Below are 55,290 nucleotides of genomic sequence, written 5' to 3' on the forward strand. Positions count from 1 at the left end.
TGCAGCAGCGCCATCAGGCATTCATGGGCGTCGCAGCGGTTCTGCTGGCGAAAGATCGCCTCGACGACGAGCGAATGCTGCGCCACCGAAAAGGCATGGTCGCCATTCGTCTGGCCGTTCCAGCGCGCGACGCGGGCAAGGCCATGGGCGATGTCGGAAAGCTCGATATCGAGCGGCGAGGGATTGAGCAGATCGAGACGGCGGCCGGACAGCATGCGCTGCCAGGCGCGCGGCTCCGTCTTCGCGCGCGTCGCTCCGCTCATTGCGCCGGCACCTCGGAGGCGTCTTGCGGGAAGGCGAGGCCGGTCCATGGGGCGAGCTCGACGGTGACGGGGGCGCCGTCGGCGGTGATTGGCGTGCCGCTGTTGATCGCGTCGGCCGCGCGGTCGATGCGCACGATGGCAAGGCCGAGGGCGCCGGAGACGCTGCCGAGCGTGCCGATCGGCTTGCCGCCGGCGAGAAGCTCGGTGCCCGTCGCGGGAAGGGCGGCATCGCCCCGGACGATGACCGGGCGGCGGCGCGCGGTGCCGCGATGCTGCATGCGCGACACCACCTCCTGCCCGACATAGCACCCCTTGCGGAAGGAGAGCCCGCCGGTGAGATCGAGGATGATGTCGTGCGGGAAGGCATCGGAGAGCGCGTAGTCGCGGCCGGCTTCCGGGATGCCGGCGCCGATGCGCAGCGCGTCGTAGAGCGCCGGGTCGTCGCTGCTGCCGGCACCGGGGCGGCGGGAGACGGCGAGGCCGGCCTTGGCGAAGCGCGCATCGCGCGCCGCATCGGCCTCGGGAGCGTCCCAGGCGATCGTCACCGCGTCGCCTTCGATAATCGCGAGATCGACCGCGGCGCGCAGCTTGTACATGGTGAGCCGCTTGAGCAGCGAATCACGCTGGTCGTCCGTCGTCTCGATCAGGAAGGCCTCGTCGCCGTCGCGGCGGATCAGGAAGTCGAACAGGATCTTGCCCTGCGGCGTCAGCAGCGCGCCGGGGCGGATTTCGCCGGCCGGCAGGTCCGGCAGGTTGGTGGTGATCAGGGATTGCAGGAAGGTCTCGGCATCCTTGCCGGAAAGGCGGAGAAAGGCGCGGCCGGAAAGCGTGACGGAAGGCATGATTCGATCCAGTTTTTCGCGCGCCGGCACCATGCGGGCCGCGGGCGGTGCACCATCGCACCTGTTGAAACAGAAGTAGAACGCCCGGGCGGCTTTCGCAAGGTCGTGCTGTCTTGTCCGCGTGCCCGTGTTGGGCCAGAAGGGCGTTCGAAAGACGACGAGGCACCGATGAACGCTCAGCCGACACTTCCCCATGATGCCTGGTCCGCCTGGCATCCGCGCGAGCTTGCCCGTCGGCTCACCGGCATCGCGCAGCCGTGGTGCGTCGTCGGCGGCTGGGCGCTCGATCTCTGGCACGGTGTCGAGACGCGGCCGCACGACGATCTCGAATTCACCGTGTTGCGCGGCGATTTCGCAGCCTTCCGCGACGCCCTGTCAGGCCTGCGCTTCCATGCGGTCGGCGATGGCCATGTCGAGCCGCTCGCGCCGGACGAAGCGCCGCTCGCCGAGATCGCGCAGGTGTGGTGCGAGGATGTGGCGGCGGGCCGCTGGCGCGTCGACATGATGTTGGAGGAGGGCACGCCGGAGACATGGATCTACAAGCGCGACCCGTCGATCCGCCGGCCGCGCGAAGAGGTCGTGCGCGTGAGCGCCGAGGGCATTCCCTATCTCGCGCCGGAGGCGATCCTGCTCTTCAAGGCAAAATACCGGCGCGACAAGGACGAGGCCGATTTCGAGAAGGCCCTGCCGAAACTCGACGCGGCGCAACGGCGCTGGCTGAAGGCCGGCATCGAGGCGGCCCACCCGGATCATGCGTGGCTAAGGCGGCTCAATCGCCGGTGATGAAGAATTTCCACTGGCCGTCCGGCGTGATGCCGATGCGGTAGAAATTGTAGCTGCCGAATTCCTGCATGTCGGCAAAGTCGCCGGCGGTCACGATGCGCAGCAACTCCACCTTTTCTGGCGGCGTCAGCGTCGCGAGCGGCTTTTCGGCAAAATAGGGCCAGACATACATTTCGTCCGGCGTGCCCTTTCCGACATGCACGAAGCCGGTCGCCAGCACGTCGAGCAGGATGGCGAGCACCTCGATGCCCTCGCTGTCGCCGGACTGGCCCTTCAGCGTTTCGACCGGGCCTTCATCGGTCTCGACGATCGAGACCTGCGTCTCGGTGACGCCCTTGCCGAGCAGCGGGCGCAGGCGCTCGATATCGCCGGAGGCGGCTGCCTCGACGATCAGTTCGCGCATGCGGCGCACCGCTTCCGGTGCCTTGCCGATGTCGTAGAGCACTTCGACGGGGGCCTGCGGCTCGTCGTCGGATTTGTCGTCGGTGACAGGCGCGTCGTCGGTCGGCTCGGTGACGGTGTCGCCGCGGCGAATCAGCGGGTCGGGCAGCGGCAATTCGAGGGGCGCAGTCTGCTCCTCCTCCTCCTGCGGCTCCTCTTCCTCGACGGTCGGCGTTTCGCCGCCCTCGGCCGGCTTCTGCTGCACCTGGCCCTGTTCGTTCTTCAATTCGCTGAGTGCAAAGGCGGGGCGCACCGGCGCCACCAGCGCGGTTGTCGCGAAAAGCACCGACAAGGCGATAAGGCTGCTGCGAAACAGCATTTTGCCGTCAGGCGACGTCTGCATGACTTGTCTTTCCAGCCTATTGCAGGATGCGCTCGGGGGAGAATTCTCCAGCCAGCATACGCTCGCGCAGCGATTCGAGCATCGCTTCCGCGCCCCTTTCGCCATGGATGCGGATCGTCTCGCGCATGGCGAGTGCAATCGCGGCATCGGCGATGATTTCCGGTTCGATGCCATCAGCCATGCCGTCGGCCCAGGCCTCGTTCTGGTATTCCAGAGCGGCCTGCATCTTCTCGTGCACGATCATCTCGTCGATATCGTTGAGAGTAGGTTCCATCAATCGGTCCATGCGAGGCATTTCAGTTCTTACTCGACTGTTAACGACCTTAGCAGCCTTTTCCCAAAACGGCACTGGCTCGTGAAGAAAGAGGTTAATTAACCGCTAATTTCCGAATCGCGCGGTAATTTCTGTTGCAAGTGTTGCACCTTCGTTACGGTATCTCTGTTCTGCGACAACCGCCGAGTCGGTGCAAGCGGTATAGATGGCCGCAAAAGAGCGGTATCCACGGTTGAATGCAGCCGTTAGCTTTTCCTGGCGCTTCGGTTCACTGCCCGCTTCCATCTCGATCAGCCGCTGCATCGATGCCCGCCAGCCGTCCTCGGGCTTGTCCGTGCAGAGATTGCGCAGGTAGTGCACCGCGCCGATGATCTCGGAGAGCCGCTCCAGCCTCTCGTCATAGGGCGCCGGTTTTTCCTCCACCACGGCGGCGTCCGGCGTCTCAGCCGCCTTGTCGCCACTCGCCTGCTGGGCGAAGGCGGGACCTGCGAGGAGGAGACTTGCGAGAAGGGCAAGGCGAATCACCGTCATGCGCTGCGTCTCGCCCGTTCGGCTTCCAGCCGCGCGATGCATTCGCGCACGCTGTCGGGCGCCGGCAGGTTTGCGATTTCCTCTGCCGAATACCAGCCGACGCTTGCGGCATCGTCGGAGGCGACGGCGATGGCCGCCTCGTCTGCCCGCACCTTGAACACGGAGAGGAAGAAGGACGGACTGTCAGGCGCATCCAGGCGGCCGGGCAGGTCGTAGGTGGCGAAAAGCAGCGGTTTTTCGCCGCGAATGCCGGTTTCCTCGAAGAGTTCGCGCAGCGCCGTCTCGGCCGGCGTCTCGCGATCCTCGCCCCGCCCGCCCGGAAAGGCATACATGTCGGCCGACGGCGGATTGCTGCGCAGCACGAGCAGGTAACGCCCGTCGCGCTCGATGATGGCGGAGGAGGCGGGCTGTGGTTTCTTCGACTTCTTCATCGCGATCCGGTTCGGTTGCGCTCGATTGACCCCTTATAGGCAAAGTGCGATGACGACGCTATGTGTGGACGATTTGCATTGCTGGCCAAAGCCGATCTCATGCGCGAATTCCTCAATGTCCTGAACATCGGGGATACGCCCGAGCGCTACAACATCGCGCCGACGCAGCCGATCCTGATCGTGATTGCGGGCGAGAGGCAGGAGCCCGGCAGCAACCTGCCGGAGCGCAAGGCCATGCTGGTGCGCTGGGGTTTCATGCCCGGCTGGGTGAAGGATCCGCGCGATTTTCCGCTTCTGATCAATGCGCGCGCCGAAACCGCGATCGGCAAGGCATCCTTCAAGGCCGCCATGCGCCACCGCCGCATTCTCGTGCCGGCCTCCGGCTTCTTCGAATGGCGCCGGCCGGAGGAGAAGGGCGCCAAGGCGCAGGCCTACTGGATCCGCCCGAAGAAGGGCGAGATCGTCGCCTTTGCCGGCCTCATGGAGACCTGGTCTTCGGCGGATGGTTCGGAGGTCGATACCGGGGCGATCCTGACGACGGCGGCCAACAATGACATCAGCCGCGTCCATGACCGTATGCCGGTGGTCATTCGCCCGGAGGATTTTTCGCGCTGGCTGGACTGCAAGACGCAGGAGCCGCGCGACGTGGTCGATCTGATGAAGCCGATCGACGACGGCTTCTTCGAAGCGATCCCGGTGTCCGACAAGGTGGGCAAGGTCGCCAATATGGGACCGGATATTCTGGAGCCGGTGGAAGAGCGCGCCGAGGAGGCGCTACCGGAAAAGAAAAAGGGCGCACAAGCGCCCCCGCTGTCCGATCAGCTTTCGCTGTTCTGAAATCATTCCCGGCAAATTGCCTCGAAGCGGCTCAGTCGTAGAGCGGCTGAAGCACGGCCGGAATGTCGCGCTTCTTGCGCTTGTCCTCGGACTTCGTCTCGGGCTTGCACTGCGTGGCCGCGACGACGGCGCGCAGGCCGAGCGGCTTGTAGCGCTCCTGAAGATTTTCGTTTGCTGCGGTCTTCTGCAGCGGCTGCTTCCTTACGGTCGACATTGTCATTCTCCTGAAGTGAGCAGGTAGCCCCGTATGATGTCCCCGGTTGCTACCCCTAATGAGCTATGCATTTACGCGACCCATTCGGCCAAATTCTGCTCAAACTTTGATCGCTTAGAGGCGAAGACCCCAAATTGCGGGTTTCTGCGATCAACAATTATAACCGCCACTTACATTCATTTTCCGGGAAAGTGCTTTACCTTGACCTGCAAGGCCGCGGCGGCGACGGCGCGAATGCCGATCGGATTGTAACGGTTGGCGAGATCGCTCGCGGGGCGGGTGCCGGTCTTCTGAGTGGTCCCAATCTTTCGGATAGTCATTGTGTTGTCCCTTCGTTTGCCGGCGGCCTTCGCCGGTCTGGTGTCTCCTTTCTCGCATGGGGGAGCGCACGATCGTGTCACCGCGGGAACAGGGCGCTGGCGGCGCGATTTTCGCTTTCGGCCCGCTTGACCGGACGCCGCGACGGCGCGATAAAGCAGGCCATGAAAACGGTACTCTGCATTCGCCGGAGCATTATTCGCTAGCGCACGCGCTGGCCCGGCCGTTTTCGTCCCTCAAAATCCCCGGATGACAACGACCCGGCCAGCCGGGTTTACGCCTTTTGGGGAGATTCTTATGGCCGACACGCCGGTCCTGACGCTGTACAACACGCTCACGCGATCGAAGGAGCCCTTCCGGCCCATCGATCCCGACAATGTGCGCATGTATGTCTGCGGCCCGACGGTCTATGACTTCGCCCATATCGGCAATGCGCGGCCTGTCATCGTCTTCGACGTGCTGTTCCGCCTGCTGCGTCATGTCTATGGCGAAAACCACGTCACCTATGCCCGCAACATCACGGACGTCGACGACAAGATCAACGCCCGCGCACTGCGCGATTTCGGAGCCGAGATCGAGAACGGCACGCTGTCGCTGAACGAGGCGATCCGCCGCGTGACGGAGAAGACGGCAAACCAGTTCCACGCCGACATCGCCGCCCTTGGCGCGATGCAGCCGACGCACGAGCCGCGCGCCACCGAGTTCGTCCAGCCGCGCGACGATGGCAAGGTGGACATGATTACCTTGATTCTGCGTCTCATCGAACGCGGCCATGCCTATGAAGCGAACGGCGAAGTCCTGTTCGACACGCGCTCCATGGCCGATTACGGCGACCTCTCGAAGCGCAACCTCGACGAACAGCAGGCCGGCGCCCGCGTCGCCGTCGATGCGCACAAGAAGAACCCCGGTGATTTCGTGCTCTGGAAGCTTTCCTCGCCCGAAGAGCCAGGCTGGGACAGTCCCTGGGGCCGCGGTCGTCCGGGCTGGCATATCGAGTGCTCCGCCATGTCGGCCGCCTATCTCGGCGAGACCTTCGACATCCACGGCGGCGGCCTCGATCTCATCTTCCCGCACCATGAAAACGAGATCGCCCAGTCGCGCTGCGCGCATGGCACCAAGGTCATGTCGAATGTCTGGATGCACAACGGCTTCCTGCAGGTCGAGGGCCGCAAGATGTCGAAGTCCGAAGGCAATTTCTACACGATCTCGGAACTGCTGGAGGAAGAGAAGTTCGGCGGCCGGAAATGGCCGGGCGAGGTGCTGCGCCTTGCCATGCTGATGACGCACTACCGCGAACCGATCGACTTCAGCGTCAAGCGCCTGGAGGAGGCCGAGCGCCTGCTCGCCAAGTGGCCGGCCGACGGCAACGCTGCGGAAGGCCGCGTCGACGAAAGCGTGCTCGCCCCCTTGCGCGACGACCTGAACACGGTTGCCGCCATCCAGGCGCTGCACGCGCTCGCCCAATGCGCCAACAGCGACCCGCTGATGCTCCCCATCTTCGCCGCCAGCGCCGAACTCCTCGGCGTCGTGCCAAGGAAGGCGGAGGTCTCCAAGGCGCTGGAGGACAGCATCGACACGATCATCCAGCTCCGCCTCGAAATGCTGAAGGCGAAGAATTTTACCGAAGCCGACAAGATCCGCGACGACCTCGCCGCCAAGGGTGTCCAGCTCAAGGACGGCAAGGACCCGGAAACGGGCGAGCGGGTGACGACTTGGGAGGTGAAGCGGTGATGTTGTGCTAGAAGAGGCAAAGGCATATGCTTAGGCATATGTCGTAATCGATGGAGGCCGCCATGAATGCGAGACCGAAAGAATTGCCCGAACCGTCGCCGGAACGCGACGTCAAGCTTTTCCGCAATGGCCGCAACCAGGCGGTCCGCATTCCCGTGGAGTTTGAACTTCCCGGCAATGAGGCGGTGATGCGCAAGGAGGGCGACCGACTTATCATCGAGCCGAAGCTCAAGAAGCTCGACCTGTTCGAATGGCTTGCCACGCTCGAGCCGCTGGAGGAAGACTTCCCGGATATCGATGAAGGGTTGCTGCCGCCAAGGGATGTCGACTTGTGAGCGATCACCGCTACATGCTCGATACCAATATCGTGTCGGATATGGTGCGCAATCCGGAAGGCGCTGCCGTGGTACGAAGCAGGGTTGCGGGCAAAGGCCGCCTGTGTCTCAGCGCTGTCACCGTCTGCGAATTGCGCTTTGGCGTCAAAAAGAAGGGCTCGGAAGCTCTTCGCAATCGCGTGGAGACATTTCTATTGGCCGTTCCGGCCGTGCCACTGGAATCGGACGCGAGCGAGCGTTTTGCTGAGATACGCTATGAGCTCGAACGCAAGGGAACCCCGATCGGCCCTTACGACATGCTGATCGCCGCCCATGCCCTCTCGCTCGACTTGACACTCGTCACCGCCAACATCCGCGAATTTTCCCGCGTGGAAGGCCTGAAGGTCGAAAACTGGCTGGAGGCCGCGCCATGAGCACCCCCTTCTACACCGGCGGCTGCCAGTGTGGCGCCGTGCGTTTCCATGTCGAGGGCGCTTTGGGTGATGCGTCGGTCTGCCATTGCCGCATGTGCCAGAAGGCGAGCGGGAATTTCTATCTGCCGCTCGTTTCCGTGCGCGAGGCAAAGCTCACCTGGACGCGGGGCGAGCCCAAGCGGTTCCAATCCTCGAACCATGGTTATCGCGGTTTCTGCGGCGATTGCGGCACGCCGCTGACCTATGAGGCGCCGGACGGGGTGGCGCTCACCATCGCTGCCTTCGACGATCCAGCCGAGATCGCGCCGCGCATCCAATGGGGCATCGAGGCGAAGCTGCCCTATGTCGATACCATCCACGACCTGCCGGGCGAGGACACGATGGCAGACCAGGATGCGGCGTCGTTCCTCGCCGATCTTGTCTCCTACCAGCACCCGGACCACGACACCGACGACTGGCCGCCGGAGCGGAAGCGATGAGCATTTCGCGCATCTATACCGGCGGCTGTCAGTGCGGCGCAGTGCGTTACCGCGTGGAGGGCACGCTCGGCGATCCGCATCTGTGCCATTGCCGCATGTGCCAGAAGGCGGCGGGCAACTATTTCCTGCCGCTCGCCAACGCGCCGCGCACGCGTTTTTCGGTGACCCGCGGCGAGCCGGGCTGGTTCCAGTCCTCTGAAATCGTGCGCCGCGGCTTCTGCCGGGATTGCGGCACGCCGCTCTTCTACGACGGCCTCGCCGCCGCGCATATCAATGTCACGCTCGGCTCGCTCGACGACCCGGAGGACGTGCGACCGATCGCCCAGTCCGGCTTCGAATCGCGGCTCGTCTGGTTTTCGCAATTGCCGAAGCTTGCCGAAAGCGAGAGCAACGAAGGCGAGGGTGGCGAGGCGCGCCACGCGAAAATCCGCGACTCGAACCGCCAGCATCCCGACTACGACACCGATCATTGGCCGCCGGAGGACTAGACATGACTGAGACCGTTCGTACCGGAGGTTGCCAGTGCGGCGCCGTCCGCTTCCGCATCAGGGGCGAACTCGGCCGCCCGTCGATCTGCCATTGCCGCATGTGCCAGAAGCAGTTCGGCGGCTTTTTCGGGCCGCTCGTCACCGTAAAGGGCGAGACGGAATGGACGCGCGACGAGCCGAGCTACTTCCAGTCGTCCATCAACATCGCCCGCGGCTTCTGCAAGCAATGCGGCACGCCGCTGACCTACAAGCATCCCGGCGGGCTGGAAATCGCCATCGGCACCTTCGACGACCGCAGCGACCTCGCGCCGCAGATCCAGGTCAACTACGGATCGCGCAACCCTTGGGTCGAGACGATCTTCTCCGCCCCCGTGCATGACGACCCAGACTATTACAGCCAGCAGGAAAGCATCATCTCCTTCCAGCACCCTGACCACGACACCGAAAACTGGCCTGCCCACGGATTGAAATTATGAGCGAGACCTTGCGCACCCTCTACCCCGAAATCGAACCCTACGCCTCCGGCCATCTGGATGTCGGCGACGGACACAGCATCTATTGGGAGCGCGTCGGCACGCCCGGCGCCAAGCCCGCCGTCTTCCTGCATGGCGGCCCCGGCGGCACGATCGGCCCGAACCACCGCCGCTTGTTCGACCCGGCGCTCTACGACGTGACGCTGTTCGACCAGCGCGGCTGCGGCAAGTCCACGCCGCATGCGGAACTGGAGGCCAACACGACCTGGCACCTCGTTGCCGATATCGAGCGGCTGCGCGAGATGGCGGGCGCGGAAAAATGGCTGGTCTTCGGTGGCTCCTGGGGCTCGACGCTGGCGCTCGCCTATGCGGAAAAATACCCGGAGCGCGTCTCCGAACTCGTCGTGCGCGGCATCTACACGCTGACCAAGGGCGAACTCGACTGGTACTACCAGTTCGGCGTCTCGGAAATGTTCCCGGACAAGTGGGAGCGCTTCATCGCGCCCATCCCGCCGGAAGAGCGCCACGAGATGATGCACGCCTACCATCGCCGCCTTACCAGCGACGACAAGGCGACCCGCATCGCCGCCGCCAAGGCCTGGAGCCTTTGGGAAGGCGAGACCATCACGCTTTTGCCGGAGCCCGCGACCAGCGATCCCTTCGCCGAGGAAGAATACGCCCACGCCTTCGCCCGCATCGAGAACCATTTCTTCGTCAATGCCGGCTGGCTGGAGGAAGGGCAGCTCTTGCGTGATGCCCACAAGCTGAAGGGCATTCCGGGTCTCATCGTGCACGGCCGCTACGACATGCCATGCCCGGCGAAATATGCCTGGGGGCTGCACAAGGCCTGGCCGGAAGCGGAATTCTACATTGTGGAAGGGGCAGGGCACGCCTATTCCGAGCCGGGCATCCTCGACCGGCTGATCTACGCGACCGACAAGTTCGCGGGCAAGCAGTAAGACAAGACCGTTCCCAGGGAGGGAACCGATGAAAAAAGACCGTATCCACCTCTTCGACACCACGCTGCGCGATGGCCAGCAGACGCCCGGCATCGACTTTTCCGTCGAGGACAAGATTGCGATTGCCGGCATGCTGGATGAGTTCGGCCTGGACTATGTCGAGGGCGGCTATCCGGGCGCCAACCCGACGGATACGGCCTTTTTCGCAAAGAAACGCACCGGCCGCGCCAAATTCGTCGCCTTCGGCATGACGAAGCGCGCCGGCGTTTCCGCCTCCAACGATCCGGGGCTTGCGGCCCTGCTTGGCTCGAAGAGCGACGCGATCTGTCTTGTCGCCAAGAGCTGGGACTATCATGTGCGCGTGGCGCTCGGCTGTTCGAACGAGGAGAACCTCGAAAGCATCTCCGAATCGGTGAAAGCCGTGGTGGCCTCCGGCCGCGAATCCATGGTCGATTGCGAGCATTTCTTCGACGGCTACAAGGCCAACCCGGATTATGCATTGGCCTGCGCCACGACGGCCTTTGCCGCCGGCGCGCGCTGGGTCGTGCTCTGTGACACCAATGGCGGCACGCAGCCGTCGGAAATCCAGGCGATCGTCGCGGCCGTCATCGCCGCCGGCGTGCCGGGCGAAAACCTCGGCATCCACGCCCACAACGATACGGGCCAGGCCGTCGCCAATTCGCTCGCCGCCGTGGAAGCCGGCGTGCGCCAGATCCAGGGCACGCTGAACGGCATCGGCGAGCGCTGCGGCAACGCCAACCTGGTGACGCTGATCCCGACGCTGGCGCTGAAGGAAGCCTATACCGGCCGCTTCGAAATCGGCATCGACGCGGAAAAGCTCACCGGCCTTACCAAGCTGGCCCACACGTTCGATGAACTCCTGAACCGCTCGCCGGATCATCAGGCGCCTTATGTCGGCGCCTCCGCCTTCGCCACTAAGGCCGGCATCCACGCCTCGGCGCTGCTCAAGGACCCGCGCACCTACGAACACGTCACGCCGGAAAGCGTGGGCAACCTGCGCAAGGTCATGGTGTCGGACCAGGGCGGCAAGGCGAATTTCATCAACGCGCTGAAACTGCGCGGCATTACGGTCGGCAAGGACGATCCGAAACTCGACCGCCTGATCCAGATCGTCAAGGAACGCGAGGCGACCGGTTATGCCTATGAGGGGGCGGATGCGAGTTTCGCATTGCTCGCCTACCGCACGCTCGGCACGGTGCCGGATTTCTTCCACGTCGAGAGTTTTCGCGTGATGGTCGAGCGCCGCTATGACGCCAACGGCCAGCTCAAGACGGTTTCGGAAGCAGTGGTGCGGGTCATCGTCGATGGCGAGACGATGATGTCGGTGGCCGAGGGTCACGGCCCGGTCAATGCGCTGGACCTGGCGCTCCGCAAGGACCTCGGCAAATACCAGGCCGAGATCGCCGATCTGGAACTTGCGGACTACAAGGTGCGTATCCTCAACGGCGGCACCGAGGCGATCACCCGCGTGCTGATCGAATCGACCGACGGCAGCGGCGCGCGCTGGTGGACGGTCGGCGTCTCCGACAACATCATCGACGCCTCCTTCCAGGCGCTGATGGATTCGATCGTCTACAAGCTCCTGAAGAACCGCGGCGAGGCGGGCCGGGTGGCAGCGGAGTAGTGGGATAGGTTCAGCGCCGCTCATCATCCCTTCACCGGAATGAATTGGTGCATTTGCGTTGGTTGGAGTACGACGTCGGAAAATCCATAAATCGACGGGAAATGACACCATGGCCGACGCGAATTCCACCAGCGGCCCCCAAACCGGCGATTCGCCGCGCGGTTTTGCCTTCGCCCTGACGGCCTACCTGCTCTGGGGCTTCCTGCCCTTCTTCATGAAGGCCGTGGCGCATATCCCCGCCTCCGAGGTGGTGGCGCACCGCATCGTCTGGTCGGTGCCGCTTGCCGGCCTCGTGCTGGTCTGGCTCGGGCGCACGGGTGATATCAAGGCGGCGCTGCGCTCGCCGCGCATGCTCGGCATGGCGACGCTGACGGCGGTGCTGATCACCATCAACTGGGGCATCTATGTCTGGGCGATCGGTGCGGGCCGGGCGATCGAGACGGCGCTCGGCTACTATATCAACCCGCTCTTCTCGATCTTCCTCGGCGCGGTGCTCTTGAAGGAAATGCCGGACCGGGCACAGATGGTGGCGATCGCGCTTGCCGCCGTCGCCGTCGGCGTGCTCGCCTTCGATGCCGGCGGCCTGCCCTGGGTGTCGATCGGGCTCTGCCTGTCCTGGGGCTTCTATGCCTTCTTCCGCAAGACGCTGCCGATCGGGCCGAACCAGGGATTCTTCCTGGAAGTGCTGCTGCTCAGCGTGCCGGCGCTCGGCTACATCGTCTGGCTCGAAGCCTCGGGCGAAGGGCATTTCGGCGATACCGGCATGGCGGACGTGCTGTGGCTGCTCGCCTGCGGCATCGTCACCGCCATCCCGCTGATGATCTATGCCAACGGCGCGAAGCTCCTGCGCCTCTCGACCATCGCCATCATGCAATATATCGCGCCGACGATGATCTTCATCATCGCCGTCTTCGTCTTCGGCGAGCCCTTCGGCACGGCCAAGCTGATCGCCTTCATCCTGATCTGGGTGGCGCTGGTCATCTATTCCGGCTCCATGCTGCGCACCGCGCGGGCACGCCGAATCGCCGCCACGGAACTCAAGCCGGCGGAATGAACCTCGCCCACCCGCGGACGTCATCCTCGGGCTCGACCCGAGGATCCATGCGGCACGCAGGGCGTGGATGGTCGGGTCAGGCCCGACCATGACGGAGGAGAGGTTTTCGGCTGATACGTCTCAAAGCCGCGCGATAATATCCGCTTCGCCGTCGCGGTCCACCTGGCCGGCCCAATGCTCGACGAGGGCGGAGACGATCTCTTCCGGTTCGTCGATGACCATCGGCTGCACGAGATGGGCGGTGTGGATGAAGCCTTCGTCCGCCATGTGACGGATGAGCTTCAGCATCGGATCCCAGAAGCCGCCGATATTGGCGAAGACCATCGGCTTGCGGTGACGGCCGAGCTGCGCCCAGGTCATCACCTCGACGATCTCCTCCAGCGTGCCGATGCCGCCCGGCAGCGCCACGAAGGCGTCGGCCCGGTCGAACATCTTGTGCTTTCGCTCGTGCATGTCGGGCGTGATGATCAATTCGCTCAATTGCCCGAGCGAATGACGGGTGGCCTCCATATCGACGAGGAATTGCGGTATGATGCCGGTGACGCGGCCGCCATGCGAGAGCACGCCGCTGGCGACCGCCCCCATGATGCCTTTCGTGCCGCCGCCATAGACGAGGCGGAGATGGTTTTCGGCCATGGCCTGACCCAGCCGCCGGCCCGCGGCGATATAGGCAGAATCACGGCCCGGCTGGGAGCCGCAGTAGACGCAGACGGATCGAATCGGCAGGGTTTGTTCACTCATGACGGGATTCAGCCACCCGGCAGGAGCCTCGTCAAGGATAATGACGGAAAAAGCATGGCACCAAGGGCCTGGAACGTCTCGGGAACCTTGTGCAAAACCTTGGGAATCGGTAGCAATTTCAGGAGGGGACGCCCGCGAAACCGGGATAGAAAGAGAGTTGATGATGAACAACAAGACCGGTCTGGTGGCCTTGATCGTGCTGGCGGTGGCAACGCTGCTCATGGTTTTCCTCGTGCTGCCCAACATGAACAAGGAAACGCCGGCGGAAACGCCCGTCGCCAACCTCACCAACAAGGTGACCGAAGGGGGCGGCGAGACCACGACGGCGGACGGAAAACAGGCCCGTCCGAAGACCGAGACCGGTGCCGCGACCACGACCGAACCCGCCGCCGGAAGCGATGCCACCGCGGAAGCCGAGAAGCCGGCAGCGGACGCCACGACCGGCGAGGCCGCATCCACCGAGACCGCGACGCAGGAGGTCGCCAAGGCCGAGACGACGCCGGCCGATGCGACCGCCGCCTGGGTCACGCCCGCCTTCGATCTGCTGCGTGTCGAGCCGGATGGCTCCACGGTGATCGCCGGCCGCGGCCAGCCCAATACAAAGCTGGAAATCAAGAATGGCGAGACGGTGGTCGCCACGGCCGATATCGGCCCGTCCGGCGATTTCGCTGCCGTCTTCGACCAGCCGCTTGCGGCCGGCGACTACCAGCTCACCCTCAACACCAAGGACGACAAGGGCGCGACGAAGACCTCGGAAGAGGTCGCGACCGTCTCCGTGCCGAAGGATACCGCCGGCGAGCTGCTCGCCATGGTCTCCAAGCCCGGCGAGGCGAGCCGCCTGATCACGGTGCCGGAAGCAGCCGAGAAAGCCGCGGCCGATGCCACGGCGACGGCGGAAAAGACGCTCGACCAGCCGGCCGGCGAAACCGCCACGGCGACTGACGCCGGAACCACGGCCGTCGAAAAGCCCGCGACCGAAACGGCCAAGGCGACCGACGAAGGCACCGCCGCCGCATCGGGCGAGACCGCAACCGCGAGTGCTGATACGCAGGGGGCCGACACGCAGAGTGCCGCGACGGAAAGCGCCGCCACGGCTGAAGGCGCTGCGGGCGTGACCGCGACGGAAGCTACGTCCAAGGCGCAGGCCCGCGTTTCGGCGGTCGAGCTGGAAGGCGAGCGCATGTTCATCGCCGGCACGGCAAAGCCCGGCGCGCTGGTGCGCATCTATGCCGACGACAAGCTCGTCGGCGAGGCGAAGGCCGACGAAGCCGGCCGCTACGTCGCGGACGGCACGATCGACCTGTCTGTCGGCCGCCACACGGTGCGCGCCGACGTGATGAGCCCCGACGGCGGCAAGGTGGAGTTCCGCGCCTCCGTTCCGTTCGACCGGCCGGAAGGCGAGCAGGTTGCCGTGGTGGCGCAGGACAGCGCCACGGGCGATACCGGCCCGGCGCTCGGCCTCATCGGCGGCGGCACTTTCGACAAGCTGCGCAGCGAGGCCGACAAGGCGATCGCGCTCCTGAAGGGACTCTATGCCAACGGCCGCGTGCCGACGGCCGAGGAACTGGCGGCGGCACGCTCGGCCACCGAGATCGCGCTGCGCTCGCTGGCCGAGTTTAGGCCCGGTGCCGAGGAGGGCGAAGCGGCCCGCGACATGGCCGCCAGGGCCTCTGCCGCGGCTGCCTCCGCCCTTGCCAGCCTCCAGTCGCTTCCGAAGGATGCGGCCGCGGTCGGCGAAGCGCTGGGCTCCATCGAGACGGCTGTTGCCGAGGCGCTTGCACCGGCAATCGAGAAGGCCGAGGCGGTGGTCGGCGCGGCTTCTGCCGCGGCGGACCGCTCCATCGAGGCGCTCGCGGACCAGGCGACCGCGCTCCAGCAGCAGTTCGTGAGCCTGTTCTCCGACGGCCGCAATGCGACCACGGCGGAAATCCAGACCGCCCGCTCGGCACTTGAGACCGCGCTGAAGAGCATCACCGGCTTCGCGCCGCCCGCCGGCACTGCCTCAGACGTCACCGCGGCCATCGAGCGGCTGAAGGGCTGGGCGTCGACGGCGCTCGATCGCCTCGCCGCCGTTCCGGCCGGCGCCGGCAAGGAAGCCTACCAGCAGGCGCTCGCAGCACTCGAAGGCATGCCGTCGCTGACGGCAGCGGCCAATGCCGTCGCCTCCGGCAACGAAGGGGCCAATGGGGCCACGGCTGCCGAAACCACCACTCCGGCGGAGGACACCACGACGGCCGCCGGCACCGCGGCTTCCACCGAGAGCGGCACCACCGCTGGCGGCACGGCAGCGGGCAGCGAGCAGGCGGTTGCCGAAGAGCCGGAAACGGTGGAGCAGGCGCCGCTCCAGGCCAGCAAGACCTCGGTGATCATCCGCCGCGGCGATACGCTGTGGCAGATCTCCCGCCGCATCTACGGCAAGGGTGTGCGCTACACGACGATCTACCTCGCCAACGAGGACCAGATCACCAATCCGGACCGCATCATCCCCGGCCAGGTGTTCGGCGTGCCGGACAAGACGGCGGAGAGCGACGCCGAAGCCGAGGAACTGCATCGCAAGCGCGTACGGGGTAATTGATTTCCCGCGGACTGTTGCGAAGCAGCCGGCAAGGACCTATCTGCACGATGCGGCGCTCCACGGGGCGCCGCATTTTCATTCGAGCGATTCCCGGATCATCACGGCGGTCCGGCGGAGGCCAGCGTGGCAACGACGACGAAGAAGACGGTTTCGGCCGACAGCAGCAATCCCTTCCACACGCTGGTGAACCTCTGGCCCTATATGTGGCCGTCCGACCGGCCGGACCTGAAGATGCGCGTCATCTGGGCGTCGGTCTTCCTGCTCTTGTCCAAGGTCGTGCTGCTGCTCGTGCCCTATTTCTTCAAATGGGCGACCGATGCGTTGAACGGCAAGGCGGATGCGGTCGCCCTGCTGCCGGCCTTCCTGCTCGGCGCCGTCATGCTGGTGCTCGCCTATAACGGTGCGCGCATCCTGCAAGCCGGCCTCAACCAGCTGCGCGACGCGCTCTTCGCCAGCGTCGGGCAATATGCCGTGCGCCAGCTCGCCTACCGTACCTTCGTGCACCTGCATCGTCTGTCGCTGCGCTTCCATCTGGAGCGGCGCACCGGCGGCCTGTCGCGCGTCATCGAGCGCGGCACCAAGGGCATCGAGACGATCGTGCGCTTCACGATCCTCAACAGCATCCCGACCTTCATCGAATTCCTTCTGACCGCCGCCATCTTCTGGTGGGGCTACGGCTTCGATTATCTGGTCGTCACTGCCATCACCGTCTGTCTCTACATCTGGTTCACAGTTCGCGCGAGCGACTGGCGCATCTCCATCCGCCGCTCGATGAACGACAGCGACACGGAAGCCAACACCAAGGCGATCGACTCGCTCCTGAACTTCGAGACCGTCAAATATTTCGGCAACGAGGAGATGGAGGCGCGCCGCTTCGACCAGTCGATGGAGCGCTACGAGAAGGCGGCCACCCAGGTCTGGACCTCGCTCGGCTGGCTCAACTTCGGCCAGGCGTTGATCTTCGGCGTCGGCATGGCGGTCATGATGGCGCTGTCGGCGATGGCCGTGCAGCGCGGGGAACAGACGGTCGGCGATTTCGTCTTCATCAATGCGATGCTGATCCAGCTCGCCATCCCGCTCAATTTCATCGGCTTTGTCTACCGCGAAATCCGCCAGGGCCTGACGGATATCGAGCAGATGTTCGATCTGCTGGAAGTCGAGCAGGAGGTGCAGGACAAGCCGGGCGCCGCCGACCTCGTCGTCACCGAGGGCGCGATCTCCTTCAAGGACGTGTTTTTCGCCTATGATCCGGCCCGCCCGATCCTCAAGGGCATTTCCTTCGACGTGCCAGCGGGAAAGACCGTGGCCGTCGTCGGTCCGTCCGGGGCAGGCAAATCGACGCTCTCACGGCTGCTCTACCGCTTCTACGACGTGCAGCAGGGCACGATCACCGTCGACGGCCAGGATGTGCGCGACGTGACCCAGAAGAGCCTGCGCTCGGTGATCGGCATGGTGCCGCAGGATACGGTGCTGTTCAACGACACGATCGCCTACAACATCCGCTACGGCCGGCCGGGCGCCAGCGACGTGGAGGTTTCCGCTGCCGCCGAGGCCGCCCAGATCGGTCCCTTCATTCGCCACCTGCCGGAAGGGTTTAGGGCGATGGTCGGCGAGCGCGGGCTGAAGCTTTCCGGCGGCGAGAAGCAGCGTGTCGCCATTGCCCGCACCATCCTGAAAAGCCCGCCGATCCTCATCCTCGACGAGGCGACCTCGGCGCTCGATACCCGCACGGAGCAGGAAATCCAGGCCGCACTCGACGTCGTGTCGAAGAACCGCACCACGCTGGTCATCGCCCACCGCCTCTCCACCGTCATTTCGGCCGACGAGATCATCGTGCTGAAGGACGGCGTGATCGCCGAGCGCGGCACCCATGGCGAGCTGATGCAGCGCGACGACGGCCTCTACGCCTCCATGTGGAACCGCCAGCGCGAGGCGGTGCAGGCCGAGGAACGGCTGAAGCAGGTGCGCGAGAGCGACGATCTCGGCATCGTCGTGCGCCATCCCGCGGCGAGCTGACCCATCAATCGCCGGGGCCGGCAAACAGGATCAGGTTGCCGTCCGGATCGAGCAGGATGAAGTTGCGTGCGCCCCAGGGCTGCGTCTTCAGCGGCAGGTGGAAGGTGACGCCGGCCGCCTGGTAATCGAGGAACAACTGCTTGATCGCGGCGGCACTGTCGAGCGTGATCGAGGCCAAGAGCAGCTCCTCGCGGCGGCGGATGTCGCCGACGAAGACGGGCTCGTCGACGAAGCGCAGGCAGAGCCGCGCGCGGTCGCGCTGGACCACGCCGTAGAATGGCGGGTCGCCATAAGTGAAATCGACGGCAAAGCCGAGTTTTTCCGTGAAGAAGGCAAGCGAGGCGGGAAAATCGGTGACGTAAAGCACCGGCTCCGCACCGCTGAGAAAGGGCTGTTCGGCTTTCTTTTCGGTCATGTCGCTCACGGCGAGGGCTCCTGTCCTGAGCGCCTGCCATCCTTCAAACCCGTTCTGGCGGGCGACAAGCTCCTGTGCATCGGCAAGCGAGAACGGCGCATCCAGCACCTCACGATCGGTGAGGGGCCAGAAGCGGGGCAGGGCGGCGCGGATGGCCGCGGCCACCGGATAGTGCCCTTCGCGATGCCAGCGCAGATATTGCTTGGCCTGCTTCTTGAGGTTTTCGAGGTTGGGCATGGGCGCAGCTACGGTTTCGGTTCGAAGGTGGGCATTGCCCCTTCGGCCCTTGCCGATGCGCCCTACAGCAACGCGAAAATTTTGCCCCTGTTGATCAAAGCTTGTCAACACCAAGTTAGAAGGTGAGGCGCATGATGGATTGCGGAGGTCGATGATGGACACGATCGGCGAAGACGGCCTGTTCCGGCACCCCGTTCCGGTGCCCTTCGCGCTGCGCCTGTTTCTTGTCCTCGCCGGCCTTTTCGTCGTAACCGTCGCGACCTGGGAGCTGCATCCCGGCGTCTGGCCGCCCAACATCACCAGCCCCTTCTTCTTCTTTCTCATTCTGGGCGCCTGGTCGGTCGGCGGGCCGGTGGCCTGGGCCGGGCTGAATGGCGCGGCCGGGCTGTGGATCGTCGGGCCGGGCCGCATCACCATTGAGCGCAAGCGGCCGTTCCTGAAGCTTCGGCGCGACACCTTCGGCGAGAACGACGACATGCACCTGGAGGTGGTCGAGGTGGAGGCGATGGAGGGGGATTCGACCTGGGCCGTCATCCTGAGCGCCGCGGACGGCCGGCGCTTCGAGACGCGCGAATTTCGCACGCGCGCGGCGGCCGAGCGGCTGCTGAAGCGCATCGAGACGGCGTTTGCCGCCACGGAACCTTTGAAACCCCGGCGGGATTGACGTGAGGCAGGCGCAGGGCGCGGCTGGGGGCTATTCGCCACGCCGCATTGCTCCCGCCCTCGTTTCACGCTAGGTCCATGGCGTGAAAACAGCAGGAGATGTCGGAAGATGAGTTTGGTCGATACGATACGCAGCACCCTGGTCCCGATCCACCGGGAGGGCTGGAAGTTCGTGGCCGGCTTCTTCGTCGCCTCGCTGCTGCTGGGTGCCGCCTGGGAGCCGCTGATGTGGATCGGCTTCATCCTCACGGCCTGGTGCGCCTATTTCTTCCGCGATCCCGAGCGCATGACGCCGCAGGACGACGACCTCGTCATCAGTCCGGCGGATGGCCGCGTCTCGGCGGTCGCCATGGTGACGCCGCCCTCCGAGCTGGAGCTCGGCGACCAGCCGATGATGCGCATCTCCGTCTTCATGAATGTCTTCAACTGCCATGTGAACCGCGCGCCCATGCGCGGCCGCGTCTCGCGCGTCGCCTATCGCGCCGGCAAATTCCTCAATGCCGACCTCGACAAGGCGAGCCAGGAGAACGAGCGCAACGGCCTCGTCATCGAGACGGCGCATGGCCAGATCGGCGTTGTGCAGATCGCCGGCCTCGTCGCGCGGCGCATCCTGTGCTGGACCGTGATGAACGACAGCCTGGAGGCCGGCGAACGTTTCGGCCTCATCCGCTTCGGCTCGCGTCTCGATGTCTTCCTGCCGGCAGGCGCCGAGCCGCGCGTCAGCGTCGGCCAGATGGCCATCGCCGGTGAGACGGTGCTGGCGGAATTCGGTTCGGCAAAGGGGCCGGTGATTAGCCGCCGCGGTTGAGACCGCGCGATTGACCATTGGCAGTTGTGGCTTATCTAGCACTGTGACAGCCGCCCGCAGACGAGAGAGAACGAAGCGAAAAGAGATGGACACACCCTTTCCGCCCTATGAGCCGAATGGCCCGAACGACGAGGCTCGCGGCCCGCGCCTGCGTGAAATCCCGCTGCGCATCATCATCCCCAACGTCATCACGGTTCTCGCCATCTGCGCCGGCCTGACGGGCATCCGGCTCGCCTTCGAGAACCGTTACGAGCTCGCCGTCGGCATGGTGCTGCTCGCCGCCTTCCTCGATGGCATCGACGGGCGCATCGCGCGCCTCCTGAAGGCGACCTCGAAATTTGGCGGCCAGATGGATTCGCTGGCCGATATCGTCAATTTCGGCGTGGCCCCGGCGCTGGTGCTCTACGTCTTCATTCTCGACCAGGCGCGCTCCTTCGGCTGGATCGCGGCGCTGATCTACGCGATCGCCGCGGGCCTGCGCCTTGCGCGCTTCAACGTCATGGCCGAGCGCGAGACCAAGGCGAAGTGGCAGACGGAATATTTCGTCGGCGTGCCGGCGCCGGCGGGCGCCATGCTGGTGCTGCTGCCGGTCTATCTCGGTTTCCTCGGCATCGCGCCGAGCCCGCTCTTCGGCTTCCTGGCGTCCGGTTACACCGTGCTGATCGGCTTCCTGCTGGTGAGCCGCCTGCCGGTCTGGTCGGGCAAGTCGGAAGGCAGCCGCATCCGCCGCGATCTCGTGCTGCCGGCGATCCTGCTCGTCGTGCTCTATGTCGCGACCCTGATGAGCTTCACCTGGGAAACCATGGTGGTGACGGTCGTCGGCTATCTCGCGACCTTGCCCTTCGGCGCGCGCTCCTGGAAGCGCAAATATGGCGGTTGGTCGGCGCCCACCACCCATGGCGCCAGCGAATTCCCGGAAGAAACGGACGGCCACTAAACCCTCGCTATCACATCCGCGTGAACCCCGTGAAAGCCCTGTCTACAGCTTGTGGACAGGGCTTGATTTTTTATTGCAGGTCGACTAACTAGCAAACAAATAGATAGCAAGCTAATAGTAGTTGGACTAGCAAGATGAACGCTACCGATCCTCGCGAACGCCTCCTCGACGACCTGTCCCGGGTGCAGCGCAAGATGCGCGCGCTGTTTGATGCCCGGGTGAAGGAGAGGGGGCTGACGCTGCCCCGCGCCCGAGCGCTCCTCATCCTCGGCCGCGGCGTGAACCTCAACCAGCGTGAACTGGCCGACGAGCTCGACATCGAGACGCCGACGCTGGTGCGCCTGCTCGACGGCATGGAAAAGCAGGGTTTCATCGAGCGCCAGTCGGTCGAGGGCGACCGCCGCGCCAAGCAGATCGCCATGACGCCCCACGGCGCCAAGGTCGCCGAAGAGGTGCTGGACCTTGCGCGCTCGCTGCGCGCCGACGTGCTGAAGAGCATCTCTGCCAGCGAGATGTCGACGACCGTCAAGGTCTTTGCCGCCATGTCGGAAAACATCGCCAAGAGCTGTCGGGAAAGCGTCGAGGCATGAGCAGCGTTCCCGCCACCGAGGCGCGCGGGACAGAGGACGAGCCGCAGGAGCCAGTCGAGGAGCAACCCGTCGAGGCGGCGCCAGTCCCGCCGCCGGCTCCAGCCCCCATGGCCCCGCCGCGTGCGGCAGCCTATATGGCGGCCTCGACGCTGCTGGCCATGACCCAGGGTTTCGGCCTGAACCTCGTCGCCGCCAATATTCCCCAGCTCCAGGGGCCGCTGGGTGCCACGAGCACGGAAGCGGTCTGGCTGATCGCGGCCTATATGGCGCCCAATGCCTCGCTGTCGCTGGCGCTGATCAAGATCCGCAACCAGTATGGCCTTCGCCCCTTTGCCGAGCTCGGCATCGCCGTCTTCCTCGTCGTCTCGGTGCTGCACATCTTCATCACGGACCTGCAATCCGCCATCGTGCTGCGCTTCTTCGCCGGCATCGCGGCCGCACCGCTGTCCTCGCTCGGCTTTCTCTACATGCTCGAAGCCTTCTCGCCGGCGCGCAAGCTGACGGTCGGCATCTCGCTGGCGCTCACCAATATCGGGCTTGCCGCGCCGCTGACCCGGCTGATTTCGCCGGCACTCATCGATCTCGGCGGGGTGCGGGCGCTCTTGCAGTTCGAGGTGGCGCTGGCCATGCTGTCCTTCGCCGCCATCTATCTCCTGCCGCTGACCGCGCCGCCGCGGGTAAAAGTCATCGAGAAGCTCGATATCGTCAGCTACCTGTTCATCGCCTTCGGGTTTGGCGCCGGCGCGGTCGTGCTCGTCACCGGGCGCACTTACTGGTGGCTGGAGGCGCAGTGGATCGGCGAACTGCTGGTGGTGATGGTCGTAGCACTCACCATCGCCGCGGTGATCGAGCTCAACCGCAAGACGCCGCTCATCGACCTGCGCTGGCTGTTCAGCCGCGAGATCCTGCACTTCGCCGGTGTCCTGATCCTCTTCCGCCTGATGCTCGCCGAACAGACCGCGGTCGCCGGCAATTTCTTCCAGATCACCGGGCTCCTGAACGACCAGCTTATAGGCCTCTATGGTGTCACAGCGCTCGCCACCATTGCCGGCGGCCTCGTCTGTGCGGCCGTGCTGAAACCCGGTCGGGAGCCGGGCCTCCACATGGTCGCGCTGATGCTGATCGGCGTCGGCGCCTATCTGGACAGCCATGCGACGAACCTGACGCGGCCCGAGCAGATGTATTGGAGCCAGGCGATGATCGCCGCCGGCGGCAGCCTGTTCCTGCCGCCTGCCATCGCCTCCGGCTTCACGCTGGCGCTGCGCAAGGGGCCGCAATATATCCTGAGCTTCATCGTCGTCTTCCTGGTGACGCAGAGCCTCGGCGGCCTTGCCGGTTCGGCGCTCTTCGGCTCCTTCATCACGCTGCGCGAAAAATTCCACTCGAATATCCTCGCCGAGGCGATGACGCTGGCCGATCCGCTGGTCGCGGCCCGCGTCTCGCAGCTGTCCGCCGCCTATGGCCGCACGATCGTCGATAGCGCGGTGCTGAAGGCGGAAGGCGTGGCGCTGCTCAGCCAGCAGGTGACGCGCGAGGCCAATGTGCTCGCCCACAACGATGCGTTCTTCGTCATCGCGCTCTTGGCCGTGGGCGCTGCGGCCGCCCTTGCCATCCACCTGCTTACCGTTCGTATCAGAGAGGCTATTGCGCGCGACCGCGAGCAAGCGGCCGTTGAAGGTTGACCGACATGAAGACTTATATCCGCCACACAGCCACCGCACTCGCCGTTCTTCTCGGCATCGCCGGCCTCGTCGCCGTGCTCTACGCCTGGCACCTGCCGCCCTTTTCGAGCGAGGTCCAGACGACGGACAATGCCTATGTGCGCGGCTACGTGACGCTGATCAGCCCGCAATTGAGCGGCTATGTCACGGATGTGCCGGTCAAGGACTACGAGACGGTCAAGGCCGGCGCGGTGCTCGCACGCCTCGACGACCGCATCTACCGCCAGAAGGTCGAGCAGGCCAATGCCACGCTCGCCACCCAGAAGGCAGCGCTTGCCAATTCCGTTCAGCAGGAAAACGCCGCCAAGGCGCGCATCGGCGCCAGCGACGCCGCCCTCGACAGCGCGCGCTTCGCCAAGCGCCGGGCGGAGGAAAACTGGAACCGCATCGAGGAACTGTCCAACAAGGGCATCGCCACCCAGAGCGACCGCGAGCAGAGCCGCACCACGCTCGACCAGGCGAACGCCTCCGTCTCGCAGGCCGAGGCGAACCTGGAAGTCTCCAAGCAAGACCTACAGACGATCATCGTCAGCCGGGATTCGCTGCGCGCCGCCGTGGCGGGCGCGGAAGCCTCGGTGGAGCTTGCCAAGATCGACCTGTCCAACACCAGCATCACGGCGCCGCGCGACGGCGTGGTGGGTGAGGTGGGCGTCAAGCTCGGCCAGTATGTCGCCGCCGGCACGCAGCTCATGGCCGTCGTGCCGCATGACACCTGGGTCATCGCCAATTTCAAGGAAACCCAGCTTGCCTATATCCAGCCCGGCCAGAAGGTCGAGGTCAGCGTCGATGCGCTGAAGCACGCCACGCTGACAGGCCACGTCGAACGCTTCTCGCCTGCCGCCGGCTCGGAGTTCAGCGTCATCAAGCCGGACAACGCCACCGGCAACTTCACCAAGGTCGCCCAGCGCGTGCCGGTCCGCATCGCGATCGACGAGGGGCAGGAGCTGGCGAAGCACCTGGCGCCGGGGTTGTCGGTGGTGGTGAAGACGGTGGTGGGGGAATAGGCGGGTCGCCTGGCACACCCCCCTCTGTCCTGCCGGACATCTCCCCCACAAGGAGGGAGATCGGCAAGAGGCAAAAACATTGTTCAATCAGCGACGTTGAAGATGGGCGAAGCCGCCACCCCATCCAATCTCCCCCCTTGTGGGGGAGATGCCCGGCAGGGCAGAGGGGGGTGAAGCCCTCAACGCATCACTCCGGCAAACGATAATCCAGCAACCGCCCCTGGCGCATGTCGAACAGCTTGCCCGTCTCGGCAAAATCGCGTGCCACCAGCGGCAGGATGGCCTTCGCCACTTCCGACGGGTGCTGCACCGTCATCGGGTCTTCGCCGGGGATCGCCTGGGCGCGCATCGCGGTGCGGGTGCCGCCGGGGTCGAAGGAGGTGATGCGCAGCGCGGTGCGCTGCGTCTCGGCGGCCCAGGTGCGGGCCAGCGCCTCGACGGCGGCCTTGGAGGCCGAGTAAGGCCCCCAGAAGGGCTTGCACTTGTGCGCGGCGCTCGACGACAGCACGACGGCGCGGCCGGCATCCGACTTCAAGAGCAACGGCTCGACCGAGCGGATAAGGCGCCAGGTCGAAGTGACGTTGATCGCCATGACCTTCTCGAAGACCTTGGCCTCGACATGGCCGATCGGCGAGATCACGCCGAGGATGCCGGCATTCGCCACGAGGATGTCGAGCTTGCCCCAGCGCTCGAAGATCGAGCCGCCGAGCTTGTCGATCGCCGGCATGTCGGTGAGGTCGAAGGGCACGAGGGTCGCGCTGCCGCCGACGGCCTTGATCGCATCGTCCAGCTCTTCCAGCCCGCCGACGGTGCGCGCGCATGCGATGACATGGGCGCCGGCTTTCGCGAGTTCGAGGGCGGTGAAATAGCCGATACCGCGCGACGCGCCGGTGACCAGCGCGATGCGGTCTTTCAGGTCGATGCTCATGCTGCTGTCAATTATCCGTTGCTTGCCATTACCGAGATCTTCCGTCCCATCGTCTCGCCTTCCTTGTCAAGGAGGCGCGTCGGATAGTCGCCGGTGAAGTAATGGTCGGTGAACTGCGGACGGGCCGGGTTGCGGTCCTCGCCGCCGACGGCGCGGTAGAGGCCGTCGATGGAGATGAATTCCAGCGAATCCGCCCCGATGTATTTCGCCATCGCCTTGACGTCGTTGTACTGGTTGGCGAGCAGCTTGTCGCGGTCCGGCGTGTCGATGCCGTAGAAGTCCGGGTAGAAGATCATCGGGCTGGCAACGCGCACATGCACTTCCTTGGCGCCGGCATCGCGGATCATCTGCACGATCTTCAGCGACGTCGTGCCGCGCACGATCGAATCGTCGACGAGGATGACGCGCTTGCCGTCGATCATCGCGCGGTTGGCCGAATGCTTGAGCTTGACGCCGAAGGCGCGGATCTGCTGCGTCGGCTCGATGAAGGTGCGCCCGACATAGTGGTTGCGGATGATGCCGTATTCGAACGGAATGCCGCTTTCCTGCGCATAGCCGAGCGCTGCCGGCGTGCCGCCATCGGGCACCGGCACGACCACGTCGCCCTCGACCGGATGTTCCTTGGCGAGGTTGATGCCCATGTTCTTGCGCGCCACATAGACGCTGCGGCCGCCGACGACGGAATCGGGACGGGCGAAATAGACATATTCGAACAGGCAAAGCCGTTCCGGCTGCACATTGCCTGCCTTCTTCGCCTCGATGGAGATCGAGCCGTCCGGCTGGATTTCGCAGACGATGATCTCGCCGTTCTCCACGTCGCGGATGTATTTCGCGCCGATGATGTCGAGCGCGCAGGTTTCCGAGCAGAAGATCGGCTTGCCATCGAGTTCGCCCATGACGAGCGGGCGGATGCCGGTGGGGTCGCGCGCGGCGATCAGCTTGGTGCGGGTGATGCCGAGCATCGAATAGCCGCCTTCCATCTGGCGGATCGCATCGATGAAGCGGTCCGTCGTGGAGGTGTAGCGCGAGCGGGCGATGAGGTGCAGCACGACCTCGGTATCCGACGTCGACTGACAGATGGCGCCACCGGCGATGAGTTGGCGGCGCAGCGTCAGGCCGTTGGTGAAGTTGCCATTATGGGCGACCGCGATGCCGCCGACTTCCAGTTCCGCAAAAAGCGGCTGCACGTTGCGCAGCGCCACTTCGCCGGTGGTGGAATAGCGCGTGTGGCCGATCGCCATGGTACCGGGCAGCTTCGCGATCGTCACCGGGTTGGTGTAGTGGTCGCCGACGAGGCCCATGTGCTTTTCGGTGTGGAACTGCTTGCCGTCGAAGGAGACGATACCGGCAGCTTCCTGGCCGCGATGCTGGAGCGCATGCAGGCCGAGCGCCGTGAGGGTGGCTGCTTCCGGATGGCCGAGAATGCCGAAGACGCCGCACTCTTCGTGAAGCGTGTCGCCGTCGAGATCGTCATCGTGGCGGCCGGGGAACTTGAAATCGCTCATTGCTGCAAGCCTTTGCTCGGGACCGTAGGAGGTTGCACGGGTCTGGTCTTCGTTGCGTCCTGGCCACGCCCATATGGGTATGGCCTAAAGCATTTGCCACCGAGGCCCGGAAGCATCAGTGGCGATCGTCTCATCCTATCAAAAAATCGGGGCGCCCGCCTTCGTCAATTATCGCGAGTGGCGGCGCCCTTGATCACTTATCCGTTCGTGGCCGGAACCTCTTCGGCGGGCGTCTGGCCCGTCGTACCTTGGCCCGTACCCTGACCCGTGCCGGTGGCGGCATCCGGGTCTTCCGCGCCGCCTTCGCCCTCGGTCGGCTGGCCTTCGACGGGCTTGCCGCGCAGGCGGTCGAGGATCGTCGCGTCGGCATCTTCCGGCAGCAGCGCCACGAGGCGCGAGCCGAGATTGTCGAGCAGCGGCTTCGATTTCGCCGTGGTGACCCAGGACGGCTGCTGCTGCGGGGCGACCAGCCAGTTGAAGAACAGCATGGCGACGACGACGAGCAGGATGCCGCGGGCGGCCCCGAACAGGAAGCCGAGCGTGCGGTCGAGCGCGCCGATGCGGCTGTCGATGATGAAATCGGCGATCCGCATGGTGATGAAGGAGATCACGATGAGCGCGACGAGGAAGACGGCGGCGGCGGAGCCGACCATCGCGACCGTGTCGCTCGTCGTATAGTCCTTCGCATAGGGCAGGAGGACCGGATAGAGGAAGTAGGCGGCTGCCGCGGCACCCACCCAGCTTGCGACGGAGAGCACCTCGCGCGAGAAACCGCGCACCATCGCCAGCACGGCGGAGAACAGCGCGACGCCGATGACGATACCGTCGAGAATTGTGATGGGCATATTCGTCCTACTCCAAACCCGAAATGTCGCCGGGCCCACGTCGCCTAAAGCCGGGGGCACCTTAACGCAAGGCCTATCCGTCGTCCCGCTTCGGCACGCCGGCGGCCAATGTTTCCCACAGGCCTTTGCCGCGCGCCGCAGGGCGTCAAACGTCCTCGTCCTCCCGCTTGAGGGCGGCCTTCGATCCGGCAATGCGCGCCACCAGATCCGGCAGGCTGTCGATCTCGCTCCAGCGGCCGCCCGTGCCTTTCGGCAGATCGGCGGAACCGGCGGGGAGCACGGCCTGCGAAAACCCCAGTTTTTCCGCCTCCTTGAGGCGCTGGGCGGTGTGCGCCACCGGGCGAATGGCGCCCGACAGGCTGACTTCGCCGAAATAGACGCAATCTGCGGGAAGGGCAAGTCCGGCGAGCGACGAAACCAGCGCAGACGCGACGGCAAGGTCCGCCGCCGGCTCCGTAATGCGATATCCGCCCGCCACATTGAGGTAAACATCGTGTTGCCCGAGGCGGACGCCGCAATGCGCCTCCAGCACCGCGAGGATCATCGAGAGCCGCGCCGAATCCCAGCCGACGATGGCGCGGCGCGGCGTGCCGAGCGATGTGGGGGCAACGAGCGCCTGCACCTCGACCAGCACGGGCCGCGTGCCCTCCATGCCGGCGAAGACGGCGGCGCCCGGCGATTTTTCATTGCGCTCGCCGAGGAAGAGCTCGGAGGGATTGTTGACCTCGCGAAGACCCTTGTCGGACATTTCGAAGACGCCGATCTCGTCCGTCGGGCCGAAACGATTCTTGACCGTGCGCAGGATGCGGTAGTGGTGGCCGCGGTCGCCCTCGAAATAGAGCACGGCATCGACCATATGCTCGACGACGCGCGGGCCGGCGATCTGGCCTTCCTTGGTGACATGGCCGACCAGCACCATCGCGGCACCCGTCTGCTTGGCGAAGCGGATCATCGCCTGCACGCCGGTGCGCACCTGCGTGACGGTGCCGGGGGCCGCGTCCGCCGTGTCGCTCCACAGGGTCTGGATCGAATCGATGATGACGAGGTCCGGGCGCTTGCCTTCGCCGACGGTGGCAAGGATGTCCTCGACATTGGTCTCGGCGGCGAGCAGCACGTCGGTCTCGGCGGCATGCAGGCGCTGCGCGCGCAGGCGCACCTGCGCGACGGCCTCTTCGCCCGACACGTAGATGATGCGGTGGCCGCGGCGGGAGAGGGCGGCGGCGGCCTGCATCAGCAGCGTCGACTTGCCGATGCCGGGATCGCCGCCGATCAGCACGGCGGAGCCGCGCACGAAACCGCCACCGGTCGCCCGGTCGAGTTCGGCAATGCCGGTGTGGATGCGCGGGGCTTCCTCGATTTCGCCCGACAGCGCCGTCAGCGCCACCGGCCGGCCCTTCTTCGGCACCTTGCCGGGGCCGGAGCCGATGCCGCCCATCGGGTCTTCCTCGACGACGGTGTTCCACTCGCCGCAGCCCTCGCATTTGCCCACCCAGCGGGAATGCGCGGTGCCGCAGTTCTGGCAGATGAATTGGGTGCGGGGTTTCACCATCAGGTCGCGCTCTCCGGAAGGGTTTGGGAATCGATCCGGATGCCTCTAGCACAAAACGGGAACATGTCCTATTTTTTCACCGCCTCGTAGCGCCGCTCATAGCGGCGGCCGAGGCCGGTCAGGAGTTCGTAGTCGATGGTGCCGCCGGCGCGCGCCACGTCCTGGATGGGCATGTGGCGGCCGAAGAGCTCGATGAAGTCGCCGGCGCGCACGCTGCCGGGCGGCAGGTCCGTCACGTCGAAATGGGTGAGGTCCATGGTGACGCGGCCGATCAGCGGCACGGTGCGGCCATGCAGCACACCTCTGGCACCCGCAATGTTCGCCGTGCGCAGCGGCACGCCGGAGCCGGAGAGGCTGCGCATGTAGCCATCCGCATAACCGACGGCGGCCACCGCGATGCGGGTATCTCGGGTAAACACCATGGACGCGCCGTAGCTGACGCTCTCGCCGGCCTTCGCCTCGCGCACCTGCAGGATGCGTGCCTCGGCGGTGACGACGGGTTTCATCGGGTTCGGCACGTCGTTGACGGCAGCACCGCCGTAAAGCGCGATGCCCGGGCGGGTGAGGGTGAAATGATAGTCCTCGCCGAGAAAGATGCCGGCGGAATTGGCGAGCGTCGCATCGATGCCGTCGAAGGCCTCGATGGCGGTGCGGAAACGCTGGAGCTGCTGCCGGTTGAGCGGGTGGCTCGGATCGTCGGCGCAGGCGAGGTGGCTGAGCAGCATGATCGGCGAAAAACTCGCCGGGCGCGCGACATCACCCGCCAGCGCCAGCGCATCCTCGACCCGGAGGCCGAGCCTGCTCATGCCGGTATCGACATGCAGCACGCAGGGCAGGTCGCCGCCATCGGAGATCGCCGCCATGAAGGTGACGAGCTGTTCCTCCGAGACGATGACCGGCACGAGGTCGAATTCGAAGAACAGCCGTTCCGAGCCGGCCCACATGCCGGAGAGCACATAGATGCGGACATCCGGCAGCAGGGTGCGAAGGGCAGCACCTTCTGCCGGGGTGGCGACGAAGAAATCGCGCGCGCCCGCCTGGTGGAAGGTCTTTGCCGCCGGCTCCAGCCCGATGCCGTAGGCGTCGGCCTTCATGACGGCGGCGGTGCGCGCGGCGCCCGAGCGTCGCGCCATGGCGCGCCAGTTGTCGAACAGCGCGGAGAGGTCGATCGTCAGGCGGGCATGGTCCTCGCCGGCGACGGGAAGGGTGGAACGGGCGGGCGTGTGATGCGTGCTCATGGTTTTGAGATACAGCCTGTGGATCATGGCGGCAATACGCCCGCAGGCCGCATTGCCGGGGCGAAGGGGCGCCTCTATGGTGCGGCCCAAAAAACCGGGAAGTAAACGGGGAAGCACATGCGGGCGCGGACACGGACGATCGTTTTGGGCGTGGCGCTGGCCGCAGCCTGTTTCGCGCCGGCCGCCGCGCAGGATGCGCCGACGGATGCCGAGATGCGCGAGGCGCATGCGGTGCTGCTCGGCCTTGCGCAGGACGGCGCCGTGCCGGAGCGCGACGACAGCGCGGACATCTATTATTCGATCGTCGACAACCCGAATGCGCCGCGGCTGGTGACCCGGCTCGAAGTTTCCGGCGCGCCCTGCCGCGCGCGCACCACGTCTGCCCTGCAATTTCCCGATCAATGGGCAAGCCTGACGCTCGGCATCGTCGACCTCAGCCGCGTCACCGCCGTGACGGCCTATGCCTCGGTCGACGACATGATCGCGGAAGGAAACCCCGTCGCCTTCGATGCGCCGGAGGCGCAGCAGATCGTTTTGACAGGGAAGGGGCTGCTCTGCACCAGCCGCATGTCGCTCTCCGGCGAGAGCGGCGCGCCTGATGATATGTGCGCCGACAGGCTCGACCTGCCGATGATGGACGAGGAGCAGAAGGCACGCGCCAAACGCGCGCTCGCCATCGTCGCGGATTTCTGCAAGGCCCCGGCTTTCGGGAAGAAGTGACGGCCGGAAGCGGCACCTAGACTATCCGCACGACCTTTCTTTTCGTCATGGTCGGGCTTGACCCGACCATCCACGCAACACCCGCTGCCTGGATCCTCGGGTCAAGCCCGAGGATGACGGAGGAGGAGGTGTGCCGAATTTTGGAGCGGTCCGCCTCAGTGCTCGTACTGGCTGAAGGACGGGTCGGCGAGGTCGGTGAAGCGGGTATATTCCGACTGGAAGGCGAGTTTTACCGTGCCGGTCGGTCCGTGACGCTGCTTGGCGATGATGACGTCGGCGGTGCCCTTCACGGCCTCGAACTTCATCTTCCACTCTTCGTATTTCGGGTCGAACTCGTCGCGCGGCTCCATGTTCTTCACGTAATATTCCTCGCGGAACACGAAGAGCACCACGTCGGCGTCCTGTTCGATCGAGCCCGATTCGCGAAGGTCGGAGAGCTGCGGGCGCTTGTCCTCGCGGCTTTCCACCTGGCGGGAAAGCTGGGAGAGCGCGATGATCGGCACGTTCAGTTCCTTGCCGAGCGCCTTGAGGCCCGTGGTGATCTGGGTGATTTCCTGCACGCGGTTGTCGCTCGACTTGCCCGAGCCGGTCATGAGCTGGATATAGTCCACCACCAGGCAATCGAGGCCGCGCTGGCGCTTCAGGCGGCGCGCGCGGGCGGAAAGCTGGGCGATCGAGATACCACCGGTCTGGTCGATATAGAGCGGCACCTTCTGCATCATCTGGGAGCAGGCGACGAGCTTCTCGAAGTCGGCCTCGGAAATGTCGCCGCGGCGGATTTTCGACGAGGAGACTTCCGTCTGCTCGGAGATGATACGGGTGGCGAGCTGTTCGGAGGACATTTCGAGCGAGTAGAAGCCGACGACGCCGCCGTTCTTCGGCTTGAAGGACCCGTCCGCCTGCACTTCCGGCTCGTAGGTCGCGGCGATGTTGTAGGCGATGTTGGTGGCGAGCGAGGTCTTGCCCATGCCGGGGCGTCCGGCGAGAACGATCAAGTCCGAGCGCTGGAGGCCGCCCATGCGGGCGTCGAGCGAGTGGATGCCGGTGGAGATGCCGGAGAGCGAGCCGTCGCGCTCGAAGGCCGCCCCCGCCATGTCGATCGCCTGGGCGACCGCATCGTTGAACGACTGGAAGCCGCCGTCGTAGCGGCCGGTCTCGGCGAGCTCGAACAGGCGCCGTTCGGCGTCCTCGATCTGGGTCTGCGGCGGCATGTCGAGCGGCGCATCATAGGCGATGTTGACCATGTCCTCGCCGATATTGATCAGCGAGCGACGCAGCGCCAGGTCATAGATCGCGCGGCCATAGTCTTCCGCGTTGATGATCGTCACGGCACCGCCGACGAGGGCGGCCAGGTATTGCGAGACCGTATGCTCGCCGACCTTCACGTCCGTCGGCAGGTGCGTCTTGAGCGTGATCGTCGTGGCAATCTTGCCCATGCGGATCATGTCGCCGGCGACTTCGTAGATCTTGCGGTGCAGCGGCTCGTGGAAATGCACGGGCTTCAAAAAGTCCGAAACGCGGTAATAGGCGTCGTTGTTGAGGATGATGGCACCGAGCAGCGCCTGTTCGGCCTCGATGTTGTTCGGCGACTCGCGGTGATGCAGCTCCGCATTGTCGCGATTTTGCTGGTTGAGCTTTCGCGCAGCGTCGTTCATCGTCCCGAATCTCCCCGTCCCTGTTTCCGAAGCCCGCTGGTTTCTTCGCTTTGCCGGAAGGGGTCAAGCGCTTCCGCAGGCTCTCGCCGTTTAAGCCCGTTGTTAGACTTTTCCACAGGCGGCGGGGACACAGCAAGTCCGGATTGCGCCGGGCCTGCTGGCTTTCGGTTGACTCACATCCCGAATCTCAGAGCGAGGCCGAATCTCAGAGCGACGCCTCCTGCGGGAACTGCCGCGCGCCGCGCCGGTCGCCCTTCGGATTGCCCTCGTGCGCCTTGAGACAATCCTCGCCGCGCCCGATATATTCGCGTGTCAGCGGCACGGCCTCTTGGTCATGCGCGAGCTGGAGCTGGAAGACAACGAGGTTCTGCCAGCGGAAGGCGCTTTCGGAGGCTGCCAGGTAGAACTCCCAGATCCGGCAGAATTTTTCGTCATAGAGCGCCTTCGCCTCGTCGCGCCTTGCCATGAAGCGTTCCCGCCAATGGCGCAGCGTCTCGGCATAGTGCAGCCGCAGGATCTCGACGTCGGTGACCGCCAGCCCGCTCTTTTCCACAGCCTGCATTACCTCGGAAAGGGCAGGGATGTAGCCGCCCGGGAAGATGTACTTCTCGATGAACGGGTTGTTGGCGGAGGGCCGGTCCGTGCGGCCGATCGTGTGCAGCAGCATCACGCCGTCGCGTTTCAGCAACGACGCGCTCTTCTTGAAGAAGGTCAGGTAATTCGGCCGGCCGACATGCTCGAACATGCCGACGGAGACGATGCGGTCGAAGGGGCCTTCCGTGTTGCGGTAGTCCTGCAGCAGGAATTCGATGTCGCCAGCAAGCCCGGCCTCGTTCGCCCGCTTCACGGAGAGCGCGTGCTGCTCGTCGGAGAGCGTCACGCCGGTCACCTTGGCGCCGAGCTGGCGGGCAAGGTAGAGCGCCATGCCGCCCCAGCCGCTGCCGATGTCGAGCACGCTCTGGCCAGGCCGGTTGATGTTGAGCTTGGCCGCGATGTGGCGCTTCTTGGCAAGCTGCGCCTCGTCGAGCGTCTGGTCCGGCCGCTCGAAATAGGCGCAGGAATATTGCCGGTCCTGGTCGAGGAACAGGTCGTAGAGCGCGCCGGTCAGGTCGTAGTGGTGCTGGACGTTGCGGCGCGAGCGCACGATGCTGTTCTTCTCGCGCGCCCAGCGCAGGAGGTAGCGCCCGCGCTCCAGCACGCGGCTCCAGAATGTGTCGTAATATTTGAAATCGGGACTGCCGGTGAACACGGCCTTGAGCAGGCCGTATATGTCGCCTTCGATGATGTCGACATCACCGGTGCCGTAGTGATGGCCGAGATAGTAGGCGGGATCGAGGGCGATGCCCCACACGGCCTTCCTGCTGTTGAGACGCATGTGGACCGGGTTGCCCGTGCCGTCGCCGAAGACCTGGCGGGTTCCGTCCGGGTAGGTGATCGTCAGGTTTCCGGTCTCGACGAGGCGGGAAACGAGAGCCTGTACAATGAATTTCATTCGCTAAACTCCGTCGCGCTTAAAAACGTGGCGGGACGGGTCTGGGTCGGAAACCGGCCTGGGAAGCGGCCCGACCGCCAATCCAGTCTAACGAAGTATAAATATTGATGCGGGAAGCCGGATTTCAAGCCGTGCTTTTTGGCCCTTGAAACGAAAACGGGCCGGCAGAGCCGGCCCGTCCTGGAAAATGCCTGACGATCAAGCGTCTTCGTCTTCGCCGTCAGCTTCCGGATCGAAGAAATCTTCCGGCTTCAGGGCGTCTTCGTCGATGCCGTAGATGGCGTCGGCCGAGGTGAGGCTTTCGCCCTTGGCCTGGCGCTCGGCTTCGTCGGCGGAGCGGGCAACGTTGAGCTCGATGGTGATCTCGACTTCGGCGTGCAGGTGCAGGACGACCTTGTGCAGGCCGATCGCCTTGATCGGGGTGTTGAGTTCGACCTGGTTGCGGCCGATGTTGAAGCCTTCGGCTGCAAGCACTTCGACGATGTCGCGGGCAGCGACCGAGCCGTACATCTGGCCGGTTTCGCCGGCGGAGCGAACGACGATGAAGGACTTGCCGTCAAGCTTTTCGGCAACCGACTGGGCTTCCGACTTGCGCTCGAGGTTGCGGGCTTCGAGCGTCGAACGCTCGGATTCGAAGCGCTTCTTGTTGGCTTCGTTGGCGCGCAGCGCCTTGCCGAGCGGCAGCAGGTAGTTACGGGCAAAGCCGTCGCGAACCTTTACGGTTTCGCCCATCTGGCCGAGCTTGGCGATGCGTTCGAGGAGAATGACGTCCATTTTAGAGTTCCTTTCGTGACGTTCAGGTGTTCTGGTTTTTCTTTTCCGCCGGGCCGGTGGGCGTCAGCGCGATGGTGCGCCGCGTGTCCATCAGGCCCAGAATGAGGATGACGAAGACCGGTATCGTGAAGAGCAATACCGAGAGATAGACGAGCCACAGGACGGGAAGCCGCCAGGACTTGCCGCGTGTCCTGAAATGCAGGCTCGCGAAGCCGGCGAGCACGAAACCGGCCCCGAAGGTGCCGCAGACGAGCGCGCCGATGATCGCCGGGACGCCGCCGAAGAAGGCGACGAGGAGACCGGCGAGGAAGAAGAAGATGGCGTTGCGGTGCATGCGCAGCGTCGAGGGCATGTCCTCGCGCGGGCGAAGACCCTTGCCGGAAACGCGCACGATGAAGCTTGCGATGTAGTAGGCCGCAAACAGCAGGAAGACCCAGAGCGCGCCCTGCACCAGCGGCAGCGCCAGCGCGAACACGGCCTTGAGCTGCGCGATTGCCGTCGCATCCGGATTGTAGAGCGGCTCCTGCGCCTTCAGTGTCTGGATGACGATATCGACCAGCTGGCTCGCCATGGCGCTGTCGTAGCCGACGATCGCGCCGACCGCGATCATGCCGAGCGTCACCATGATGGCGAGATGCACGAGGATGTTGGACAGCGGATACCAGGCGAGCGCGTTGTCCGGGCCGCCGAGCTCGGAGGCGGGGCGGGCGAGGTTCGCGAGGTTGGAGAGCCAACCGGCCGGGATCAGCGTGATGATGACGATCAACAGCGCGAAATAGGAGGAGACGAGGGCCGATGCGATGGCGCCGCCGGCGACGACCGCGATCAAGGCGCTGGCATTGCCCCAGCCGAGGCCGGCAATGAGAATGGGAAGGGCGGACGCGGCGTAAAGCACGATCGCAAACGACGACTGCGCGTTCGCGCTCAGCGAAAGCAGAGCGGCGGTCACACCGGCAATCAGGCCGGTCGCAATCGATGTCGGCGTCAGGTTCTTCACGGTTCGCTGTCCTGTCTGGTCAGACAGTTAGAGGAGTTTCCTGACAAACTGATTCAGGACCGTCTCCCCAACATGGGTTTTGGCTTTTAAAAAGCCGGCGGCTCCGATCCGCGCCCAACGCGGAAGGGAAATGGGGAAGGCGGCGCAAACCGTCTTCCCCGGAGTCATGTGCCTCGGCCCGACGTCGAGTCAGGCCGCAGAGTCACGTCATTACGCTACGACGTAGGGCAGCAGGCCGAGGAAGCGGGCGCGCTTGATCGCCTTGGCGAGTTCGCGCTGCTTCTTCTGGGAAACGGCCGTGATGCGGGACGGAACGATCTTGCCGCGCTCGGAGATGTAACGCGACAGGAGACGGACGTCCTTGTAGTCGATCTTCGGAGCGTTTGCGCCCGAGAAGGGGCAGGTCTTGCGGCGGCGGTGGAACGGACGGCGTGCCGGAGCGGAGGAAGTATCAGCCATTGTCTTAATTCTCCTTCAGCTTCGATTACGCGCGGTCTTCGCGCGGGCGGCGTTCGCCACCACGGTCCGGACGATCGCCGAAGTCACGGCGCGGCGGACGGTCGCCGAAGTCGCGGCGCGGGCCACGGTCGTCGCCATCGCGGCGCGGACGGTCGTCGCGGTCGCGCTTCTGCATCATGGCCGACGGGCCTTCTTCGTGGGCTTCCACGGCGATGGTCATGTAACGAAGAACGTCTTCGTTGATGCGCATCTGGCGTTCCATTTCGTGGATCGCAGCAGCCGGGGCATCGATGTCCATCAGGGCGTAGTGTGCCTTGCGGTTCTTTTTGATGCGGTAGGTCAGGGACTTGAGGCCCCAGTTTTCGATACGGCCGACCTTGCCGCCGTGTGCTTCGATCACACCCTTGTACTGTTCGACGAGACCGTCGACCTGCTGGGCGGACACGTCCTGGCGGGCCAGGAATACATGTTCGTAGAGAGCCATGTGGCTTTGCCTTTCTTGCGTTTACACCCGAAACCGGCGCCAAGCCTCAACGACAGTTCTTAAGGAGCCAAAGGCCCGAAGCAAGAAAAGCGTTAATCCAGACGGTCGAGAGCGGAGACACGGGAGGCTAGAGCCCTTGGCTCCAAACGGCATTCCCAAAGGAAAGCCGGCCCTCCGTTCAGCCACCAGCCGATTGACCGGGTGTGTTGAACAGCGCGCTTATACGGATTTTTGCGCCGAACGCAAGGGCTGGCGGGCGAAAGCCTTGCCCCGTTTTGCAACAGGGGCGGGAACCAAATCGCGAATGCCGCATTCTTCCTTCCGATCCAACCAGATGGAGTGACCGACATGCAAGACCCGAACCTTGTCAATCGTCCCCCGGAAGATCGCTTGACGCGTCCGGTGGATGACCGTGGCCCGACCGTCGTCAACCAGACGAGCCGCGGCAGCGGCACCGGCGGCTGGGCCGTCGCTGTAATCCTGGCTGTCCTCGTCGCCGTGGGCATCTTCTATTTCGTCGGCAGCGGAACGCCGGGTGACGGCGTCGATCCGAATGCCAATACCTCGGCAATCGGCACGACCGATACGGCACCGGCCGGTGGCACGACCACCGAAGGCCAGACTGGCGGCACGCAGACGCTGGAAACCCAGCCGAGTGGCGGCCAGCCGGCTGAAGGTGGTGGCGCAACCACGACCACCCCGTAACGTCACCCGACAGGGGCGCAAACGAAGAAACCCGCTGGAAACGGCGGGTTTCTTTTGTCTGTCAGGTCGAACCGGCCATTTGCGCGAAACTCTTTCCGGTTTTTTTGAAGAATCGCTTTCGACGAACTCGGCTAGCCTGATCCGCCCGAAGTCTGGAGGTTTCGGGCACGCCCTTGGGGCGAAAACGACCGAGCCGGGAGGAGAAGGCATGACTTACCGCAACGATCGTGCGCAAGCACGACGCCGTGAAGCCGCGCGCAAAAGCGGGATCTTGAGCGAGGTCCGCGCATGAACGCCCATACGCATCCGGATCTGCCGCCGTCGCCATCAAGCGAACTGGTCTTCGCGCTGGAGGATCGGCCGAAGCCGCCGATCGCCCTTCTCGCCGCCATCCAGCACCTGCTCGCCATCATCGTGCCGATCGTCACGCCGGGGCTCCTGATCTGTCAGGCGCTCGGCGTTTCCGCGCGTGATACGAACATGATCGTTTCGATGTCGCTGGTCATTTCCGGCATCGCGACCTTTGTCCAGTGCCGCCGGTTCGGGCCGCTCGGCGCCGGCCTGCTGATCGTCCAGGGCACCAGCTTCAACTTTGTCGGCCCGCTGATTGCCGGCGGCGTGCTGATGGTCAATTCGGGCACGCCCGTCGAGGCGGTCATGGCCTCCATCTTCGGCGTGGTGATCGCCGGCTCCTTCATCGAGATGGGGCTTTCGCGCGTGCTTCCGTTCATCCGCAAGCTGATCACACCGCTCGTCACCGGCATTGTCGTGCTAATGATCGGCCTGACGCTCATCAAGGTCGGCCTCATCAGCATGGGCGGCGGTTTTGGCGCCATGAAATCGGGCACGTTTGCCAATGGCGAGAACCTGCTGCTGTCCGGCACCGTGCTCGCGCTGATCATCGGCTTGAACCGCATCCAGGTCGTTTGGGTCCGCAGCAGCGCCATCATCATCGCGCTCGGCGTCGGTTATGCTCTGGCAGCCTGGCTCGGCCGGCTCGATTTTGCCGGCATCCACCAGGCCGCCTGGTTCCAGGTGCCCACACCGCTGCATTTCGGGCTGGATTTCTCCTGGACGCTGTTTGCGCCCATGGTGGTGATCTACCTGGTGACCTCGCTTGAGGCGATCGGCGACATTACCGCCACCAGCAAGATCTCGCGCCAGCCGGTCGAAGGCCCGGTCTGGATGGAGCGGGTGAAGGGCGGCGTGCTGGTCAACGGCGCGAACTCGTTCCTCGCCGGCATCTTCAACACCTTCCCGAGTTCGGTCTTCGCGCAGAACAACGGCATCATCCAGCTCACCGGCGTCGCCAGCCGCCATGTCGGCGTCTATATTGCAGGCGTGCTTGTCATCCTCGGCCTGTTCCCGGCCATTGCCGGCGTCATCCAGGCGGTGCCGGAGCCGGTGCTGGGCGGAGCGGTCATCGTGATGTTCGGCGCGGTCGCCGCCTCCGGCATCAACATCCTGGCCGGCGTGCAGCTCGATCGCCGCGCGCTGCTGATCATCGCCATTTCGCTGGCGCTGGGTCTTGGCGTGTCGCAGGTGCCGGAATTCGTTTCGCACATGCCGCGCTTCATGAAGGACGTGCTGGAATCGGGTGTGGCGACCGGCGGTCTCTGCGCCGTGCTGTTGAACTGGCTGCTGCCGGAAACGCAGGAGCCGAAGCCCATCCATTGATGATTGGTCCGGGCGGCCCAGGGCCGCCCGGCCTGTCTTTTACATCGGCGCCGGATAGAGTCGGTGGATGCGGCGAATGCCGTTCAGCACTTCGGGGGACAGCTCCAGGTCCTTCGCCCCGATGTCCGTCTTCACCTGTTCCATCGTCGTCGCGCCGATGATGACGGAGGCCATGAAGGGCCGAGTCAGGCAGAAGGCGAGCGCCATCTGGGCGGGATCGAGCCCATATTCCTTTGCAAGCGCCACGTAGGCACGCACCGCCGGCTCCTGATGCGGCTGGTAGCGGCCGCCGAGATCGCCGTTCTTCGTCAGGCGCGAGCCTTCCGGCCGGGCACCGTCGAGATATTTGCCGGTCAAGAGCCCGGCGGCGAGCGGCGAATAGGCGAGCAGGCCGATATCCTCGTGGTGGGACACTTCGGCGAGGTCGAGATCGTAGGCCCGGTAGAGCAGGTTATACTCGTTCTGGATCGAGGCGACGCGCGGCAGGTCCTTCTCTTCGGAAAGCTTCAGCAACTGCATCGTGCCCCAGGCCGTATCGTTGGAAAGGCCGAAGGCGCGCACCTTGCCGGCCTTGACGATGTCGCCGATGGTCTCGTGGATTTCCAGAAGCTCGGCGGCGACCTTTTCGCGATCCTGCTTCGATGGATCGTAGCTCCAGGCATTGCGGAAGTGATAATGCCCGCGGTTCGGCCAGTGCAGTTGGTAGAGGTCGAGATAGTCGGTCCCAAGGCGGGAGAGGCTGTTGTCGATCGCCTCCAGGATGCCGGCGCGGCTCATCGGCTGGCCGCCGCGAATATAGGGACGGCCGGGGCCGGCGACCTTTGAGGCGAGCACCACCTTGTCGCGGTTGCCGCGCGCCTTCATCCAGGAGCCGATGAAGCGTTCGGTGTCCCCGTAGGTTTCGGGGGAGAGGGGCGTGGTCGGATAGAGTTCGGCAGTATCGATAAAGTTCACGCCCTGGGAGAAGGCGTAGTCGAGCTGGTCGTGCGAGTCCTGCTCGCTGTTCTGCGAACCCCAGGTCATCGTGCCAAGGCAGATTTCCGACACGCTGATGCCGGTCCTGCCGAGCGGATTATATTTCATGGGAGGAGAAATCCTGTTGTGGGAACGGCGCGAATGTAGGCCGGTCGCCGCAAAGTGCAAGCCGGAAGTCTGTGCGAAGCCCTTGGAAATGCCGGCCGCGCGGCTTGCGGGATTGGCCCGACGCCTTGACTCGGCCTTCCGGAATGTGAATGGAAAAGAAAACATAAGATGGGAGACCCCCGATGAGCGTAGCATTCACCTTCCCCGGCCAGGGCAGCCAGGCCGTCGGCATGGGCAAGGATCTCGCCGAAACCTTCCCGGAAGCGCGCGCCGTTTTCGCGGAAGTCGACGAGGCCCTCGGCCAGAACCTTTCCGCCATCATGTTCGAGGGACCGGAAGAGACGCTGACGCTGACGGCGAACGCCCAGCCTGCGCTGATGGCCGTCTCGATCGCCGTCATGCGCGTGCTGGAAGCGCGCGGCCTGTCGCTGAAGGATCAGGTCTCCTATGTCGCCGGCCATTCGCTCGGCGAATATTCCGCGCTCTGTGCCGCCGGCACTTTCTCGCTGGCCGATACTGCGCGCCTCCTGCGCATCCGCGGCAATGCCATGCAGTCGGCCGTGCCGGTGGGCGAGGGCGCCATGGCGGCGATCATTGGTCTGGAGCAGGCGGATGTGGAAGCGGTCTGCCAGGAAGCCTCCAAGGGCGGTAGCTGCCAGATCGCCAATGACAATGGCGGCGGCCAGCTCGTCATCTCCGGCTCCAAGCCCGCCGTCGAAGTCGCGGCCCGGCTCGCGACGGAGAAGGGCGCCAAGCGTGCGCTGATGCTCACCGTCTCCGCCCCCTTCCATTCGGCCCTGATGGCGCCCGCCGCCGACGCCATGCGCGAGGCGCTCGCCGGCGTTGCGGCCAAGGCCCCGGTCGTGCCGGTCGTCGCCAACGTGCGTGCGGCCCCGGTCAGCGATCCCCAGGAAATCATCCGCCTGCTCGTCGAGCAGGTCACCGGCCAGGTGCGATGGCGCGAGACGGTCGAATGGTTCGCGAAGAACGACGTCACCACGCTTTATGAAGTGGGCTCCGGCAAGGTCCTGACCGGCCTCGCACGCCGCATCGACAAGTCCGTCACCGGCATCGCCATCAACACCCCCGCCGATATCGACAGCGCGCTCGCCGCGCTCATCGGCTGATCTCTCTTTAAAGGAGCGAAACCATGCTTGATCTTACCGGCCGCAAGGCCCTCGTTACCGGCGCGTCCGGCGGCATCGGCGAAGAGATCGCCCGCATCCTCCACGCCCAGGGCGCCATCGTCGGCCTGCACGGCACGCGCGTCGAGAAGCTGGAAACGCTTGCCAACGAGCTTGGCGAGCGCGTCCATATCTTTCCGGCAAACCTTTCCGACCGCGCTGAAGTAAAGGCGCTGGGCGAGAAGGCGGAAGCCGAGCTCGGCGGCGTCGACATCCTCGTCAACAATGCCGGCATCACCAAGGACGGCCTGTTCGTGCGCATGAGCGACGACGACTGGGATGCGGTTCTCGAAGTGAACCTGACGGCGGTCTTCCGCCTGACACGCGAGCTCACCCACCCGATGATGCGCCGCCGGTATGGCCGCATCATCAACATCACCTCCGTCGTCGGCGTCACCGGTAATCCGGGCCAGGCGAACTATTGCGCCGCCAAGGCCGGCATGATCGGCTTCACCAAGTCGCTGGCCGCCGAGATCGCGACCCGCAACGTGACGGTCAACTGCGTCGCCCCCGGCTTCATCGAAAGTGCGATGACCGGCAAGCTGAACGACAAGCAGAAGGACGCCATCATGGGCGCCATCCCGATGAAGCGCATGGGCACCGGGGCGGAAGTCGCCTCCGCCGTGGCCTTCCTTGCCTCGTCGGAAGCCTCCTACATGACAGGCCAGACGCTGCATGTGAACGGTGGCATGGCGATGATCTGACAAGGGGCAAAGCGCCCGGTCAACCAGCTGAAATTGCATGTTGACCGCCGGAGCCCCAGCCATTTTCGCACTTTGCGACAGACATAAACCGTGTTAATCGGGCCATGACTGTCAGCAGTCGACCGTGAAATGCCTGCGCGTTCAGGCGGTACAAAACAGTATCGCCAATGCCGCATTGCCGGTTGAAGGGATTGCCGGATGTGTTCTTGAGGCACATCGGGCGTGTTGAGTGTCCGGTGCCGTGACAGGCGCCGATCAAAAACAAAGGTCGAGGAATCCGACATGAGCGACGTAGCAGAACGCGTAAAGAAAATTGTCATTGATCATCTGGGTGTTGACGCCGAAAAGGTCAGCGAAGGCGCAAGCTTCATCGATGATCTTGGCGCGGACTCGCTCGACACCGTCGAACTGGTCATGGCGTTCGAAGAAGAATTCGGCGTCGAGATCCCGGACGATGCTGCTGACTCGATCCTGACGGTCGGCGACGCGGTCAAGTTCATCGAGAAGGCCCAGGCCTGATCTGACTTCCGGCGGGCCGCTTTGTGCGGCCCGTCCCGGTCTCCCATGGGAGGCCGCACCTCCTCGTCGAGGCGATAAAGATAAAAGCAGGTAGGGTGGATCACGAACGATGAGGCGTGTCGTTATCACGGGGACCGGCATGGTATCCCCGCTCGGCTGTGGCACTGAAATCAGCTGGACCAGGCTTCTTGAAGGCCGTAGCGGCGCAGCCAGGGTCACCACTTTCGAGGTCGATGACCTTCCCGCAAAGATTGCCTGTTCCATCCCGCTGGGTGATGGCACCGATGGCACCTACAATCCTGACCAGTGGATGGAGCAGAAGGAACGCCGCAAGGTCGATCCCTTCATCGTCTACGCCGTCGCTGCCGCCGACATGGCGCTTGCCGACGCCGGCTGGCATCCCAAGACCAACGAAGACCAGATCGCGACCGGCGTGCTCATCGGCTCCGGCATCGGCGGCCTCGAAGGCATCGTCGAGGCCGGCTATACGCTCCGCGACAAGGGTCCGCGCCGCGTCTCGCCCTTCTTCATTCCCGGCCGCCTGATCAACCTTGCCTCCGGCCAGGTCTCGATCAAGCACAAGCTGCGCGGCCCCAATCATTCCGTCGTCACGGCCTGTTCGACCGGCGCGCACGCCATCGGCGATGCCAGCCGCCTGATCGCGCTCGGCGACGCCGACGTCATGGTGGCGGGCGGCGCCGAATCGCCGATCTGCCGCATCGCGCTCGCAGGCTTTGCCGCCTGCAAGGCGCTCTCGACCGAGCGCAACGACGACCCGACCGCAGCCTCGCGGCCCTATGACCGTGACCGCGACGGCTTCGTCATGGGCGAGGGCGCCGGCGTCGTCATCCTGGAAGAGCTGGAACACGCCAAGGCGCGCGGCGCGAAGATCTATGCGGAAGTCGTCGGCTACGGTCTGTCCGGCGACGCCTTCCACATCACGGCACCGGCCGAAGACGGCGACGGCGCCTATCGCTGCATGCAGATGGCGTTGAAGCGCGCCGGCATTCCGGCAAGCGAGCTCGACTACATCAACGCGCACGGCACCTCCACCATGGCCGACACGATCGAGCTCGGCGCCGTCGAGCGCCTGGTCGGCGATTCTGCCCCCCGCGTCTCCATGTCGTCCACCAAGTCGGCGATCGGGCATCTGCTCGGTGCCGCCGGTGCGGTCGAGGCGATCTTCACGGCGCTGGCGATCCGCGACAACATCGCGCCGCCGACGCTGAACCTCGACAATCCCGACGTCGAGACGGCGATCGACCTGGTGCCGCACAAGGCGCGCAAACGCGAGATCAACGTGGCGCTGTCCAACTCGTTCGGCTTCGGCGGAACGAATGCGTCCATCGTTTTGAAGCGATACGCCTGATTCCGGGGATAAAAACCCGGCACGCCACACACCCGAATGCGAAGAGCGGGGTCGATCCTGCTTTTGCCGTATTGCTCTGTTGGAAGACGTCGAGCAATGCCCGAACATGAGGACAGTCCGTGAGCGACACGAACGATTCCGGCGAGACGCAGTTTGGCCGCGGCGAGGCATCCGGCCAGCCGCGCATCATTCCCAAGTCCGCCAGCGAGGCCCTTCGGCCGGAACAGGTGCCGCAGCCGCCGAGCCGAAAGCGCTCGCGCAAGGCCCGCAGCCAGATCGTCATCTTCCTGAATTTTGTCATGACCGTGGTCGTCTTCGCCTCGATCATCGGCATCGGCGTGTTCTATTACGGCGTGAAGAGCTACGAGGAACCGGGTCCGCTCACCGCCAACACGAACTTCATCGTGCGCGCCGGCGCCGGCACGAACGAGATCGCGGCCAATCTCGAACGCAACAATGTCATCAGCGACAGCCGCGTCTTCCGCGTGCTTTCGCGCGTCTATCTCGACGGTGACACGCTGAAGGCCGGCGAATACGAGATCAAGGCCGGCGCCACGATGCGCGAGATCGTCGAACTCCTGAAATCCGGCAAGTCGATCCTCTATTCCGTCTCCGTGCCGGAGGGGCTTACGGTCAAGCAGGTGTTCAAGCGCTTGACCGACGATCCGGTGCTCGAAGGCGATCTGCCGGCCGAGCTTCCGGCCGAAGGCTCGCTGATGCCCGATACCTACAAGTTCTCGCGCGGCACCAAGCGTGCCGATATCCTGCATCAGATGCAGGACGCGCAGAAGGCGCTGATCGACCAGATCTGGGAGCGCCGCGACGACGACCTGCCGGTCGCCACGCGCGAGGAATTCGTGACACTCGCCTCGATCGTCGAGAAGGAGACGGGCAGGGCCGACGAGCGCCCGCGCGTCGCCTCGGTCTTCCTGAACCGGCTGGAGAAGGGCATGCGCCTGCAATCCGACCCGACGATCATCTACGGCATCTTCGGCGGCGACGGTAAGCCGGCGGACCGCCCGATCTTCCAGTCGGATCTCGAAAAGCAGACGCCGTTCAACACCTACATCATCAAGGGCCTGCCGCCGACGCCGATCGCCAATCCCGGCCGCGCGGCGCTCGAAGCCGTGGCAAACCCGTCGCGCACCCCGGACCTCTACTTTGTCGCAGACGGCACCGGCGGGCACGTCTTTGCCGAGACGCTCGACGAGCACAACCAGAACGTCCGCCGCTGGCGCAAGCTGGAAGCGGAGAAGGCGGCAGAGGCTGCGAAAGAGGCGGAAGCGGCCGGCTCCCAGTAAAAGGAGGCCGGTGGGCGACCGGGCGCTGCCTTTGATGTGGATCGCCACGCGATCCGCCGGCTTGGCCGTTTCCAACCCCGGCAAACTGCTTCACTTTGAGCGCGTGATTCCGTGCGAGGCCCCTCGCGCGGTTTCGGCGCAGCTGTTGGCGAACCCCGGCGGGCGCCAGGGGAGGACGACATGACATTGCAATCGATGACCGGCTTTGCGCGGGTCGAGGGAACCAGCGGGCGCACCCGCTGGGCGTGGGAGCTGCGCTCGGTCAACGGCAAGGGCCTCGACCTCCGGCTCCGCATACCACCCGGTTTCGAGGCCATGGAGGCCGATGTGCGGCGCGTGGCCGGCGAGGCGTTTTCGCGCGGCAATCTCCAGATCGGCCTTGCCGTCAGCGTCAGCGAGCCGCAGATCGAGGCGGTGGTGAACCAGGGCGCGCTCTCCGCCGTGCTGGCGCTGCGCGACCAGCTTGCCGGCATCGTCGATCCCGCCCCCCTCAAGCTCGACACGCTGCTGGCGGTGCGCGGCATCGTCGATTTCCGCGAGGCCGAGGAGAGCGAGACGGAGCGCATGGCGCGCGACGGCGATATCCGCGCGGGCTTTGCCGAGGCGATCCGCTGTCTTGCCGACATGCGCGCGAGCGAGGGCACGGCGCTTGCCGGCGTGCTGCTCGGCCAGGTCGCCCGCATCGAGGCGCTGACCGCCGTGGTGGAGGCCGATCCGTCGCGCAGCGTCGCGGCGATTGCCGAGCGGCTTTCGGGGCAGGTGGCGCTGCTCATGCAGGGCACGACGGCGCTCGATCGCGACCGGCTGCACCAGGAGGCCGCCCTTATCGCCACCAAGGCGGATTTGCGCGAGGAGATCGACCGGTTGAAGGCGCATGTCGCGGCCGCGCGCGAACTTCTGGCGCAGGGCGGGCCGGTCGGCCGCAAGCTCGATTTTCTCGCACAGGAATTTAACCGGGAATCGAATACGATCTGTTCCAAGTCGAACGCCGCTGCTGTAACGGCTGCAGGTATCGAGCTGAAGGTCGTCATCGATCAGTTCAGGGAACAGGTCCAGAATCTGGAGTAGGCCATGGCCGAGCCGTCGAAACATATCCAAATCGAACGCCGCGGGCTCATGCTCGTCATCTCCTCGCCATCGGGCGCCGGCAAGTCGACAATCGCGCGCAACCTGCTGGAGGCCGATCCGGGTCTCAGCCTGTCGGTCAGCGTCACCACGCGCCAGCGCCGCGCGAGCGAAATCGCCGGCCGGCACTATCATTTCATCAACCACAAGGAATTTGAACGCCTGCGCGACAGCGATGCGCTGCTCGAATGGGCCGAGGTGCACGGCAATTTCTACGGCACGCCGCGCGAGCCGGTGGAAGAGGCGATGTCCGTCGGCCGCGACATGCTGTTCGACATCGACTGGCAAGGCGCCCAGCAGCTCCAGGAAAAGATGCCGGCCGACGTCGTCTCGATCTTCATCCTGCCGCCCTCGATGACCGAGCTGCAATCGCGTCTGCATCGCCGCGCCGAGGATACCGAAGAGGTCATCCAGACGCGGCTTGCCAATTCCTGCGCGGAAATCGAGCACTGGCGCGAATACGATTACGTCATCCTCAACGACGACCTCTCCGTCGCCTTCGACGCGGTGCAGAGCATCGTGAAGGCCGAACGCCTGCGCCGCGACCGACGGCATGGGCTGTTCGAGTTCGTGACGAAGCTGGTGACGGAGAAGCCGGTTCTTTAGGCGGTAGCAAAGCCGGCGGAGCGATACCCCCCTCTGCCCTGCCGGGCATCTCCCCCTCAAGGGGGGAGATCGGCAAGAGGCGAAAATCTTGCACAATCAGCAACGCTGGAGATAGGCGAAACGGTGCCCCATCCAATCTCCCCCCTTGAGGGGGAGATGCCCGGCAGGGCAGAGGGGGGTAGCTACGAGCGACCTCAGAGCGCGTTCGCCAGCCGCACGAATTCTTCCACGCTCAACGTCTCCGCCCGCCGCTGCGGGTCGATCTCCGCGCGGGCCAGCAGCGCCTCGCCGCCGAGCGATTTGACGCTCTGGCGCAGCATCTTGCGGCGTTGGCCGAAGGCGGCGTGGGTGACGCGCTCCAGCTTCGCGACGTCGCAGGGCAGCGGGTTGGCGATGGGCTCCAGATGCACGACGGTGGAGGTCACCTTCGGCGGGGGCGTGAAGGCCTGGGGTGGCACGTCGAAGGCCATGCGGGCGCCGGTGCGCCAGCCGCAAAGCACGCCGAGCCGGCCGTAATGGTCGTCGTTTTCATCCGCCACGATGCGCAGGCCCACTTCGCGCTGGAACATCAGCGTCAGCGAATCCCAGAACGGCGGCCAGGCCTTCGGCAGGAGCCAGTTGACGAGCAGTTGCGTGCCGACATTGTAGGGCAGGTTTGCGATGATGCGCACCGGCTCGCCGGGCGCCAGCGCCTCGAAATCGGTCTTCAGCGCGTCGCCTTCGATGACCGTCAGACGGCCCGGATAATGATCGGATACTTCCGCAAGCGCCGGCAGGCAGCGCGCGTCGCGCTCGATGGCGATCACGCGCCTGGCGCCGAGCGCGAGGATGGCGCGCGTCAGGCCGCCCGGTCCCGGGCCGACCTCGATAACCGTGTGGTCCTCGATGGGGCCGGCGGTGCGGGCGATCTTCTGGGTCAGGTTGAGGTCGAGCAGGAAATTCTGGCCGAGCGCCTTCTTCGCGTCGAGCCCATGGCGCTGGATGACGTCGCGCAGCGGCGGCAGTCCGTCTAGTGCCGCCATCACGCGGTCCTTTCGTGCATGGCGAGGTCGTAGGCGAGCCGCAGCGCCGCCAGCAGGCTGTCCGGCCTGGCGATGCCCTTGCCGGCGATGGCGAAGGCGGTGCCATGATCCGGCGAGGTGCGGATGAAGGGCAGGCCGAGCGTCGCATTGACGGAATCGTCGAAGCCGAGCGCCTTGGCGGGGATGAGCGCCTGGTCGTGATACATGCAGAGCGCCACGTCATAGGTGGCCCGCGCGGCATCGTGGAACATCGTATCGGCGGGCAGTGGCCCGACGGCGTCGATGCCGGCGGCCTTCAGCCGCTCCACGGCCGGGCGCACGATCGCGTCGTCCTCCAGGCCGAGCGCCCCGCCTTCGCCCGCATGCGGGTTGAGGCCGGCAATGGCAAGGCGCGGGCGCGCAATACCGAAGCGCTGGCGCAGATCCCGTTCGGTGATGACGGCGGTCTCGACGATCAGCTCCTCCGTCAGCGCCGCGGGAACATCCTTCAGCGGGATGTGGATCGTCACGGGCACGCTGCGCAGCTTCGGTCCGGCAAGCAGCATGACGGGCAGGGCGGGCTTGCCGGTGGCTTTGGCCGCGATGTCGGCGAGGAATTCCGTATGGCCGGGGAAACCGAAGCCGGCATCGTAGAGCACGGCCTTGGCGATCGGGTTCGTCACGACGGCCGATGTGCGCCCGGCAAATGTGAGCGCGACCGCCGTCTCGATCGCGCCGGTGATGGCGGCGGCATTCTGTGAGCTGGGCGCACCGGGCGCGACGGCGGCGGCGCAGTCACAGGCAAGAACCGGAAGGGCATCGGGGAAGAGGGCGGCTGCCGTCTCCGGCTCCGCCGCAGCAATAGCGACGTCGAGGCCGAGCAAGGCGGCGCGCTCGCACAGAACGCGGGCATCGCCGATGAACAGGAAGGGCGGCAGGGAAAGCGTCTTGCGGGCCGACCACAGCGCGAGCGTGATATCCGGCCCGATCCCCGCCGGATCGCCCATGGTGAGCGCCAGCGGAGGAATGTTCGTCGTCGTCATGGGACCTGCCGTCAGCGGGTTGGAGAGAGCGGACCGGCCGGAAGCTTACGGCCGAGACATCAGCGTTCGGTGATCGTCGCCTTCTTGCGCAGTTCGGCGAGGTACTTCTTGCTGTTCTCGTCGTTCTCGTTGCCGTTCGACTTGGCGAGGTCTTCCGCGCGGAACACCATTTCGGCGGCCACGTCGTCGTTGACTTCACGCTTCTTGCAGATCGCGAGATATTCCACGCCGCGTTCGGTGACGCGCGTGCCGGTCGTCAGGCCGTCGGCCTTCTCGATGAGCGGTTTCCAGTCTTCCGGCATTTCCGGCGCGAGCACGCGGCCGAGGTCGCGGATCGAGACATCGAGCATCGTGGCGGCGAAAACCTTGGCCTGGTCGCAGCCCGGGAATTTCGAGCGCGAGGCTTCCGCTTCCGCCTTGCGCTTGCCGAGAATGGCGTTGCGGCGCTTTTCCGGCACGACGAAGATGACCTGCTTGAGGAAATATTCCGTCGTCACCGGCTTCTTGCCACCGTTTGCCTGCATGCGCTCGACGAGCGTCTTGCCGGTGGCGGTGCCGCTGTAACGGGCGTTGACCACGCGCGGCCAGCTCATCTGCACGGCGATATATTGCTTGAAGTGTTCGACGCCGACGCCGGCGCGGTCGAGGACCTGGCCAAGCTGCTGGGTCGTCATCTTGTTCGAAGAGGCAAAACGCGCATAGGCGGCTTCGACGTCGGAGCTGCTGACGGAGTTGCGCACGCGCAGGATTTCCGTGCGCTTCAGCGCGTCCTCGATCATCTGCTCGCGGGCCATGGCGCGCAGGTTGCCCTTGGCGCGCTGCAGCCTGAGGAAGGCGGCGCGGCGCTCGATCTCGCCGGATGTCACCGGCATGTTGTTGACGACAGCCACGACGGAGCTTGCCGCCTGAACGGTGCCGACCGGGGCCGCGATCGTCACGGCGGCGGCAAGTGCCACGCCCATCATCATGGAGCGCACCAGAGATTGTCTGCCCATCATGCCAGTCCCTTTCCCAAACCCATTGCCGCGTCCACCGGTTTCATCCGTGCGGGCGCGCCTCCCATGCGGAAGGCGTTCACCAGCGGGCGCTCTCCCGGATGTGCATAATACATGCGGCCAAACGATGACAAGAGCGGCCGCGCGGCCTATTCGAAGCCCGTCAGCGTCGTATCGCCGACATTGATGTCGCCGAGCGTGCGGAACATCAGCCGCGCACCGATCGACCAGTCGTTCGCCGTCGTGCCGGACTTGTCGCGCGTCTGCTCGTAGACGACCGAGAAGACCGTGTCGCGATCGTCGTAGGAGAAGCCGAAGCCGTTGCGCGACAGGCTCTGGCGGTTGATGTCGTAGGTCAGCGACCCGAACACCGACCAGTAGTTCTCGAACTTAAACGCCGCGGCGCTCTGGATTTCGCTGGCATTCTCCGCCAGGCCGTAAAGCGGCTGCGCGGCGATGCGCGTATAGGTAACCTCGGTCTCGAAGCGGGCGCCATCGAAGCGCACCGACGTGTCCGAGCGGCGCAGCGACAGGTCGTTCTTGTCGAGGCGGGCGCTGTGGGCGACCGAAAGGCCGTTCGGCAGGTCGAAGCCGGCCATGCCGACATAGTCCGACGTATCCCGTTCGAGGCCGGAATTGGCACCGGCATTCACGAGGTCCGGCGTCGCGAAGGAATTGACGCCGCCGAGATGGAACGACTGGCCGACGATCGAGCGCAGGCGCACGCCATTGTCGAAGGTGCCGGTGTAACGCAGGCCGATATTGGCGCGCGAGCCGCCCTCGATGCGGTCGAAGCCGGAGAACTTGTCGCGCTCGAAGAGGTTCGTCGCGTCGAAGACGAAGCTCTGCGCGTCTTCGTTCGGCAGCCCGCCCGGATAGTCTTCGTCCGGGCGCAGGTAGATCTGCGCGATCGGCTCGAAGAGGTGGGTGCTGGTGTCGGTCGTCGCCAGGATCGGGTAGCGCGCCTCGAGGCCGGCGGTCAGCATCGAGCGGGTCGCGCTGCTGTCGTCCTCGTAGATGCCGGCATAGGCGAGGCCGGGGTCGTTCATGTCGAGGCGGTGGATATCGCCGCGGGCCGCGAGCAGGGGCGTCAGCACGAGGCCGCCCGGTACGACGAACTGGCGCTTCCATTCGAGTTCGCTGGTCAGCCGCGTCGTGCCGCCGGCAAGCCCGCGGAAGCGTTCATTGCCGCGAACGCTGTATCGGTCGGAGAGGTCGCGCTCGATATTGGTGATGTTCGTCGTGATCGACAGCTCGCCGCCGAGGACCGGCTGCGGCGCGATATATTCGTAGTCGAGCGTCTGGGCGATCGCCTGCTTGCGCTCCAGCCGGTCCTGCGGATCGGCATCCTGCACGTCGAAATAGAACGAGCGCAGGTCGAAGATGTTGCGGCGTCCGAGACCGGTCAGATAGACCTGATTGGTATGAATGCGGTCGCTCAGGCCGTCCAGGTCATAGGTGCGCGAAAAGTTGTTGTCGCTCTGCACCATGACATCCCAGCCGAAGGCCCAGCGGGGATTGATCTTGAAGCGGCCCTCGGAGGCGACCATGCCGCGGAAATCGTCGCGCCGGTCGCTCGTGCCTGCGGAAAACACGCCCGGGTTCCACTGGTCGATGCCGGCGGCGCGCAGCGTGATCTGGCCGTTGTGGAAGCGCTTGCGGAACTCCGCCTCGACGAGGAAACCCTGACGGGTCAAGACGCTCGGCGAGATCGTCGCGTCCATGTCCGGCGCGATCGCGAAATAATAGGGTGTCGTGATGCCGAGGCCGAGCTTCTGCTCGTAGCTGAACTGCGGGAACAGGAAGCCGCTCTTGCGCTTCACCGTATGGTCCGGCACTTCCAGCACGGGAATATAGGCAATCGGCCGGCCGAACATCTCGAAGCGCGCGCGCTCAAGCCGGATCGTCTTGGTGCGGCCGTTCTGCACGACGCGCTCGGCCTTGATCTGCCAGAGCGAGCGGTGCGTCGGGTCCGTGGCGCAGGGCGTGCAGGCGGTATAGACGGCGTGGTTGAGGATCATTTCCTCGCCGTTGACGCGCTCGCCGCTGGTCGCCGCCAGCTTGGTGAGATCGGTGGTCTCGATGCGCAGCGCATTGACGAAACCGTTGGCGAAATCGTCCGACAGGTCCATCTGCTCGCCGTAGACGCGGTTGCCCGTCGGCTCGATGAGTTCGATGTTGCCGAAGGCGGTCAGCCGGCCGGTCTTCTGGTTGTATTCGACCTGGCGCGCGACGAGCTTGTAGCCGCCGTAGTTGATCTGCACCGCGCCGCGGGCGATCACCTTTTCGGAGTCATTGTTATAGACGAGCTCGTTCGCCGCCAAAAGCAGCTTGGCGTCGTCCGGGATATTCGGTTCCATCGACTGGATGTCGGGTGCCTGCGCCCGGGCGGGGAGCGCGAAGGCGGGCACGATGGCGCACATGGCCGCACCTGCAAGCAGGGCGGCTCTCAACCACCTATTCGTTTTGCGGTCGCCTGCCGCCACTAGCCATCCTCCTGATGGAGAAGAATCGTCGCCCCTAACGACATTGCGACGACCACTGGGAGCCAGGCCGCAACGAACGGAGGTACAACACCGCTGCTTCCGAATGCTTTCACAAGCACGGTGACGACATAAAGCATGAAGCCTGACAGGATTCCACCCAGAATCACCGCACGCGATTGATTAAACCGGCTAAATTTCAATGATACACAGGCTGCGATCAGCGTCATGGCAACCAGGAGCAGTGGCAGCGAGAGCAGGGAATGGAACTGCGTTTCCATCGCGTCCGTGGGGAAACCGAAGGACTTTGCCGCCTCGATCTTGCGCCCAAGGCTCAAAAACGGAATGGATTCAGGCTTTTCGAGGCTCTCCTGGACGAATTCCCGTTTCAGGTTGGTACGAAGCTGTACCTCTTCGAGACGAACCGGCAACTCGCCGTTGCGCGTCTCGTGCACGTTCTTAAGAAGCCAGTAACCATCTTCCAAGGTTGCCGAATCGGCATCCTGGCGCAGCACGATGCGGCCGTCCGGATCGAAGTGGATGACGGTGACGTTGAGCAGCCGCGTGCCCTCGTCGAGAACCGCCTTGGCGCCGATGATCGCCTGGTCGTCGCCATAGATCTGGCGCAGCCACGGCACGGCGTTTTCGGTGCGCGAGGCGTTGGCGGCACCCCAGCTCGCTTCGAGCTCCACGGCCTTCCTGCTGCTCCAGGCCGCGATCGGATTGATGGCGAGAACGGCGAGCACGCCGAACAGGAAGGAGCCGATGATGAAGGGGCGCAGGAATTGCCAGACCGAAATGCCCGCCGCCCGCGTGACGACCAGCTCGTAGCGCCGGTTGAGCGAGATCAGCGACGCCATGCCGGCAAAGAGCGCCACGAATGGCACGGTCTGCATCAGGATCGTCGGGATGCGCAACGCCGTGACCAGCAGGCCGCTGGTCAGCGTATAGCCGGGCAGGGCGCCGACGCGGTTCGACATTTCGCTGAAATCGATGATGAAGATCAAAGAGAAGATGCCGAGCAGGAACCAGACGGTGGTGACCGTATAGCGGCGGAAGAAATAGAAGCCCAGTGTGGGGATCATGGCTGGCCGCTCCCACCGGTCGACGCCGGGCCTGCCCGCCATCGATTGCCAAGCTCGGTCAACCGCTCGCCGAGCGTCACGGGAATGTCGAGGCTCTTGTTGCGTCCAAGATAGCGGATCGCCAGTGCGGCGGTGACGCCGGGGATGAGATACATGATCGGTATGAAATAGGCGGAATCTTCCGCATTGTTCGACGCATAAAAGCTCGCCCAGCGCACGAAGAGGGCGGTGAGCAGCGCCGTGATCATCGGATGCACGCGGGCTTCGCGGTGCGAGCGCGCATCGCCGCTGACGACGAGCGCGATGAGGCCGAAGACGGCCGGGAACAGCCATTCCGTGAAACGGCGGTGGATTTCCGCGGTGAACGCGCCCGGATTGCGCTGGTATTGCGGATCGTTCGGGTCGGGATCGAACAGATAGAAGAGGTCGCGGTCCTTGGCGCGGATGTTCGTCTTGCCGACACTCTGCGTCAGGTCCGCGAGATCGAAGGCGTAGGAATCGAACTTGATGATCGAGACGTTGCCGTCGGGCAGCTTGCGGTGCACCTCGCCGTCCTTCATCACCAGCGCCGAGCTGTTTTCGTCCACCGCGCCCTCGCGGGCATAATAGACGAGCTCGAAGCGCGGATCGCGCGTATCGGCCACGAACAGGCCCTCCAGCACGCCGCCATTGCGACGCTCGGCAACCTGCACATAGAGGCCGTCGGTGATCTTGCGGAAGGTGTTCTCCTGCACGACGGAGGAGAGCATGTCGGCATGCGCCGTCGCGATCATCTTGCGCACGGCGGTGCGCGAATAGGGTTCGGCGAAATTGTCGACGACGAAGGACACGAGGCTCATCGCCACGGCCAGAATCATGACCGGCCGGATGATCGTCATGCGCGAGGCCCCGGCGGAGTTCAGCACCGTCAGCTCCGAATCGGCATTCATGACCGTCAGCGTCTGCGACACGCCGATGACGAGCGCGAAGGGCAGGATGATCGGGATGACGGAGGGGAGAATGAGCGTCGCGAGCCGCAGGAATGCGAAGATCGACTGGCCGCTGTCGGTGACGAGGTTGATGCTGCCGAGCGCCTGCGTGACCCAGACGATGCCGAGCAGGGGCACGAGCGTGGCGACGAACATGAGCGACGCCCGCCGCAGGATATAGCGCTCGATCAATTTCATCGTTTCGTCCGCGTTTCCGACAGGCGGCTCCGGCTTT

The 55,290-nt window shown here is 64.9% G+C and carries 56 protein-coding genes and 1 pseudogene (1 of these 57 only partly in view); 29 read left to right on the forward strand and 28 right to left on the reverse strand.

Translation table 11 applies throughout. The annotated features are described in order from the left end of the window. Positions 1-263, reverse strand: the 5' portion of a protein-coding gene (locus GB927_RS19110; protein WP_256118803.1) for a YfbR-like 5'-deoxynucleotidase. Its footprint begins 367 nt before the window's first position; the window shows 263 of its 630 coding nt (coding positions 1-263); its start codon is at positions 261-263; the stop codon falls past the left edge of the window. Further along, positions 260-1,105, reverse strand: coding sequence for a CAF17-like 4Fe-4S cluster assembly/insertion protein YgfZ (gene ygfZ / locus GB927_RS19115; RefSeq protein ID WP_256118804.1), 846 nt, complete (start codon positions 1,103-1,105; stop codon positions 260-262). Before ygfZ ends, GB927_RS19110 begins: the two co-directional genes overlap by 4 nt. A 168-nt stretch (positions 1,106-1,273) precedes the next feature. Between ygfZ and GB927_RS19120 the strand changes: the two genes are divergently transcribed. Beyond that, the gene (locus GB927_RS19120; RefSeq protein WP_256118805.1) at positions 1,274-1,888 is read left to right on the forward strand and encodes a nucleotidyltransferase domain-containing protein; all 615 of its coding nucleotides are present in this window, start codon (positions 1,274-1,276) and stop codon (positions 1,886-1,888) included. On the opposite strand, the gene GB927_RS19125 is transcribed toward GB927_RS19120, so the two are convergent. The 4 genes from GB927_RS19125 to GB927_RS19140 form a co-directional block, all read right to left on the reverse strand. Next, a complete protein-coding gene (locus GB927_RS19125) occupies positions 1,875-2,672 on the reverse strand; it encodes a hypothetical protein (RefSeq protein ID WP_256118806.1) in 798 nt (265 codons plus the stop codon). The two genes, GB927_RS19120 and GB927_RS19125, sit on opposite strands and share 14 nt — an antisense overlap. A 16-nt stretch (positions 2,673-2,688) precedes the next feature. Next, positions 2,689-2,958 carry a hypothetical protein gene (locus GB927_RS19130; RefSeq protein WP_256118807.1) on the reverse strand — a complete coding sequence of 90 codons (270 nt, stop codon included), beginning with the start codon at positions 2,956-2,958 and terminating at the stop codon, positions 2,689-2,691. Positions 2,959-3,051: 93 nt separating this feature from the next. Beyond that, positions 3,052-3,477, reverse strand: coding sequence for a TIGR02301 family protein (locus GB927_RS19135; RefSeq protein WP_256118808.1), 426 nt, complete (start codon positions 3,475-3,477; stop codon positions 3,052-3,054). Further along, a complete protein-coding gene (locus tag GB927_RS19140) occupies positions 3,474-3,908 on the reverse strand; it encodes an NUDIX hydrolase (RefSeq protein ID WP_256118809.1) in 435 nt (144 codons plus the stop codon). The genes GB927_RS19135 and GB927_RS19140 overlap by 4 nt, the downstream gene beginning before the upstream one ends. Positions 3,909-3,968: 60 nt before the next feature. On the opposite strand from GB927_RS19140, the gene GB927_RS19145 reads away from it, so the two are divergent. Further along, positions 3,969-4,745 (forward strand): SOS response-associated peptidase, encoded by a 777-nt coding sequence (locus GB927_RS19145; RefSeq protein WP_256118810.1) that lies wholly within the window; start codon positions 3,969-3,971, stop codon positions 4,743-4,745. 31 nt (positions 4,746-4,776) lie between these two features. Here GB927_RS19145 and GB927_RS19150 read toward each other — a convergent pair whose 3' ends face one another. Continuing rightward, positions 4,777-4,959 carry a hypothetical protein gene (locus GB927_RS19150; protein WP_256118811.1) on the reverse strand — a complete coding sequence of 61 codons (183 nt, stop codon included), beginning with the start codon at positions 4,957-4,959 and terminating at the stop codon, positions 4,777-4,779. Positions 4,960-5,135: 176 nt separating this feature from the next. Beyond that, positions 5,136-5,279 (reverse strand): hypothetical protein, encoded by a 144-nt coding sequence (locus GB927_RS19155; protein ID WP_256118812.1) that lies wholly within the window; start codon positions 5,277-5,279, stop codon positions 5,136-5,138. Between the two features lie 295 nt (positions 5,280-5,574). Between GB927_RS19155 and cysS the strand changes: the two genes are divergently transcribed. From cysS to rarD, 9 genes are all read left to right on the forward strand, one after another. Next, positions 5,575-7,008, forward strand: coding sequence for a cysteine--tRNA ligase (gene cysS, locus GB927_RS19160; RefSeq protein WP_256118813.1), 1,434 nt, complete (start codon positions 5,575-5,577; stop codon positions 7,006-7,008). 62 nt (positions 7,009-7,070) lie between these two features. Beyond that, positions 7,071-7,343 carry an antitoxin gene (locus tag GB927_RS19165; RefSeq protein ID WP_256118814.1) on the forward strand — a complete coding sequence of 91 codons (273 nt, stop codon included), beginning with the start codon at positions 7,071-7,073 and terminating at the stop codon, positions 7,341-7,343. Between the two features lie 14 nt (positions 7,344-7,357). Then, entirely contained in the window at positions 7,358-7,756 is a 399-nt protein-coding gene (locus GB927_RS19170) for a type II toxin-antitoxin system VapC family toxin (protein WP_256119078.1), read from the forward strand. Further along, the gene (locus GB927_RS19175) at positions 7,753-8,235 is read left to right on the forward strand and encodes a GFA family protein (RefSeq protein WP_256118815.1); all 483 of its coding nucleotides are present in this window, start codon (positions 7,753-7,755) and stop codon (positions 8,233-8,235) included. Before GB927_RS19170 ends, GB927_RS19175 begins: the two co-directional genes overlap by 4 nt. Then, positions 8,232-8,723 (forward strand): GFA family protein, encoded by a 492-nt coding sequence (locus GB927_RS19180; protein ID WP_256118816.1) that lies wholly within the window; start codon positions 8,232-8,234, stop codon positions 8,721-8,723. The genes GB927_RS19175 and GB927_RS19180 overlap by 4 nt, the downstream gene beginning before the upstream one ends. A 2-nt stretch (positions 8,724-8,725) precedes the next feature. Next, complete coding sequence (locus GB927_RS19185) at positions 8,726-9,199, forward strand: GFA family protein (protein WP_256118817.1); 474 nt, start codon at positions 8,726-8,728, stop codon at positions 9,197-9,199. Continuing rightward, positions 9,196-10,155 carry a prolyl aminopeptidase gene (gene pip, locus GB927_RS19190; protein WP_256118818.1) on the forward strand — a complete coding sequence of 320 codons (960 nt, stop codon included), beginning with the start codon at positions 9,196-9,198 and terminating at the stop codon, positions 10,153-10,155. Before GB927_RS19185 ends, pip begins: the two co-directional genes overlap by 4 nt. Positions 10,156-10,183: 28 nt before the next feature. Then, entirely contained in the window at positions 10,184-11,800 is a 1,617-nt protein-coding gene (gene cimA, locus GB927_RS19195) for a citramalate synthase (RefSeq protein WP_256118819.1), read from the forward strand. A gap of 109 nt (positions 11,801-11,909) precedes the next feature. Further along, positions 11,910-12,854 (forward strand): EamA family transporter RarD, encoded by a 945-nt coding sequence (gene rarD, locus GB927_RS19200; protein WP_256118820.1) that lies wholly within the window; start codon positions 11,910-11,912, stop codon positions 12,852-12,854. Positions 12,855-12,974: 120 nt separating this feature from the next. Here the strand turns inward: rarD and GB927_RS19205 are convergent, their stop codons facing one another. Then, a complete protein-coding gene (locus GB927_RS19205; protein WP_256118821.1) occupies positions 12,975-13,595 on the reverse strand; it encodes an LOG family protein in 621 nt (206 codons plus the stop codon). 160 nt (positions 13,596-13,755) lie between these two features. On the opposite strand from GB927_RS19205, the gene GB927_RS19210 reads away from it, so the two are divergent. After that, positions 13,756-16,170 carry a LysM peptidoglycan-binding domain-containing protein gene (locus tag GB927_RS19210; protein WP_439655515.1) on the forward strand — a complete coding sequence of 805 codons (2,415 nt, stop codon included), beginning with the start codon at positions 13,756-13,758 and terminating at the stop codon, positions 16,168-16,170. Between the two features lie 123 nt (positions 16,171-16,293). After that, positions 16,294-18,186, forward strand: coding sequence for an ABCB family ABC transporter ATP-binding protein/permease (locus tag GB927_RS19215; protein ID WP_256118823.1), 1,893 nt, complete (start codon positions 16,294-16,296; stop codon positions 18,184-18,186). Positions 18,187-18,190: 4 nt separating this feature from the next. On the opposite strand, the gene GB927_RS19220 is transcribed toward GB927_RS19215, so the two are convergent. Then, on the reverse strand, positions 18,191-18,838 hold the full coding sequence (locus GB927_RS19220) for a VOC family protein (protein WP_256118824.1): 648 nt from the start codon (positions 18,836-18,838) through the stop codon (positions 18,191-18,193). Positions 18,839-18,992: 154 nt separating this feature from the next. Between GB927_RS19220 and GB927_RS19225 the strand changes: the two genes are divergently transcribed. The 6 genes and pseudogenes from GB927_RS19225 to GB927_RS19250 all read left to right on the forward strand — a co-directional run bounded on the left by GB927_RS19225 (position 18,993) and on the right by GB927_RS19250 (position 24,561). Further along, positions 18,993-19,502, forward strand: coding sequence for a hypothetical protein (locus GB927_RS19225; RefSeq protein WP_256118825.1), 510 nt, complete (start codon positions 18,993-18,995; stop codon positions 19,500-19,502). 105 nt (positions 19,503-19,607) lie between these two features. Then, positions 19,608-20,309, forward strand: a pseudogene (locus GB927_RS19230) (phosphatidylserine decarboxylase); the annotation flags it as partial. 85 nt (positions 20,310-20,394) lie between these two features. Continuing rightward, complete coding sequence (locus GB927_RS19235; protein WP_256118826.1) at positions 20,395-21,246, forward strand: CDP-alcohol phosphatidyltransferase family protein; 852 nt, start codon at positions 20,395-20,397, stop codon at positions 21,244-21,246. A gap of 134 nt (positions 21,247-21,380) precedes the next feature. Next, entirely contained in the window at positions 21,381-21,836 is a 456-nt protein-coding gene (locus tag GB927_RS19240) for a MarR family winged helix-turn-helix transcriptional regulator (RefSeq protein WP_256118827.1), read from the forward strand. A 107-nt stretch (positions 21,837-21,943) separates the two neighbouring features. Beyond that, a complete protein-coding gene (locus GB927_RS19245) occupies positions 21,944-23,518 on the forward strand; it encodes an MFS transporter (protein WP_256119079.1) in 1,575 nt (524 codons plus the stop codon). Between the two features lie 5 nt (positions 23,519-23,523). Beyond that, positions 23,524-24,561: an HlyD family secretion protein gene (locus tag GB927_RS19250; RefSeq protein WP_256118828.1), complete on the forward strand. Its 1,038-nt coding sequence runs from the start codon at positions 23,524-23,526 to the stop codon at positions 24,559-24,561. Positions 24,562-24,748: 187 nt separating this feature from the next. On the opposite strand, the gene GB927_RS19255 is transcribed toward GB927_RS19250, so the two are convergent. From GB927_RS19255 to alr, 5 genes are all read right to left on the reverse strand, one after another. Then, entirely contained in the window at positions 24,749-25,489 is a 741-nt protein-coding gene (locus GB927_RS19255; RefSeq protein WP_256118829.1) for an SDR family NAD(P)-dependent oxidoreductase, read from the reverse strand. Positions 25,490-25,500: 11 nt separating this feature from the next. Next, positions 25,501-26,994, reverse strand: a complete 1,494-nt coding sequence (gene purF, locus GB927_RS19260) for an amidophosphoribosyltransferase (RefSeq protein WP_256118830.1) — start codon at positions 26,992-26,994, stop codon at positions 25,501-25,503. Between the two features lie 197 nt (positions 26,995-27,191). Then, entirely contained in the window at positions 27,192-27,839 is a 648-nt protein-coding gene (locus GB927_RS19265; protein WP_256118831.1) for a CvpA family protein, read from the reverse strand. A 145-nt stretch (positions 27,840-27,984) separates the two neighbouring features. Then, positions 27,985-29,388 carry a DNA repair protein RadA gene (gene radA, locus GB927_RS19270; protein WP_256118832.1) on the reverse strand — a complete coding sequence of 468 codons (1,404 nt, stop codon included), beginning with the start codon at positions 29,386-29,388 and terminating at the stop codon, positions 27,985-27,987. A gap of 68 nt (positions 29,389-29,456) precedes the next feature. Further along, the gene (gene alr / locus GB927_RS19275; protein WP_256118833.1) at positions 29,457-30,626 is read right to left on the reverse strand and encodes an alanine racemase; all 1,170 of its coding nucleotides are present in this window, start codon (positions 30,624-30,626) and stop codon (positions 29,457-29,459) included. Positions 30,627-30,743: 117 nt separating this feature from the next. Between alr and GB927_RS19280 the strand changes: the two genes are divergently transcribed. After that, the gene (locus GB927_RS19280) at positions 30,744-31,346 is read left to right on the forward strand and encodes a hypothetical protein (protein ID WP_256118834.1); all 603 of its coding nucleotides are present in this window, start codon (positions 30,744-30,746) and stop codon (positions 31,344-31,346) included. Between the two features lie 155 nt (positions 31,347-31,501). Here GB927_RS19280 and GB927_RS19285 read toward each other — a convergent pair whose 3' ends face one another. The 6 genes from GB927_RS19285 to rpsF all read right to left on the reverse strand — a co-directional run bounded on the left by GB927_RS19285 (position 31,502) and on the right by rpsF (position 37,207). Then, positions 31,502-33,001 carry a replicative DNA helicase gene (locus tag GB927_RS19285; protein WP_256118835.1) on the reverse strand — a complete coding sequence of 500 codons (1,500 nt, stop codon included), beginning with the start codon at positions 32,999-33,001 and terminating at the stop codon, positions 31,502-31,504. Positions 33,002-33,206: 205 nt separating this feature from the next. Further along, complete coding sequence (locus tag GB927_RS19290) at positions 33,207-34,493, reverse strand: cyclopropane fatty acid synthase (RefSeq protein ID WP_256118836.1); 1,287 nt, start codon at positions 34,491-34,493, stop codon at positions 33,207-33,209. 198 nt (positions 34,494-34,691) lie between these two features. Beyond that, positions 34,692-35,267 carry a 50S ribosomal protein L9 gene (gene rplI / locus GB927_RS19295; protein WP_256118837.1) on the reverse strand — a complete coding sequence of 192 codons (576 nt, stop codon included), beginning with the start codon at positions 35,265-35,267 and terminating at the stop codon, positions 34,692-34,694. Between the two features lie 22 nt (positions 35,268-35,289). Beyond that, positions 35,290-36,264: a YybS family protein gene (locus GB927_RS19300; protein ID WP_256118838.1), complete on the reverse strand. Its 975-nt coding sequence runs from the start codon at positions 36,262-36,264 to the stop codon at positions 35,290-35,292. Between the two features lie 210 nt (positions 36,265-36,474). Beyond that, complete coding sequence (gene rpsR / locus GB927_RS19305) at positions 36,475-36,723, reverse strand: 30S ribosomal protein S18 (protein WP_069059269.1); 249 nt, start codon at positions 36,721-36,723, stop codon at positions 36,475-36,477. A gap of 25 nt (positions 36,724-36,748) precedes the next feature. Continuing rightward, entirely contained in the window at positions 36,749-37,207 is a 459-nt protein-coding gene (gene rpsF / locus GB927_RS19310; RefSeq protein ID WP_256118839.1) for a 30S ribosomal protein S6, read from the reverse strand. A gap of 390 nt (positions 37,208-37,597) precedes the next feature. Between rpsF and GB927_RS19315 the strand changes: the two genes are divergently transcribed. Then, positions 37,598-37,912 (forward strand): hypothetical protein, encoded by a 315-nt coding sequence (locus tag GB927_RS19315; RefSeq protein ID WP_256118840.1) that lies wholly within the window; start codon positions 37,598-37,600, stop codon positions 37,910-37,912. Positions 37,913-38,200: 288 nt separating this feature from the next. Further along, positions 38,201-39,589, forward strand: coding sequence for a nucleobase:cation symporter-2 family protein (locus GB927_RS19320; RefSeq protein ID WP_256118841.1), 1,389 nt, complete (start codon positions 38,201-38,203; stop codon positions 39,587-39,589). A 39-nt stretch (positions 39,590-39,628) separates the two neighbouring features. Here the strand turns inward: GB927_RS19320 and GB927_RS19325 are convergent, their stop codons facing one another. Continuing rightward, positions 39,629-40,672, reverse strand: coding sequence for an aldo/keto reductase (locus tag GB927_RS19325; protein ID WP_256118842.1), 1,044 nt, complete (start codon positions 40,670-40,672; stop codon positions 39,629-39,631). A gap of 182 nt (positions 40,673-40,854) precedes the next feature. On the opposite strand from GB927_RS19325, the gene fabD reads away from it, so the two are divergent. The 7 genes from fabD to gmk all read left to right on the forward strand — a co-directional run bounded on the left by fabD (position 40,855) and on the right by gmk (position 47,480). After that, the gene (fabD, locus tag GB927_RS19330) at positions 40,855-41,799 is read left to right on the forward strand and encodes an ACP S-malonyltransferase (RefSeq protein WP_256118843.1); all 945 of its coding nucleotides are present in this window, start codon (positions 40,855-40,857) and stop codon (positions 41,797-41,799) included. A gap of 23 nt (positions 41,800-41,822) precedes the next feature. Next, entirely contained in the window at positions 41,823-42,560 is a 738-nt protein-coding gene (gene fabG, locus GB927_RS19335; RefSeq protein ID WP_256118844.1) for a 3-oxoacyl-[acyl-carrier-protein] reductase, read from the forward strand. A 282-nt stretch (positions 42,561-42,842) separates the two neighbouring features. After that, positions 42,843-43,079: an acyl carrier protein gene (locus GB927_RS19340; RefSeq protein WP_018327362.1), complete on the forward strand. Its 237-nt coding sequence runs from the start codon at positions 42,843-42,845 to the stop codon at positions 43,077-43,079. 109 nt (positions 43,080-43,188) lie between these two features. Then, a complete protein-coding gene (fabF, locus tag GB927_RS19345) occupies positions 43,189-44,448 on the forward strand; it encodes a beta-ketoacyl-ACP synthase II (protein WP_256118845.1) in 1,260 nt (419 codons plus the stop codon). Positions 44,449-44,567: 119 nt separating this feature from the next. Continuing rightward, positions 44,568-45,749 carry an endolytic transglycosylase MltG gene (gene mltG, locus GB927_RS19350; RefSeq protein WP_256118846.1) on the forward strand — a complete coding sequence of 394 codons (1,182 nt, stop codon included), beginning with the start codon at positions 44,568-44,570 and terminating at the stop codon, positions 45,747-45,749. Between the two features lie 180 nt (positions 45,750-45,929). Continuing rightward, positions 45,930-46,817 carry a YicC/YloC family endoribonuclease gene (locus GB927_RS19355; protein WP_256118847.1) on the forward strand — a complete coding sequence of 296 codons (888 nt, stop codon included), beginning with the start codon at positions 45,930-45,932 and terminating at the stop codon, positions 46,815-46,817. A 3-nt stretch (positions 46,818-46,820) separates the two neighbouring features. After that, positions 46,821-47,480 (forward strand): guanylate kinase, encoded by a 660-nt coding sequence (gmk, locus tag GB927_RS19360; RefSeq protein WP_256118848.1) that lies wholly within the window; start codon positions 46,821-46,823, stop codon positions 47,478-47,480. 194 nt (positions 47,481-47,674) lie between these two features. Here the strand turns inward: gmk and rsmA are convergent, their stop codons facing one another. The 6 genes from rsmA to lptF all read right to left on the reverse strand — a co-directional run bounded on the left by rsmA (position 47,675) and on the right by lptF (position 55,253). After that, the gene (gene rsmA, locus GB927_RS19365) at positions 47,675-48,502 is read right to left on the reverse strand and encodes a 16S rRNA (adenine(1518)-N(6)/adenine(1519)-N(6))-dimethyltransferase RsmA (RefSeq protein ID WP_256118849.1); all 828 of its coding nucleotides are present in this window, start codon (positions 48,500-48,502) and stop codon (positions 47,675-47,677) included. Further along, positions 48,502-49,524: a 4-hydroxythreonine-4-phosphate dehydrogenase PdxA gene (pdxA, locus tag GB927_RS19370; protein ID WP_256118850.1), complete on the reverse strand. Its 1,023-nt coding sequence runs from the start codon at positions 49,522-49,524 to the stop codon at positions 48,502-48,504. The genes rsmA and pdxA overlap by 1 nt, the downstream gene beginning before the upstream one ends. A gap of 59 nt (positions 49,525-49,583) precedes the next feature. After that, on the reverse strand, positions 49,584-50,522 hold the full coding sequence (locus GB927_RS19375; RefSeq protein ID WP_256118851.1) for a SurA N-terminal domain-containing protein: 939 nt from the start codon (positions 50,520-50,522) through the stop codon (positions 49,584-49,586). Positions 50,523-50,668: 146 nt separating this feature from the next. Next, entirely contained in the window at positions 50,669-53,005 is a 2,337-nt protein-coding gene (locus GB927_RS19380; protein ID WP_256118852.1) for an LPS-assembly protein LptD, read from the reverse strand. Continuing rightward, positions 53,005-54,087 carry an LPS export ABC transporter permease LptG gene (gene lptG / locus GB927_RS19385; protein WP_256118853.1) on the reverse strand — a complete coding sequence of 361 codons (1,083 nt, stop codon included), beginning with the start codon at positions 54,085-54,087 and terminating at the stop codon, positions 53,005-53,007. The genes GB927_RS19380 and lptG overlap by 1 nt, the downstream gene beginning before the upstream one ends. After that, entirely contained in the window at positions 54,084-55,253 is a 1,170-nt protein-coding gene (lptF, locus tag GB927_RS19390; protein WP_256118854.1) for an LPS export ABC transporter permease LptF, read from the reverse strand. The genes lptG and lptF overlap by 4 nt, the downstream gene beginning before the upstream one ends. Positions 55,254-55,290 lie beyond the last annotated feature (37 nt).

The sequence above is a fragment of the Shinella lacus genome (assembly GCF_010994755.1).
In the GTDB taxonomy this organism is placed as follows: Bacteria; Pseudomonadota; Alphaproteobacteria; order Rhizobiales; family Rhizobiaceae; genus Shinella; species Shinella lacus.

Excerpts from the sequence above, each read along its gene's own strand:
- fabD (WP_256118843.1), top strand. The coding sequence starts at position 40,855 with ATGAGCGTAGCATTCACCTTCCCCGGCCAGGGCAGCCAGGCCGTCGGC.
- cimA (WP_256118819.1), top strand. The coding sequence starts at position 10,184 with ATGAAAAAAGACCGTATCCACCTCTTCGACACCACGCTGCGCGATGGC.
- GB927_RS19120 (WP_256118805.1), top strand. The coding sequence starts at position 1,274 with ATGAACGCTCAGCCGACACTTCCCCATGATGCCTGGTCCGCCTGGCAT.
- radA (WP_256118832.1), bottom strand. The coding sequence starts at position 29,388 with ATGGTGAAACCCCGCACCCAATTCATCTGCCAGAACTGCGGCACCGCG.
- GB927_RS19255 (WP_256118829.1), bottom strand. The coding sequence starts at position 25,489 with ATGAGCATCGACCTGAAAGACCGCATCGCGCTGGTCACCGGCGCGTCG.
- GB927_RS19125 (WP_256118806.1), bottom strand. The coding sequence starts at position 2,672 with ATGCAGACGTCGCCTGACGGCAAAATGCTGTTTCGCAGCAGCCTTATC.
- GB927_RS19225 (WP_256118825.1), top strand. The coding sequence starts at position 18,993 with ATGGACACGATCGGCGAAGACGGCCTGTTCCGGCACCCCGTTCCGGTG.
- GB927_RS19250 (WP_256118828.1), top strand. The coding sequence starts at position 23,524 with ATGAAGACTTATATCCGCCACACAGCCACCGCACTCGCCGTTCTTCTC.
- GB927_RS19180 (WP_256118816.1), top strand. The coding sequence starts at position 8,232 with ATGAGCATTTCGCGCATCTATACCGGCGGCTGTCAGTGCGGCGCAGTG.
- GB927_RS19130 (WP_256118807.1), bottom strand. The coding sequence starts at position 2,958 with ATGGACCGATTGATGGAACCTACTCTCAACGATATCGACGAGATGATC.
- rarD (WP_256118820.1), top strand. The coding sequence starts at position 11,910 with ATGGCCGACGCGAATTCCACCAGCGGCCCCCAAACCGGCGATTCGCCG.
- GB927_RS19165 (WP_256118814.1), top strand. The coding sequence starts at position 7,071 with ATGAATGCGAGACCGAAAGAATTGCCCGAACCGTCGCCGGAACGCGAC.
- GB927_RS19235 (WP_256118826.1), top strand. The coding sequence starts at position 20,395 with ATGGACACACCCTTTCCGCCCTATGAGCCGAATGGCCCGAACGACGAG.
- GB927_RS19245 (WP_256119079.1), top strand. The coding sequence starts at position 21,944 with ATGGCCCCGCCGCGTGCGGCAGCCTATATGGCGGCCTCGACGCTGCTG.
- GB927_RS19280 (WP_256118834.1), top strand. The coding sequence starts at position 30,744 with ATGCGGGCGCGGACACGGACGATCGTTTTGGGCGTGGCGCTGGCCGCA.
- GB927_RS19285 (WP_256118835.1), bottom strand. The coding sequence starts at position 33,001 with ATGAACGACGCTGCGCGAAAGCTCAACCAGCAAAATCGCGACAATGCG.
- rpsF (WP_256118839.1), bottom strand. The coding sequence starts at position 37,207 with ATGGCTCTCTACGAACATGTATTCCTGGCCCGCCAGGACGTGTCCGCC.
- fabF (WP_256118845.1), top strand. The coding sequence starts at position 43,189 with ATGAGGCGTGTCGTTATCACGGGGACCGGCATGGTATCCCCGCTCGGC.
- pdxA (WP_256118850.1), bottom strand. The coding sequence starts at position 49,524 with ATGACGACGACGAACATTCCTCCGCTGGCGCTCACCATGGGCGATCCG.
- GB927_RS19265 (WP_256118831.1), bottom strand. The coding sequence starts at position 27,839 with ATGCCCATCACAATTCTCGACGGTATCGTCATCGGCGTCGCGCTGTTC.
- ygfZ (WP_256118804.1), bottom strand. The coding sequence starts at position 1,105 with ATGCCTTCCGTCACGCTTTCCGGCCGCGCCTTTCTCCGCCTTTCCGGC.
- GB927_RS19170 (WP_256119078.1), top strand. The coding sequence starts at position 7,358 with ATGCTCGATACCAATATCGTGTCGGATATGGTGCGCAATCCGGAAGGC.
- rpsR (WP_069059269.1), bottom strand. The coding sequence starts at position 36,723 with ATGGCTGATACTTCCTCCGCTCCGGCACGCCGTCCGTTCCACCGCCGC.
- GB927_RS19205 (WP_256118821.1), bottom strand. The coding sequence starts at position 13,595 with ATGAGTGAACAAACCCTGCCGATTCGATCCGTCTGCGTCTACTGCGGC.
- fabG (WP_256118844.1), top strand. The coding sequence starts at position 41,823 with ATGCTTGATCTTACCGGCCGCAAGGCCCTCGTTACCGGCGCGTCCGGC.
- GB927_RS19240 (WP_256118827.1), top strand. The coding sequence starts at position 21,381 with ATGAACGCTACCGATCCTCGCGAACGCCTCCTCGACGACCTGTCCCGG.
- GB927_RS19145 (WP_256118810.1), top strand. The coding sequence starts at position 3,969 with ATGTGTGGACGATTTGCATTGCTGGCCAAAGCCGATCTCATGCGCGAA.
- purF (WP_256118830.1), bottom strand. The coding sequence starts at position 26,994 with ATGAGCGATTTCAAGTTCCCCGGCCGCCACGATGACGATCTCGACGGC.
- GB927_RS19375 (WP_256118851.1), bottom strand. The coding sequence starts at position 50,522 with ATGATGGGCAGACAATCTCTGGTGCGCTCCATGATGATGGGCGTGGCA.
- GB927_RS19325 (WP_256118842.1), bottom strand. The coding sequence starts at position 40,672 with ATGAAATATAATCCGCTCGGCAGGACCGGCATCAGCGTGTCGGAAATC.
- rplI (WP_256118837.1), bottom strand. The coding sequence starts at position 35,267 with ATGGACGTCATTCTCCTCGAACGCATCGCCAAGCTCGGCCAGATGGGC.
- GB927_RS19340 (WP_018327362.1), top strand. The coding sequence starts at position 42,843 with ATGAGCGACGTAGCAGAACGCGTAAAGAAAATTGTCATTGATCATCTG.
- GB927_RS19175 (WP_256118815.1), top strand. The coding sequence starts at position 7,753 with ATGAGCACCCCCTTCTACACCGGCGGCTGCCAGTGTGGCGCCGTGCGT.
- GB927_RS19135 (WP_256118808.1), bottom strand. The coding sequence starts at position 3,477 with ATGACGGTGATTCGCCTTGCCCTTCTCGCAAGTCTCCTCCTCGCAGGT.
- GB927_RS19355 (WP_256118847.1), top strand. The coding sequence starts at position 45,930 with ATGACATTGCAATCGATGACCGGCTTTGCGCGGGTCGAGGGAACCAGC.
- gmk (WP_256118848.1), top strand. The coding sequence starts at position 46,821 with ATGGCCGAGCCGTCGAAACATATCCAAATCGAACGCCGCGGGCTCATG.
- GB927_RS19220 (WP_256118824.1), bottom strand. The coding sequence starts at position 18,838 with ATGCCCAACCTCGAAAACCTCAAGAAGCAGGCCAAGCAATATCTGCGC.
- lptG (WP_256118853.1), bottom strand. The coding sequence starts at position 54,087 with ATGATCCCCACACTGGGCTTCTATTTCTTCCGCCGCTATACGGTCACC.
- pip (WP_256118818.1), top strand. The coding sequence starts at position 9,196 with ATGAGCGAGACCTTGCGCACCCTCTACCCCGAAATCGAACCCTACGCC.
- lptF (WP_256118854.1), bottom strand. The coding sequence starts at position 55,253 with ATGAAATTGATCGAGCGCTATATCCTGCGGCGGGCGTCGCTCATGTTC.
- rsmA (WP_256118849.1), bottom strand. The coding sequence starts at position 48,502 with ATGGCGGCACTAGACGGACTGCCGCCGCTGCGCGACGTCATCCAGCGC.
- cysS (WP_256118813.1), top strand. The coding sequence starts at position 5,575 with ATGGCCGACACGCCGGTCCTGACGCTGTACAACACGCTCACGCGATCG.
- GB927_RS19290 (WP_256118836.1), bottom strand. The coding sequence starts at position 34,493 with ATGAAATTCATTGTACAGGCTCTCGTTTCCCGCCTCGTCGAGACCGGA.
- GB927_RS19185 (WP_256118817.1), top strand. The coding sequence starts at position 8,726 with ATGACTGAGACCGTTCGTACCGGAGGTTGCCAGTGCGGCGCCGTCCGC.
- GB927_RS19140 (WP_256118809.1), bottom strand. The coding sequence starts at position 3,908 with ATGAAGAAGTCGAAGAAACCACAGCCCGCCTCCTCCGCCATCATCGAG.
- GB927_RS19155 (WP_256118812.1), bottom strand. The coding sequence starts at position 5,279 with ATGACTATCCGAAAGATTGGGACCACTCAGAAGACCGGCACCCGCCCC.
- GB927_RS19320 (WP_256118841.1), top strand. The coding sequence starts at position 38,201 with ATGAACGCCCATACGCATCCGGATCTGCCGCCGTCGCCATCAAGCGAA.
- alr (WP_256118833.1), bottom strand. The coding sequence starts at position 30,626 with ATGAGCACGCATCACACGCCCGCCCGTTCCACCCTTCCCGTCGCCGGC.
- GB927_RS19150 (WP_256118811.1), bottom strand. The coding sequence starts at position 4,959 with ATGTCGACCGTAAGGAAGCAGCCGCTGCAGAAGACCGCAGCAAACGAA.
- GB927_RS19210 (WP_439655515.1), top strand. The coding sequence starts at position 13,756 with ATGATGAACAACAAGACCGGTCTGGTGGCCTTGATCGTGCTGGCGGTG.